The organism is Pseudomonas sp. B6(2017), assembly GCF_002112765.1.
GTDB lineage: Bacteria > Pseudomonadota > Gammaproteobacteria > Pseudomonadales > Pseudomonadaceae > Aquipseudomonas > Aquipseudomonas piscis.
This window is the reverse complement of sequence record NZ_NEIQ01000003.1, coordinates 399,065-451,832: the sequence shown is the minus strand read 5'-3', so window position 1 is coordinate 451,832 and position 52,768 is coordinate 399,065. Positions and strand designations below refer to the sequence as shown.

At 64.5% G+C, this 52,768-nt stretch carries 51 protein-coding genes and 2 tRNA genes (1 of these 53 only partly in view); 20 read left to right on the top strand and 33 right to left on the bottom strand.

Annotated features, from left to right (window positions below):
* The coding region (locus CAG11_RS07615; RefSeq protein WP_143494519.1) for a GPO family capsid scaffolding protein at positions 1–594 on the bottom strand (594 nt) is incomplete at its 3' end.
* Between the two features lie 151 nt (positions 595–745).
* Here CAG11_RS07615 and CAG11_RS07610 point away from each other — a divergent pair.
* The 3 genes from CAG11_RS07610 to CAG11_RS07600 all read left to right on the top strand — a co-directional run bounded on the left by CAG11_RS07610 (position 746) and on the right by CAG11_RS07600 (position 4,479).
* On the top strand, positions 746–2,503 hold the full coding sequence (locus tag CAG11_RS07610) for a terminase ATPase subunit family protein (RefSeq protein ID WP_085595766.1): 1,758 nt from the start codon (positions 746–748) through the stop codon (positions 2,501–2,503).
* Positions 2,503–3,561, top strand: a complete 1,059-nt coding sequence (locus CAG11_RS07605) for a phage portal protein (RefSeq protein WP_143494517.1) — start codon at positions 2,503–2,505, stop codon at positions 3,559–3,561. Before CAG11_RS07610 ends, CAG11_RS07605 begins: the two co-directional genes overlap by 1 nt.
* Before the next feature lie 156 nt (positions 3,562–3,717).
* Positions 3,718–4,479, top strand: a complete 762-nt coding sequence (locus CAG11_RS07600; RefSeq protein WP_085595764.1) for a DNA adenine methylase — start codon at positions 3,718–3,720, stop codon at positions 4,477–4,479.
* 32 nt (positions 4,480–4,511) lie between these two features.
* Here CAG11_RS07600 and CAG11_RS07595 read toward each other — a convergent pair whose 3' ends face one another.
* The 3 genes from CAG11_RS07595 to CAG11_RS07585 all read right to left on the bottom strand — a co-directional run bounded on the left by CAG11_RS07595 (position 4,512) and on the right by CAG11_RS07585 (position 7,077).
* Positions 4,512–5,237: a hypothetical protein gene (locus CAG11_RS07595; protein WP_085595793.1), complete on the bottom strand. Its 726-nt coding sequence runs from the start codon at positions 5,235–5,237 to the stop codon at positions 4,512–4,514.
* 839 nt (positions 5,238–6,076) lie between these two features.
* Positions 6,077–6,152 (bottom strand) — tRNA-Thr (locus CAG11_RS07590).
* A 133-nt stretch (positions 6,153–6,285) separates the two neighbouring features.
* Complete coding sequence (locus tag CAG11_RS07585; protein ID WP_085595762.1) at positions 6,286–7,077, bottom strand: SDR family NAD(P)-dependent oxidoreductase; 792 nt, start codon at positions 7,075–7,077, stop codon at positions 6,286–6,288.
* Positions 7,078–7,204: 127 nt separating this feature from the next.
* On the opposite strand from CAG11_RS07585, the gene CAG11_RS07580 reads away from it, so the two are divergent.
* The 3 genes from CAG11_RS07580 to CAG11_RS07570 all read left to right on the top strand — a co-directional run bounded on the left by CAG11_RS07580 (position 7,205) and on the right by CAG11_RS07570 (position 9,767).
* The gene (locus CAG11_RS07580) at positions 7,205–8,101 is read left to right on the top strand and encodes a LysR substrate-binding domain-containing protein (RefSeq protein ID WP_031319981.1); all 897 of its coding nucleotides are present in this window, start codon (positions 7,205–7,207) and stop codon (positions 8,099–8,101) included.
* A gap of 159 nt (positions 8,102–8,260) precedes the next feature.
* Positions 8,261–9,271: an aldo/keto reductase gene (locus CAG11_RS07575; protein ID WP_053132609.1), complete on the top strand. Its 1,011-nt coding sequence runs from the start codon at positions 8,261–8,263 to the stop codon at positions 9,269–9,271.
* Between the two features lie 85 nt (positions 9,272–9,356).
* The gene (locus tag CAG11_RS07570; RefSeq protein ID WP_022639208.1) at positions 9,357–9,767 is read left to right on the top strand and encodes an SRPBCC family protein; all 411 of its coding nucleotides are present in this window, start codon (positions 9,357–9,359) and stop codon (positions 9,765–9,767) included.
* 66 nt (positions 9,768–9,833) lie between these two features.
* On the opposite strand, the gene CAG11_RS07565 is transcribed toward CAG11_RS07570, so the two are convergent.
* From CAG11_RS07565 to CAG11_RS07530, 7 genes are all read right to left on the bottom strand, one after another.
* Positions 9,834–11,306, bottom strand: a complete 1,473-nt coding sequence (locus CAG11_RS07565; protein WP_085595760.1) for an aldehyde dehydrogenase family protein — start codon at positions 11,304–11,306, stop codon at positions 9,834–9,836.
* 313 nt (positions 11,307–11,619) lie between these two features.
* Positions 11,620–12,663 (bottom strand): alcohol dehydrogenase catalytic domain-containing protein, encoded by a 1,044-nt coding sequence (locus tag CAG11_RS07555; RefSeq protein ID WP_218191786.1) that lies wholly within the window; start codon positions 12,661–12,663, stop codon positions 11,620–11,622.
* Between the two features lie 105 nt (positions 12,664–12,768).
* A complete protein-coding gene (locus tag CAG11_RS07550; RefSeq protein ID WP_085595758.1) occupies positions 12,769–13,362 on the bottom strand; it encodes a DUF3156 family protein in 594 nt (197 codons plus the stop codon).
* 15 nt (positions 13,363–13,377) lie between these two features.
* Positions 13,378–14,805 carry an APC family permease gene (locus tag CAG11_RS07545; protein WP_085595756.1) on the bottom strand — a complete coding sequence of 476 codons (1,428 nt, stop codon included), beginning with the start codon at positions 14,803–14,805 and terminating at the stop codon, positions 13,378–13,380.
* Positions 14,806–14,972: 167 nt separating this feature from the next.
* A complete protein-coding gene (locus CAG11_RS07540) occupies positions 14,973–15,764 on the bottom strand; it encodes a helix-turn-helix transcriptional regulator (protein WP_085595754.1) in 792 nt (263 codons plus the stop codon).
* A 106-nt stretch (positions 15,765–15,870) separates the two neighbouring features.
* A complete protein-coding gene (speB, locus tag CAG11_RS07535; RefSeq protein WP_085595752.1) occupies positions 15,871–16,827 on the bottom strand; it encodes an agmatinase in 957 nt (318 codons plus the stop codon).
* Positions 16,828–16,855: 28 nt separating this feature from the next.
* Positions 16,856–18,241 (bottom strand): sodium:solute symporter, encoded by a 1,386-nt coding sequence (locus CAG11_RS07530; RefSeq protein ID WP_085595789.1) that lies wholly within the window; start codon positions 18,239–18,241, stop codon positions 16,856–16,858.
* 206 nt (positions 18,242–18,447) lie between these two features.
* On the opposite strand from CAG11_RS07530, the gene CAG11_RS07525 reads away from it, so the two are divergent.
* Entirely contained in the window at positions 18,448–19,092 is a 645-nt protein-coding gene (locus tag CAG11_RS07525) for an amidase (RefSeq protein ID WP_085595750.1), read from the top strand.
* Positions 19,093–19,141: 49 nt separating this feature from the next.
* Here CAG11_RS07525 and CAG11_RS07520 read toward each other — a convergent pair whose 3' ends face one another.
* The 9 genes from CAG11_RS07520 to CAG11_RS07480 form a co-directional block, all read right to left on the bottom strand.
* Positions 19,142–19,363, bottom strand: coding sequence for a formate dehydrogenase subunit delta (locus tag CAG11_RS07520; RefSeq protein ID WP_022639212.1), 222 nt, complete (start codon positions 19,361–19,363; stop codon positions 19,142–19,144).
* A complete protein-coding gene (gene fdhF, locus CAG11_RS07515) occupies positions 19,360–22,257 on the bottom strand; it encodes a formate dehydrogenase subunit alpha (protein ID WP_085595748.1) in 2,898 nt (965 codons plus the stop codon). Before fdhF ends, CAG11_RS07520 begins: the two co-directional genes overlap by 4 nt.
* Positions 22,254–23,810 carry a formate dehydrogenase beta subunit gene (locus CAG11_RS07510; RefSeq protein ID WP_085595746.1) on the bottom strand — a complete coding sequence of 519 codons (1,557 nt, stop codon included), beginning with the start codon at positions 23,808–23,810 and terminating at the stop codon, positions 22,254–22,256. The genes fdhF and CAG11_RS07510 overlap by 4 nt, the downstream gene beginning before the upstream one ends.
* Complete coding sequence (locus CAG11_RS07505) at positions 23,810–24,286, bottom strand: formate dehydrogenase subunit gamma (protein ID WP_022639215.1); 477 nt, start codon at positions 24,284–24,286, stop codon at positions 23,810–23,812. The genes CAG11_RS07510 and CAG11_RS07505 overlap by 1 nt, the downstream gene beginning before the upstream one ends.
* Positions 24,287–24,799: 513 nt before the next feature.
* Positions 24,800–25,615 (bottom strand): ABC transporter permease, encoded by an 816-nt coding sequence (locus tag CAG11_RS07500; protein ID WP_022639216.1) that lies wholly within the window; start codon positions 25,613–25,615, stop codon positions 24,800–24,802.
* A gap of 7 nt (positions 25,616–25,622) precedes the next feature.
* On the bottom strand, positions 25,623–26,459 hold the full coding sequence (locus CAG11_RS07495; RefSeq protein WP_022639217.1) for an ABC transporter permease: 837 nt from the start codon (positions 26,457–26,459) through the stop codon (positions 25,623–25,625).
* Positions 26,460–26,469: 10 nt separating this feature from the next.
* Positions 26,470–27,582 carry an ABC transporter substrate-binding protein gene (locus tag CAG11_RS07490; RefSeq protein ID WP_085595744.1) on the bottom strand — a complete coding sequence of 371 codons (1,113 nt, stop codon included), beginning with the start codon at positions 27,580–27,582 and terminating at the stop codon, positions 26,470–26,472.
* 209 nt (positions 27,583–27,791) lie between these two features.
* Positions 27,792–28,883 carry an ABC transporter ATP-binding protein gene (locus CAG11_RS07485; RefSeq protein WP_022639219.1) on the bottom strand — a complete coding sequence of 364 codons (1,092 nt, stop codon included), beginning with the start codon at positions 28,881–28,883 and terminating at the stop codon, positions 27,792–27,794.
* Between the two features lie 171 nt (positions 28,884–29,054).
* A complete protein-coding gene (locus CAG11_RS07480) occupies positions 29,055–29,972 on the bottom strand; it encodes a LysR substrate-binding domain-containing protein (protein ID WP_022639220.1) in 918 nt (305 codons plus the stop codon).
* A 303-nt stretch (positions 29,973–30,275) separates the two neighbouring features.
* Between CAG11_RS07480 and CAG11_RS07475 the strand changes: the two genes are divergently transcribed.
* Positions 30,276–31,859, top strand: coding sequence for a peptidase M20 (locus tag CAG11_RS07475; RefSeq protein WP_085595742.1), 1,584 nt, complete (start codon positions 30,276–30,278; stop codon positions 31,857–31,859).
* A gap of 259 nt (positions 31,860–32,118) precedes the next feature.
* Here CAG11_RS07475 and CAG11_RS07470 read toward each other — a convergent pair whose 3' ends face one another.
* The 5 genes from CAG11_RS07470 to CAG11_RS07450 form a co-directional block, all read right to left on the bottom strand.
* The gene (locus CAG11_RS07470; protein WP_085595740.1) at positions 32,119–33,327 is read right to left on the bottom strand and encodes a methyltransferase; all 1,209 of its coding nucleotides are present in this window, start codon (positions 33,325–33,327) and stop codon (positions 32,119–32,121) included.
* Between the two features lie 47 nt (positions 33,328–33,374).
* Positions 33,375–34,064 carry an ABC transporter permease gene (locus CAG11_RS07465; protein ID WP_085595738.1) on the bottom strand — a complete coding sequence of 230 codons (690 nt, stop codon included), beginning with the start codon at positions 34,062–34,064 and terminating at the stop codon, positions 33,375–33,377.
* Complete coding sequence (locus tag CAG11_RS07460) at positions 34,064–34,756, bottom strand: ABC transporter permease (RefSeq protein ID WP_085595736.1); 693 nt, start codon at positions 34,754–34,756, stop codon at positions 34,064–34,066. Before CAG11_RS07460 ends, CAG11_RS07465 begins: the two co-directional genes overlap by 1 nt.
* 65 nt (positions 34,757–34,821) lie before the next feature.
* A complete protein-coding gene (locus tag CAG11_RS07455) occupies positions 34,822–35,574 on the bottom strand; it encodes an ABC transporter substrate-binding protein (protein WP_085595734.1) in 753 nt (250 codons plus the stop codon).
* A gap of 13 nt (positions 35,575–35,587) precedes the next feature.
* Entirely contained in the window at positions 35,588–36,361 is a 774-nt protein-coding gene (locus CAG11_RS07450) for an ABC transporter ATP-binding protein (protein WP_022639226.1), read from the bottom strand.
* A gap of 1,016 nt (positions 36,362–37,377) precedes the next feature.
* On the opposite strand from CAG11_RS07450, the gene CAG11_RS07445 reads away from it, so the two are divergent.
* Positions 37,378–37,698: a hypothetical protein gene (locus CAG11_RS07445; RefSeq protein WP_022639227.1), complete on the top strand. Its 321-nt coding sequence runs from the start codon at positions 37,378–37,380 to the stop codon at positions 37,696–37,698.
* A 74-nt stretch (positions 37,699–37,772) separates the two neighbouring features.
* Here CAG11_RS07445 and CAG11_RS07440 read toward each other — a convergent pair whose 3' ends face one another.
* From CAG11_RS07440 to CAG11_RS07430, 3 genes are all read right to left on the bottom strand, one after another.
* Complete coding sequence (locus CAG11_RS07440; protein ID WP_085595732.1) at positions 37,773–38,183, bottom strand: hypothetical protein; 411 nt, start codon at positions 38,181–38,183, stop codon at positions 37,773–37,775.
* A gap of 134 nt (positions 38,184–38,317) precedes the next feature.
* Positions 38,318–39,292 (bottom strand): alpha/beta fold hydrolase, encoded by a 975-nt coding sequence (locus CAG11_RS07435; RefSeq protein WP_053132582.1) that lies wholly within the window; start codon positions 39,290–39,292, stop codon positions 38,318–38,320.
* 38 nt (positions 39,293–39,330) lie between these two features.
* Entirely contained in the window at positions 39,331–39,660 is a 330-nt protein-coding gene (locus CAG11_RS07430; protein WP_085595730.1) for a hypothetical protein, read from the bottom strand.
* Positions 39,661–39,784: 124 nt separating this feature from the next.
* On the opposite strand from CAG11_RS07430, the gene CAG11_RS07425 reads away from it, so the two are divergent.
* The 4 genes from CAG11_RS07425 (at position 39,785) to CAG11_RS07410 (ending at position 42,727) form a co-directional block, all read left to right on the top strand.
* On the top strand, positions 39,785–40,375 hold the full coding sequence (locus CAG11_RS07425) for a hypothetical protein (RefSeq protein ID WP_256578709.1): 591 nt from the start codon (positions 39,785–39,787) through the stop codon (positions 40,373–40,375).
* A gap of 231 nt (positions 40,376–40,606) precedes the next feature.
* Positions 40,607–41,062: a hypothetical protein gene (locus tag CAG11_RS07420; protein ID WP_085595785.1), complete on the top strand. Its 456-nt coding sequence runs from the start codon at positions 40,607–40,609 to the stop codon at positions 41,060–41,062.
* Between the two features lie 86 nt (positions 41,063–41,148).
* Positions 41,149–42,168 (top strand): MerR family transcriptional regulator, encoded by a 1,020-nt coding sequence (locus tag CAG11_RS07415; RefSeq protein ID WP_085595728.1) that lies wholly within the window; start codon positions 41,149–41,151, stop codon positions 42,166–42,168.
* A 34-nt stretch (positions 42,169–42,202) separates the two neighbouring features.
* Positions 42,203–42,727 (top strand): ATP-binding protein, encoded by a 525-nt coding sequence (locus CAG11_RS07410; protein ID WP_085595726.1) that lies wholly within the window; start codon positions 42,203–42,205, stop codon positions 42,725–42,727.
* A 200-nt stretch (positions 42,728–42,927) separates the two neighbouring features.
* On the opposite strand, the gene CAG11_RS07405 is transcribed toward CAG11_RS07410, so the two are convergent.
* The 5 genes from CAG11_RS07405 to CAG11_RS07385 form a co-directional block, all read right to left on the bottom strand.
* A tRNA-Phe gene (locus tag CAG11_RS07405) sits at positions 42,928–43,003 on the bottom strand.
* A gap of 106 nt (positions 43,004–43,109) precedes the next feature.
* The gene (locus CAG11_RS07400; RefSeq protein WP_022639236.1) at positions 43,110–43,382 is read right to left on the bottom strand and encodes an oxidative damage protection protein; all 273 of its coding nucleotides are present in this window, start codon (positions 43,380–43,382) and stop codon (positions 43,110–43,112) included.
* Positions 43,379–44,446 (bottom strand): A/G-specific adenine glycosylase, encoded by a 1,068-nt coding sequence (gene mutY, locus CAG11_RS07395; RefSeq protein WP_085595724.1) that lies wholly within the window; start codon positions 44,444–44,446, stop codon positions 43,379–43,381. The genes CAG11_RS07400 and mutY overlap by 4 nt, the downstream gene beginning before the upstream one ends.
* Positions 44,443–46,662 (bottom strand): AsmA family protein, encoded by a 2,220-nt coding sequence (locus CAG11_RS07390; RefSeq protein WP_085595721.1) that lies wholly within the window; start codon positions 46,660–46,662, stop codon positions 44,443–44,445. The genes mutY and CAG11_RS07390 overlap by 4 nt, the downstream gene beginning before the upstream one ends.
* An 81-nt stretch (positions 46,663–46,743) precedes the next feature.
* Complete coding sequence (locus tag CAG11_RS07385; protein ID WP_022639239.1) at positions 46,744–47,142, bottom strand: acetyl-CoA sensor PanZ family protein; 399 nt, start codon at positions 47,140–47,142, stop codon at positions 46,744–46,746.
* A 241-nt stretch (positions 47,143–47,383) separates the two neighbouring features.
* Between CAG11_RS07385 and CAG11_RS07380 the strand changes: the two genes are divergently transcribed.
* The 7 genes from CAG11_RS07380 to CAG11_RS07350 form a co-directional block, all read left to right on the top strand.
* A complete protein-coding gene (locus CAG11_RS07380) occupies positions 47,384–49,045 on the top strand; it encodes an OFA family MFS transporter (RefSeq protein ID WP_031319992.1) in 1,662 nt (553 codons plus the stop codon).
* Between the two features lie 182 nt (positions 49,046–49,227).
* The gene (hisB, locus tag CAG11_RS07375) at positions 49,228–49,821 is read left to right on the top strand and encodes an imidazoleglycerol-phosphate dehydratase HisB (RefSeq protein ID WP_010453482.1); all 594 of its coding nucleotides are present in this window, start codon (positions 49,228–49,230) and stop codon (positions 49,819–49,821) included.
* The gene (gene hisH, locus CAG11_RS07370) at positions 49,821–50,459 is read left to right on the top strand and encodes an imidazole glycerol phosphate synthase subunit HisH (RefSeq protein WP_068589465.1); all 639 of its coding nucleotides are present in this window, start codon (positions 49,821–49,823) and stop codon (positions 50,457–50,459) included. Before hisB ends, hisH begins: the two co-directional genes overlap by 1 nt.
* Positions 50,460–50,720 carry a DUF2164 domain-containing protein gene (locus tag CAG11_RS07365; RefSeq protein ID WP_053132563.1) on the top strand — a complete coding sequence of 87 codons (261 nt, stop codon included), beginning with the start codon at positions 50,460–50,462 and terminating at the stop codon, positions 50,718–50,720. It abuts the gene before it with no gap.
* Between the two features lie 103 nt (positions 50,721–50,823).
* Positions 50,824–51,561, top strand: coding sequence for a 1-(5-phosphoribosyl)-5-[(5-phosphoribosylamino)methylideneamino]imidazole-4-carboxamide isomerase (hisA, locus tag CAG11_RS07360; RefSeq protein WP_085595719.1), 738 nt, complete (start codon positions 50,824–50,826; stop codon positions 51,559–51,561).
* An 88-nt stretch (positions 51,562–51,649) separates the two neighbouring features.
* Positions 51,650–52,420 (top strand): imidazole glycerol phosphate synthase subunit HisF, encoded by a 771-nt coding sequence (gene hisF / locus CAG11_RS07355; protein ID WP_022639244.1) that lies wholly within the window; start codon positions 51,650–51,652, stop codon positions 52,418–52,420.
* A 63-nt stretch (positions 52,421–52,483) separates the two neighbouring features.
* Positions 52,484–52,768, top strand: the start of a protein-coding gene (locus CAG11_RS07350; RefSeq protein WP_085595716.1) for an ABC transporter substrate-binding protein. Its footprint extends 471 nt past the window's final position; 285 of the gene's 756 nt are visible here — the first part of the coding sequence; it begins with the start codon at positions 52,484–52,486; its stop codon lies beyond the right edge, outside the window.

The window sequence follows — 52,768 nt, the reverse complement described above, 5'->3', positions numbered from 1 at the left end:
GAGGTCGAGCACGCGGCTGAACAGGCCTGCGACCTTGCCGCTTTCGTCCTCGACTTCCTCGAATTCGAAGGCCACCTCGATGGCCTCGGAAAACAGGTTGCTGGCGTCGCGTTTGCGGGCTGCCAGCGGGTTTTTGTCCGGGTGTTGGGCGCTGAAGGTCAGCATTTCGGTACCCAGGCTGGCCGGGGTATCGGTTACCGCGATGCCGTCCAGGTAGGCGCGGCCGGTGTCGGCAAACTTTGGGCGGATCTCGATGCTGGTGTAGAGCTTCTGCCGGGCCTTGTTCATGTTGACGAGGTCGGCAGTGGGTTCGATCTGGGCGAAAAGGGCGAGCTTCTTCGCACCGGCAATCTCGACTTCTTCGGTCTTCAGCGCGACCACGTCGCCATAAGCACGAAATGGGCTATCCGGCAGCAGGCTACGCATGTGCTCGATCCAGACCCGGGCGCCGTAGGTGTTCAGGCTGTAGGTGTCGGCAGCATCGACCAGCCATTGCCGTTCGATCTGGCGGCCATCGGTGGTGGCGCCTTCAACGGCGACCCGGAAAAATTTGGAGCGGTGTTTCTTGGCTGGGGTGTCGGTTTTGCCGGCCATGCCTGAATCCTCGATGCGGTGGCGGTGGTACCTTGCGTTGAGGGCATGTTGTTGAGCGCAGCCTCTCCGGGCAACGAGCCGCTGTTGTAACTGTGCGGCTTACAAGGGGCAGGGCGGGCGGCATTCGCGCGCGGGCGGCAGCATCTGCGCCATGAATGCCATCGTCGATTTGCCCACCGATCACCGCCGCCACGCCAAACACCTGTATTGGCAGGGCTATCGCGTGTGCGAGATCGCCGAGCTGATCGGGGAAAAGGAAAAGACCCTGCACAGCTGGAAGGCCCGGGACGAATGGGACCGGGCCACGCCGCTGGAGCGCATTGAGGCAGCCACCGAGGCGCGCCTTGTGCAGTTGATCCTCAAGGACCCGAAGTCAGGGGCAGACTACAAAGAAATTGATCTGCTGCACCGGCAGTTGGAGCGCCAGGCGCGCATCCGGCGCTTTACAGAGGGCGGCACTGAAACCGAGCTGAACCCGAACCTGGCCAAGCGCAACGAGGGGCCGAAGAAGGCGCCCAAGCGCAACGAGTTCGATGAAGAACACATCGAGAAACTGACCGAGGCGTTCATCGATGGTTGTTTCGGCTACCAGTTGGACTGGTACAAGGCGGGCAACCAGCGCACCCGGGCCATTCTCAAGTCCCGCCAGATCGGTGCCACGTTCTACTTCGCCCGGGAGGCGCTGATCGATGCGCTGACCACCGGGCGCAACCAGATCTTCCTTTCGGCCTCGAAGAACCAGGCCCACATCTTCAAGGCCTACATTCAGGCCTTCGCCCGTGAGACGGTCGGTATCGAGCTGACCGGCGATCCGATCATTCTCGGCAACGGCGCCGAGCTGCACTTCCTGGGCACCAACGCCCGGACGGCCCAGGGCTATCACGGCAATTTCTACTTCGACGAGTTTTTCTGGACCTTCAAGTTCAAGGAGCTGAACAAGGTCGCCAGCGGCATGGCGATGCAGAAACAGTACCGCCGGACCTACTTCTCGACGCCCTCGAGCATGGCCCATGAGGCCTACACGTTCTGGACTGGCGAGCGCTTCAACAAGGGCAAGCCGGCGGCGCAGCGGATCAAACTCGACGTGTCCCACGATGCCCTGCAGCAGGGCCGGTTGTGCGAGGACCGGATCTGGCGGCAGATCGTTACGATCCTCGACGCCGAGGGCCGCGGCTGCGACCTGTTCGACCTGGACGAGCTGCGGCTTGAGTATGACGCCGAGTCCTTTCAGAACCTGCTGATGTGCCAGTTCATCGACGACGGGGCGAGCATCTTTCCGCTGGCGATGTTGCAACGCTGCATGGTCGACAGCTGGGACCTATGGGCATCGGACTACAAGCCCTTCGCCACGCGGCCGTTCGGCGACCGCCCGGTCTGGGTGGGATATGACCCCGCGGAAACGGGCGACAGAGCCGGCCTGGTGGTGATTGCGCCGCCCATGGTGCCCGGTGGCAAGTTCCGTGTGCTCGAGCGGCACCAGTTCCGCGGCATGGACTTCGCGGCCCAGGCCGAGTTTATCCGCCAGGTCACGCAGCGCTATTGGGTGACATACATCGGCATCGATACCACGGGCTTGGGTACCGGCGTGGCCCAGCTGGTGAAGTCGTTCTTCCCGAACGTGACACTGTTCAGCTATTCGCCAGAAGTGAAAACCCGCCTGGTGCTCAAGGCCTACGACGTGATCAAGAACGGCCGCCTGGAGTTCGACGCGAGCTGGACCGACCTGGCCCAGTCCCTGATGGCCATCCGCAAAACAATCACCGCCTCGGGGCGGCAAATCACTTACACGGCAGGGCGCAACGACGAGACCGGTCATGCCGACTTGGCCTGGGCGACGTTCCACGCCCTGCACAACGAGCCCCTCGAAGGGCAGACCACGGCGAATACCGGATTTATGGAGTCCTACTGATGAGCAGACGCACGCGCGGAAAAAACCTGGTACCGGCCAACAATTCGGCGGCAGTGGAAGGGGAACTCCTGCAGGCCCAGGCCGGCCCGGTCGAGGCGTTCACCTTCGGCGACCCGACGCCAGTGCTGGATGGCCGCGAGATCCTCGACTACCTGGAGTGCTGGTTCAACGGCCGCTGGTACGAAACGCCCATGTCGATGGATGGCTTGGCAAAGACCACCCGGGCCAGCGTCTACCTGCAGTCCGGGCTGACCTTCAAGCGCAACATGCTCGCCCGGACCTTCATCCCACACAAGCTGTTCAGCCGCCAGGCCTTCGAACAGTTCTCCCTGGACTGGCTCTGGAGTGGCAACTGCTACCTTGAGAAGCGCAACAACATGCTGCGCAACACCCTGGGCCTGGTACCGCCGCTGGCGAAGTACATGCGCCGCGGTGAGGACCTGGTGACCTATTACATGGTGCGAGGCTGGAAAGACGAGCACAAATTCGAGGCAGGATCGATCTGCCACCTGCGCGAGGCCGATATCAACCAGGAGATCTACGGGCTGCCGGAGTGGCTGGCGGCGCTGCAAAGCGCGCTGCTGAACGAGAGCGCCACCCTGTTTCGGCGCAAGTACTACAACAACGGCAGCCACGCCGGTTTCATCCTCTACATGACCGACGCAGCGCAGAAGGACGAGGACATCGATTCGCTGCGCACCGCGTTGAAGAGCTCGAAGGGGCCGGGCAACTTTCGCAACCTGTTCGTCTACGCGCCGGCCGGCAAGAAGGACGGTATCCAGTTGATTCCGGTCAGCGAGGTGGCGGCCAAGGACGAATTCAGCTCGATCAAGAACATCAGCCGCGACGACCTGCTCGCGGCCTTGCGGGTTCCGCCCCAACTGATGGGCATCGTGCCGCAGAACGCGGGTGGTTTCGGGTCGCTGCGAGAGGCTGCCCAGGTCTGGGCGGTGAACGAGCTGGAGCCGCTGCAGGCGCGGTTGGCTCAGGTCAATGAGTGGCTTGGCGAGGAGGTCGTCAAGTTCAAGCCGTTTGAGCTGGCGGCGGGGGAGAAGTAGAGCCCCCGCGCAGTAAACGAGGCGACGAGCTGGTGCGTCAACACCAGCCCGACGCTGAATCACTCGAACGCGCCGAGTGCTCCAACCAAGGCCTCGCCCCACTGCGCAGGGGGTGCGAAGCCTAAGCGAATCCCCATGTTGAGACAAGGATCACTTATGAGCACACCAATTTTTCCATGGATGGGCGGCAAGCGCCGTATGGCAAAACACATCATCCCGGAGTTTCCCGATCACGACTGCTACGTCGAACCGTTCTGCGGCGGTGCGGCGTTGTTCTTTATGAAGGACCCGAGCCGGGTCGAAGTGATCAACGACGTTGATGGCGAGGTCGTGAACCTCTATCGCGTGGTGGCCAACCACCTGGAGGAGTTTGTCCGCCAGTTCCGCTGGTCGCTGGTAAGCCGCAAGATGTTCGAATGGGCCAACATGCAAGCGGTACCGACGTTAACCGATATTCAGCGGGCGGCCCGTTTCTTCTACCTACAGCAGCTGTGTTTCGGCGCGAAGCCCACGAGTAGAACCTTCGGCACTGCCACAACCGCTCCACCCAAGCTGAATCTCTTGCGGATCGAGGAGAAGCTCAGCGAAGCGCACCTGCGTCTGGCCCGCACGACCATAGAACACCTGGACTGGAAGGGCTGCATCCAACGGTATGACCGTAAGCACACCTTGTTTTATCTCGACCCACCCTATTGGGAGACGGCAGGGTATTCGGCGGGGGCGTTCGGCTTCGACCAGTACCAGGCTATGGCCGATCTGGCTGGGACAATCAACGGGCGTATGGTGATCTCGATCAACGACCACCCGCAGATTCGAAAGGTGTTCGCAGGCCTGCGGCTGAAGGTCGTGCCGTTCCGGCATGAGGTCGGCGGCAAGGGCGGCAAGGCAGTAAACGAGCTTGTCTACTTCAACTACTAAACTCGCGATTCCTGATGCACCCGAAAGCCGCCTCAGGGCGGCTTTCCTTTGTCCCCCCTGACAACGAACCCTTGGCCAGCGCAAGCCAGGCATTCCTCGCGAGCGGCGAACCGGTCAAGGCATTCGGGGCACTTCTTGAATGCTGCAGCTAGAAGCAGCGGGCGTGCGCACCGGTACGTTTCAAAGTCGTGATTCTCCAGCGCCAGGCCGGCGCAGTCGGAAAGCACTCTATATGTGTCTGGGTCATCGATGTTCGTGTACTCGATACCGTTGATTCGCTGCCCTGTGATCACCAAGTCATGCTCCCGACCGTCTGGGGTCGTGATCGTCATGCCGTTCATTTTCCATGCTGCACCGGTCATGCGAAATACAAGACGGCGATCTCCTTTCTCCCCCAATACCTGCGCGGCATAGCCCTCTCTGCCCGCAGGATAATAGAGGCCGCTCGAAAGCCGGCCGATGCTTGGCCCTCCGTCGCGCGCAACGAGGTCATAAAAGGCTGACGGCATGAAGCCGGGCTCACAGTCGATCAACGTTTCGACTGCGTGCCAGTACGCCGAGTCTGCTAACTCGTCGAGTTCGAATTTTTCTGCGGTGCTGATGATCTGCTCGTTGAGCATGTCTTTCGAGATGAGGCGGCACATTGAGCGGTGCACTTCTGGATTGTTGAAACGGCTTTCCTGGTCGTCGAGATATCGGCGCCATTGCGCCATCCGCTCGGCTTTCGTGCCTGGTGGGGGTAAGGGTTGATTCTTCATCTGATCAGACTGCTTTAACTGATGCTGTATGTGCATACAGTAATCCGGGAGTCCAGACCCGGCGAATTGAAGCGACGAAATGCGGTGTCAGTGACGTGCTACAAATTCGGGGGATTGGCGTGCCACAACGGGGCACTGGCGTGCTTCACAACCTGGCGCGCGCCGTCGTCCCCCCACCTCGCCTGCGGGCTAAATGGGTCGCTTTTTCTGCACCCCTGCAACCTACTCAGAACGGCGCCGGTCTGGGGGCTCTGGCGCCTTCCTGGGGCGGCAAAAGCCTGCGGAACCCTGCGAAGGTCGGCACGTTTTCAGTACCTACCGAATGGGGCATCACCTGCCAAATCTGAGAGGAGCCTCGGGAAAAGGGTTAGTTTTTTTCTGAGCGCGTCGGGAGGGGGTGAAAGGCCCGGTTTTACTAGGCTTCGGACCTAACTTTGAGGGGTTAGTTTAGGTTAGGTTCAAGGTTAGGATTTTTTAACTTGTTGAATTTAAAGGAATTTATAAACCTTCAAATTAACATCTCAAAAGGTTAGGAAATAACCTAGAACTGACCAAAAACTAACTTTGCCTGATCAGCCGCAAGCCGCATATCACAAGGCTTTCAACGGTGTTAGTGAAAAGCTAACCGTCCTAACCGTTTTCCGATGGGTCAACATGAAACGCCGAAGGCACCTAGGGGGCGGTGCTGGCAGAGGCCTACCTGCTGTATGCGCATGCATTCACACAAACGGCCTCCGAAAGATTGGTGGCTTGCATGGTGGATGCGCAGCTTGGTACGTGCGTTGGTACGTGGAGGATGAAAAACAAGGGCCTGCATCGCTGCAAGCCCTTGATATATCTGGTGCCGGCACCAGGAATCGAACCCGGGACCTACTGATTACAAGTCAGTTGCTCTACCAACTGAGCTATACCGGCGTGTCAGGGCGACGATTATAGCGATTGGCGGGGTTCTGTAAACCCCTGAAAACTGACTATTTTTGCCCGGGCCTCGGCGCCGGGTGGCCCCGCAACCTTTGGTGGTTGCGGGCTAAGCGCCTGGTGTGGCGACTCAGATCGCCAGGCTGTCCACTACGCCGCCGTCCACGCGCAGGGCCGCGCCAGTGGTGGCCGAGGAGAATGGCGAGGCGATGTAGGTCACCAGGGAGGCCACTTCCTCGACTTCGGCCACGCGCTGGATGATCGAGCTGGGGCGCTCGCGGCGCACGAAGGCGTCGGCTTCTTCCCGGGCGCTGCGGCCGGACTGGCGCACCGCGTCGGCCACCAGGTTGGCCACGCCTTCGGTGAAGGTCGGGCCCGGCAGGATCGCGTTCACGGTCACGCCGGTGCCGGCCAGGCGCTTGGCCAGGCCATGGGAGACGGCCAGGTTGGCGGCCTTGGTGACCCCGTAGTTGATCATCTGCGCCGGGATGGCGACGCCCGATTCCGAGGACAGGAAGATCACCCGGCCCCAGCCGCGCTCGACCATGCCCGGGGTGTAGTGGCGGGACAGGCGCACGCCGGAGAGCACGTTGATTTCGTAGAAATCCATCCATTGCTGGTCGTCGGTGTCGAAGAAGTCGACATCGTTGTAGATGCCCAGGTTGTTCACCAGGATGTCGGCCTGGGGCTCGGCGGCGAACAGGATATCGGCGCCGGCCGCGGTACCCAGGTCAGCGACCACGCCACGGGCGCTGCCATTGCTGGCGTGGATGCCGGCGACGGCTTCTGCCACCGAGGCCGCGTTGCGGCCGACGATGACCACGCTGGCGCCGGAGGCCGCCAGGCTACGGGCGATGCCCAGGCCGATACCGCCGGTGGAGCCACTGATGATGGCGGTCTTGCCGCCCAGATCGATTTGCATGTTCGGATTCCTCATCTTGGGGGCACAAGACCTGTGCCGGTGATCGATTCGAGATGGCGCCATCCTATTGAACGCCAGTAAGATCGTATATGACTTAATTAGTCACACTTGAGTCCCTGAGGGTCATATGCTGGATCTTAGACAATTGCGTTATTTCGTTGCCGTCGCCGAAGTCGAGCACGTCGGCAAGGCGGCCGAGCAACTGCACATTTCCCAATCGCCGCTGAGCCGGCAGATCGCCCAGCTGGAAGAGCGCCTTGGCCTGCAACTGTTCGAGCGTAGCCAACAACGCCTGCGCCTGACGTCCGACGGTCGCACCTTCCTTCACGAAGCCCGGGCCCTGCTCAAGCATGCCGAGCGCCTGGAGTCCCTGGGCCGGCGCCTGGGGCGTGGCGAGACGGGTGGGTTGTGCATCGGCTACGTCAGCCATGCGATCCATGCCGGGGTGCTGCCAGGTGCCTTGCGCCATGTGCGCGAGGAGCGCCCGGGTATCCATATCGCGCTGTACAACCTGTCGGCCCAGGAGCAGTTCGAAGGGCTGCGCCAACGCAGCCTGGACATCGCCCTGGTCTGCGAACCGCCGGCCACCGACGATCCGGAGCTTTTGGCCGCCCGGGTGTTCGACGACCCGTTGCGCCTGGCCTTGCCCCTGGGGCATCCCTTGGCGGACAAGCCCAGCATCGAGCCGGCCGACCTGCACGAGCAGGACTGGATCATGGTCGAAGGCCAGTTGCAGCCCAGCCGGCGCGAGCGCTTCCTGGCCAGTTGCGTGGCCGCGGGCTTCACCCCGCAGATCCGCCTGGAAGCCGCCGAGCCGCTGAGCGCCCTGGGCCTGGTATCCGCCGGCCTGGGCCTGGCGCTGATCCAGCAGAGCATCAATGGTGAAGGCAACCCGAACGTGGTCTTGCGCGAGCTGCCCTGGTTGCAGCAGAGCACTGGCCTGTGGGCGGCCTGGCACCGTGTCGACCTGCGGCCGATAGTCGGGGATTTCCGCGAGATGGTGCTGGCAGGGGCGGCAAGCTGAACTTGGAGGGGCCTGGCTGGGGGCGGGAAGCGGTTCTAGAGCGATTTGACCTGTTTGGTCTCAAGTCTGTCGAATTATGACTTGGACGGTCTCGGACGGCTGGTTTTAGGATGCGCTCACTGGAGTTCACAAGCGACTCCCCCCAACCAGGAGCAATCCATGAGCCTCAAATCCTTGATCCCCACCCGCCTAGGTTTCGGCAGCGCCCCACTGGGCAACATGTTCCGCGCCGTATCCGCCGAAGAAGTACAGTCCACCGTCGATGCCGCCTGGAACAACGGCGTGCGTTACTTCGACACCGCACCCTTCTACGGTGCCGGCCTCTCCGAAAGCCGCCTGGGTGCCGCACTGGCCAAGCGTCCACGCAACGAATACGTACTGAGCAGCAAGGTCGGCCGCATCATCCTCGACGAACTGGAAGACCCTGCCGCCCGTGAACTGGGTGAGAAGAGCGGCCTGTTCGAACACGGCAACCGCAACCGCATCGTCAACGACTACAGCGCCGATGCCACCCTGCGCTCCATCGAAGACAGCCTCAAGCGCATGGGCACCGACCACCTGGACATCGTCTGGATCCACGACATCGCCCAGGATTTCTACGGCGACGAATGGCTGACCCAGTTCGAAATCGCCCGTACCGGCGCCTTCCGCGTACTTTCCCGCCTGCGTGAAGAAGGCGTGATCAAGGCCTGGGGCCTGGGCGTCAACCGCGTCGAGCCGATCGAACTGACCCTGGACCTGGACGAACCACGTCCCGATGGCTTCCTGCTGGCCGGCCGCTACTCGCTGCTGGACCACGACCGCGCCCTGCAACGGGTCATGCCGCAAGCGCTGGAGCAAGGTGTCGGCATCGTCGTCGGCGGTCCGTACAGCTCGGGTGTCACCGCCGGTGGCGAGCACTTCGAGTACCAGAAGGCCAACCAGCAAGTGCTGGCCAAGCTGGAGCGCATCCGCGCCGTGGCCCGTGCCCACGATGTGGACGTCAAGGCCGCTGCCCTGCAGTTCGCCCTGGCCCATCCGGCGGTGGTCTCGGTGATCCCCGGTTCGACCCGCCCACTGCACGCCAATGAAGACCACGCCGCCATGAGCGCGGTGATCCCGGCCGCCTTCTGGCAGAACCTGCGCGAGCAGGGCCTGATCAACCCAGTGGCGCCTGTTCCAGCCCAGTGATCCTACCCGCGCGGGGCCGCCTGGCGGCCCTGTCGCAAGCGTTTACGACCTTATTGAAGGGGCTGTTGCCCCAGGAGAAATCATCATGGCCCAGGCCAAAGCTTCCATCGAACTGAACATCGACGCTGCGCGCGTCTGGCAACTGATCGGCGGTTTCGACTCGCTGCCCGACTGGCTGCCCTTCATCCCCCAGAGCGCCCTGAGCGAAGGCGGCCGGGTCCGCAGCCTCAAGAGCGCCGAAGGCGACACCATCATCGAGCGCTTGCTGGACTTCAACGAAGCCGGTCGCAGCTACAGCTACACCATCCTCCAGGGGCCAGCCCCCGTGCGCGACTACCAGTCGACCCTGCGCGTGGTAGAGAACGGCAAGGGCTCGCGTGTCGAGTGGTCCGGCTCGTTCGTGCCAGCCGGCATCAGCGACGAACAAGCCATCGAGCTGTTCACCACTATCTACGCCGATGGCCTGGCAGCGCTCAAGCAAGCCCTGCAAGGTTGATCGCGGCACCCAAGGCGCCTTGCCCGGCGGCGATCACTCGTCGCCGGGCAAGGCGCTTTTTTTGGGTTATGGCTTGAGATACCAGCCCCAGGGTTCCTGGCTGCGGTACTCGGTCACCTGCTTGATCTCCAGGTAGTTCTCCAGCCCCCAGCGCCCCAGTTCGCGCCCGATGCCACTCTGCTTCATCCCGCCCCAAGGCGCCTGGGTGAAGGTGGGTTGTGAGCAGTTGACCCAGACGATGCCGGCTCGCAAGCCATTGGCTACCCGGGCGCTGCGCTCCAGGTCGGCGGACATCACTGCCGCGGCCAGGCCGAAGCGGCTGTCGTTGGCCAGTTGCAAGGCTTCGGCCTCGGTCCTGAAGCGCTTCAGGCATAGCACCGGGCCGAAGATCTCGTCACGCCACAGGCTGCTATCGGTGGCGGGTTCGGCAAAGATCGTCGGCTCCACGAAGAAACCTGCGGGCAGGTGCCCCGGGCGCTTGCCTCCGCTGAGCAGACGGGCGTCCCGGGTACCTTGTTCGATCATCGCCATGACCTTGCGATACTGGCCGGCACTGACCAGCGGGCCCAGTTGCACGCCAGGTTGCAGGCCCGGGCCGATGTAGATGTCGCGGGCTGCTTCCACCAGGCGTTCGGTCAGCCGTGCGGCGATGCCCTCCTGGACCAGCAGGCGCGAAGTAGCGCTGCACACCTGGCCCTGGTTCCAGAAGATGCCGAACATGATCCATTCCACCGCGGCTTCCACATCGGCATCGTCGAAGACGATGAATGCCGACTTGCCACCCAGTTCCAGGCTGATGTTCTTGATCTCGGCCGCCGCCGCCGACATGATTTTCGCCCCAGTGGGAACGCTGCCAGTGAAGGCCATCTTGTCCACCTGTGGGTGGGCACTCAGCGCCGCTCCGGCCTGATGGCCAAGACCGGTCACCAAGTTGAGGACGCCGGCGGGCAGGCCAATGTCGTTGGCTGCCACGGCGAGCTCCACGGCGGTCAGCGAGGTCAGCTCCGAGGGCTTGAGTACACAGGTGGCACCGGCCGCCAGGGCCGGGCCGATTTTCCAGGCAGCCATCAGCAACGGATAGTTCCAGGGAATGATCTGTCCGGCCACGCCCACCGGCTCATGGCGGATGCGGCAACTGAAGCGCGGATCGGGCAGCTCCAGAGGCTGGTCCTGGCGCTGGTCCAGTTCCCTGGCCAGGCCGGCGTAGTAGCGCAGGCAATCGATACTGTCGCTGATATCCAGTCGGGCCTCGGGCAATGGCTTGCCGTTGTCGCAGGTTTCGAGAATGGCCAATGCCTCGTGCTTGCGCGCCAACTCGTCCGCCAGGGCCTCGAGCCAAGCGGCGCGTTCGGCGCCGCTGGTCTGGCCCCAGCCTTGGTCGAAGGCGCGGCGCGCGGCCTGCGCCGCCAGGTCGACGTCCTCTGCGGTGGCAGCGGCCACCTGCTGCAGGGTTTCCTCCGTGGCTGGGTCGAAGGCCGGGAAATGGCCACCTTGGGCCGGGGTTACCCACTGCCCGTCGATGTAGAGCTGCTTGAGCATGAAAGACTCCTTGTGTACTGCTGCGGGGAAGTACCCGATGCCAGGGTCTGTTGCCATTTCGCCGCGACCGCGCCGGAGCCAGTTTTAACGCGGGGCTAGGCACGAGACGCGCAGTTTGGCCGTCCAAATGAGCCGTCGAGTAACGCCGCGACGCGCTAAAACCGGCCCGTCCCTTCGGGTTGCGCGGCAAATGGCGCTATGCGTCGTTGCAGGACTTGGCAAGGGAACAACCATTGCCTGCGTCCTACGCCTAGCCTGGCGCCATTTGACGCGGCAACGCGGTTTGCGCCGAAACGGCAACAGACCCTGGGGTTCAGGCGATTTTCAGCACTTTGCGTCCAACCACCGCGCCGCTGCGGATCTGCCCGAACACCTGATTGATTTCCCCCAGGTGCGTCATGGTCACGGTGGCCTTGACCAGGCCGTTGGTGGCGAATTCAACCGCTTCATGCAGGTCCTGGCGGGTGCCGACGTTGGAGCCTCGAATCGTCAGCTCCCAATTGACCACCCGGTCGATGGAGTTGCGTACCTGATCGGCCTTGCCTCCGGGTTGGCCGATGTAGATCGCCGTGCCACCCTGGCGCAGCAGTTCCACCGCCAGCTCGAAAGCCTGGTTGGCCACCGCCGTCACCAGCACCGCGTGCACGCCGCCCAGCTGCGCCTGGATCGCTTCCTGGGGATTGCGACTGGCGTCATACAGGCGCTCGGCGCCCAGGCTGCGGGCCAGTTCGAGTTTCTCCGGTGAGACATCCACCGCCGCGACGCGCAGGCCCATGGCCTTGGCGTATTGCACCGCCACGTGGCCCAGGCCGCCGATGCCGATGATCGCCACCCACTGTCCGGGACGTGCCCCTGAGCGCTTGAGGCCGCGGTAGGTCGTCACCCCGGCACAGAGGATCGGCGCCAGGGCGTAGAGGTCGGCAGCCGGGTCGACCCTGGCGACGAAGGCCGCGGGTGCCACCATGTATTCGGCATAGCCCCCGGGTTTGCTGTAGCCGGTGGCTTCGCCATGCTTGCAGATGGTCTCCATCCCTGCGCGGCAGTATTCGCAGGCGCCGCAGGCGCTGAACATCCAGGGGACGCCCACCGCATCCCCGACCTCCAGGCCCTGCACCGCCTCGCCCAATTGCACCACGTGGCCGGTCACTTCGTGGCCAGGGATCAATGGCAGGACCGGCGGGCTGGGCCAGTCGCCATCGCAGGCGTGCACATCGCTGTGGCAGACGCCGCAGGCGACCACCTTGATCAGCACCTCGCCGGCGCCAGGTTGCGGGATCGCCACCTGTTCAAGGCGCAACTGGCCGCCCAGTTCGCGCAGCACGGCGGCTTGCATGGTTTTGGATTGCAGGTCGTTCATGGTCGTACTCCTGGTTGTCGTAGTGTTGTGCAGGGGCAGCAGGCCGCCTCGGTAGCCGAGGGCCCGACAGCCGGTTGTCATGGATTCATGGAGCGAAGGAGTGAATCAGCCGCCCTCGGCGCAAGGCGGTTCCAGGTGGTGGCGCAACAGGGTCGAGAGCTCATGGATCAGCAGCATGGTGCTGTCGACTTCGGCCCGCGATGGCTGGCGGATGTACTTCAGCGGCGGCATCAGCAGCCAGACGAAGTCGCCGTAGTTTGGCCGCAGCAACACATCGCAACGGCGCTCCTGGGCGCGGTAGTGAATCTCCAGTCCGCCCAGTTCCATGGCCAGGCACAGCGGCAACAGCACCGGACTGCGATTGAGGGCCGCGAGCAACGACGCCGGACAGTCCTTGCCGACAAACGCGGCCTGGCGGTTGCGTTGGCGCCAGCCTCGGTAGTTCAGGCGGATGTGCATGGAACGTCGGCCCAGCTCCATGGGCACGTGCCACTGCCAACTGAGGCTGTAGATGCGTCCGAACAGTTTGCTGGCCAACTGCTGTTGCAGGCTCAGGTCGTCTGCCGCCAGCTTGTGTCCGTGGCTCTCCAGGCAGTAGGGGCGGTTCGAGTCACGAGGCTGGAGATAGGCGGCGAAGCGCTGGGCTGTCCCTTTAAGAGCCAGCTGGGCATGACGGTCGATAGCGGCATACAGGTTCATGACGATGATCCCCGGCTACTGCAGTTTCAGTTGGGCGCAGTTGTTGCCGTGGCTGGCCACGGATGACGACTCGGCGCGTTCTTCGATACGCCGCAGCACCTCTTCCAGGGACGGTGGGGAAAACAAGGCTTGCCCGGTACTTTTCAGGTACAGGACGGCGAACAGGATGATCAGGCTCGCGCACAGGGTGGCGATGAACAGCACCTGTGGATCGCTGGCCAGGGTGGTGATCATGTACAGGCAGGCGCCGATGCCGATCACCTGGGGCAGGGGATAGAACGGTGTCTTGAATGGGCGTCGCGCCTGTGGATAACGCCTGCGCAGCACTAGCACATCGATCTGGGCGATCACGTAGCTGAGCAGCCAGGTCGTGCAGGCCACGCTGATCATCATGGTGATCAGGGCGATGTCCGCATGATTGGCCATGGCATACAGGAGCACGATCATGATCAGCCCCACCACGAAGAAGATACCGAACCATGGCGTGCGCGCCGTCGGATGCAACCAGCAGAAGATCTTCGGCAACAGGCCCTCCCGGGACAGGCCGTAGAGCATCCGTGGCACTGCCACCAGGTAGGTATCGCAGGTGGTGACCGCGGCCAGGATGGAGATCCCGCCCATGATGATCAGGCCCGGGGTGCCGAGCATGGCCGCTGCGCCATCGACGTGGGGAATGGTCGAGGCCGCCAGGGCGTCTAGGCCGATGTAGCGGGTGATGCTCAGGCCGAACAACAGGTCGACGAACCAGATGCTGGCGCAACCGACGATCATCGCCAGGGGAATGGTGCGTCCCGGGTTCTTCACTTCCTCGGCCAGGGGAGCGACGAACTCCATGCCGATGAACAGCCAGATGGCCAGGCTCAAATGGCTGAACTGCTGGCTCACCGGCACCGGGGAAAAGGCCGGTTGCTGCTCCAGCGGTGCCAGGGTGCCGAAGCCCGTCAGGCCCCAGGCACCGACGGCCCCGAGCAGCAGCATCATGGTAATCGCCAGGGTGGTCTGGACACGGCCGAACACCTCGATGCCCTTGAGGTTGATCGCTACCAGCAAGGCCAGGATGCCCAGGGAGAACAGGTACCAGGGAGCGCCGGTCAAGCGCTCCAGGGACTGCCCGCCGATGATCATGTTGGTCCCGCCATCGGTGCCCACCAGGACGATGTAGCCGGCCAGCACCGCGAACAGGGCCGGCAGCTTGCCCAGGGCGGGCAGGGTGTATTCACCGATCATGCCGGCCCCGGGCAGCATGGCCGCCAGCTCCGAATAGGACAGCGCGACGCAGAGGATCACCAGCAGTGCGCCGAGGGCGACGATGCTGAATGCCGGCCCCGAGACGCCGTAGCCGTTGGCCAGCGCCACCATCGCAGTGCCGGAGACCACCAGTCCGACGGAGGTCGAGTAGGCCGCCCAGAAACCCAGGCTGCGGTTCAGTTTCAAGTTGCTCATGTGCCTACCTCAGTGGATGTTTCTTGTTGTTCTTGGTAACGACCCAACTGCAGTTGCAAGCCCGGGGCTACTGGCGCGACGGGATGCAGGGACGCTATCAGCAGGCCTTTCGGGCTGTACATATCCCGATAGGGATAGATTGCCCAGGGCGGCGCGGGAAGCAGGGATCAGCAGGCTGTGAGCTTGTCGAGGAAGAGTCCCAGCAGCTCCGACTGGCTGCCGATCTCGAGCTTGGTGTAGAGGTTCTTGCGATGGATCTTCACCGTACCGCTGCTGATGAACAGCTGCTGGGCGATGGAGTCGTTGGAGTGGCCGCGCAGCAAGAGCCTGGCGATTTCACATTCGCGCAGGGTGAGCAGGCCTTCGCCGAAGCGTTCGAAGGCCTGGCGAATGGCATGGTCCATTTCCAGGGCCGGACGTGGATTGGACAACCGATGCTGGCTCCAGGCGCTGCGCACCACCAGCCTCACCACCTGCTCGGCGCATTCGAGCAACTGGCGCTCCTGATCGTTGAAGTCGCTGTGCTCGCTGCTGCGCATCAGCGACAGCACCCCGGTGCTGCTGTCATCCAGGTCGACGAAGAAGGCTATCTCTTCGGTCAGTCCCAGGCGGTGGTAGTAGCTCAGGAAATATTCGCTGAGATAGAAGTGGTCCGGCGCCAGCTCCTTGAGGCTGTGCAGGCCCTGATGCAGCTGGTTGCTGCAGGCCAGGTAGAGCGGGTCCAGCAGGTAGGGGCCGGTCTGGTAGTCGTCGACGAAGTACTGTCGCTTGTGCGCGGTGAAGGTGTCGAACAGCGACAGCGGGCGGTAGTTGCCCTGGTAGATGAACAGCACGAAATGGTCCACCTGGCACAGTCGCTGCAACCATTGGCTGGTTGCCAGCAACTGTGCCGGGCCGGGGTTCTGGCCCAGGACCTGGGTGATTTCCTGGGTCCATGCCTTGAGTTCGTCGTACTGCATGGCGCGTACCTGGGGACCTGGCGGTCCTGCCGGGAAGATACCCGGCAGTGTGCACAGGAACTTGGCCCCCGGGTATCGGGTGCGAGCAAAAAAACCTGGCTCCTGCTCAACCCCGATTCGCCACCGACTCGGCCAGGATGCACAGCAGCTCGAACATCAGGGTCGCGCCGGCCAGGGCGGTGGCGCCGCCGAGGTCGAAGGGCGGCGAGACTTCCACCACGTCGGCGCCCACCAGGTTCAGGCCGCGCAGGCCGCGGATCAGCTGCTGGGCCTGCAGGGTGGTCATGCCGCCGATCTCCGGGGTACCGGTGCCGGGGGCGAAGGCCGGGTCGAGCACATCGATGTCGAAGCTGATGTAGGTCGGCCCGGCACCCACCACGCGCCGGGCTTCGGCCAGGGTCGCTTCGACGCCCAGGTCGGCGAATTCCTCCATGTGGATCACGCGGATCCCGCAGTCCTTGGCGAAGTCTTCGTCGTCGGCCGAGTAGATCGAGCCGCGGATGCCGATCTGCACCGTGCGCCTGGGGTCCAGCAGGCCCTCTTCGATGGCCCGGCGAAAGGGCGTGCCGTGGGTGTAGAGGTTGTCGCCGAAGTAGCGGTCGTTGGTATCGGAATGGGCATCGAAGTGCACCATGCCGATTGGCCGCTGGCGGGCCAGGGCCCGGAAGATCGGCAGGGTCACCAGGTGATCGCCGCCCACCGACAGCGGCACCGCGCCGGCCTGGTGCAGCTGGCTGAAGAACCCCTCGATCTGCTTCAACGAGTCCAACAGGTCGATGGGGTTGACCGGGGCATCGCCCAGGTCGCCGACCCGCACCAGGTCATAGGGGGCGATGCGGCTGACGTGGTGCACCTTGCGCATCAGGCTCGACTGGTTGCGCACCTCCCGCGGGCCATGGCGAGCCCCGGCGCGGTTGGTGGTGCCGCCATCCCAGGGCACCCCCACCAGGGCGATCTGCACCTGCGCCGGGTCGTCGAACAGCGGCAGGCGCATGAAACTTGGAATACCGGCGAAGCGCGGGACCAGGGCAGCGTCTATCGGCTGCGGGAAAGACTGGGACATGGGCGATTCCTCGTTGTGGATTCAGGGATCAATCGGCGCTGCTGCGCAGGGCCGGTGCCGGCTGGCTCACCAGGCTGACGGCGACGAAGGTCAGCAGGCTGACGCCCAGGCCGTAGTAGATCGGGGTGTTGGCCAGGATGCCGTCGCGGGCCATGCAGGCGATCACCGTCAGGCTACCGCTGACCATGCAGGCGATGGCCCCGGCAGCCGAGGCCCGGCGCCACAGCAAGGCGCCGATGATCGGCACCAGCAGGCTGCCCACCAGCAGGTTGTAGGCGATGCTCAGGCCGGCGATCACGTCGTTGACCAGGCAGGCCATCAGCAGCATCGCCACCCCCAGGCCGAGGGTGATCCAGCGGCTGCTGGCCAGGTGGTTTTCCCGGCCGCGGGTCAGGAAGCGGCTGTAGATGTCTTCCTTGAGCACCGTGGCCGAGGCCAGCAGGCAGGCACTGGCGGTGGACATGATGGCGGCCAGGGCCGCCGCCACCACCAGCCCGCGCAGTCCGGCCGGCAATACGTTGCGGGTGACTTCGGCGAAGGCGTTCTCGGCCACCGCCAGGTCCGGTAGCAGCAGCTTGGCAGCGGCCCCCACCAGGGCACAGGCGGCGCCATAGAACATGCAGTAGAACCCGGCGCCGAGGCCGGCGTAGCGCACCACCCGTTCGCTGCGGGCGGTGAACAATCGCTGCCAGATGTCCTGGCCGATCAGCGCGCCGAAGAAGTACAGCAGGAAGTAGGCGAGGAGGGTGTCCAGGCCGATGTTGCCCCACTCGAAGAATCCCGCCGGCAACCTCGCCTGCATGGCTTCGAGGCCGCCGGCCTGGCCGACGCTCATGGGCAGCAGGACGCAGAAGATGCCCAGGGTCATGATCACGAACTGGATGATGTCGGTGAGGGTCAGCGACCACATGCCGCCGATCACCGAGTAGAAGATCACCAGCGTGCCGCCGCAGAGAATCGCCGGGATGCGCGGGATGTCGAACACCACCTCGGTGATCGAGCCGATGGCGATGGTCGCGGTGACCGCCACCATCAGGTCGTAGGCCACCATCACGCAGCCGCCGATCAGGCGCGACGACGCCTGGTACCTTTGTTCGAGGATCTGGGTCACGGTGAACACCCGCAACTGGGCGATCTGCCGGGACAGCACCAGGCTCAGGACAATGATCCCCAGGCCCAGCATGAACACCAGCCACAACCCGGAGATTCCGTAGCTGTAGCCCAGGCGTACCGAGCCGATGGTGGAGGCGCCGCCGAGCATCACCGCCGACAGGGTGCCCAGGTACAGCGCCGGGCCCAGGCGCCGCCCGGCCACCAGGAAATCGTCCTGGTTGCGCACTTTGCGCATGCCCCACCAGCCAAGGCCGGCCATCAGCAGGACGTAGACCAACATGACCGCATAATCGAGTGCCATAACGGGTGCTCCCTGGTTGTTCTTGTTGTGCAGGCAGGTGAGCGCAGGGTAGATCGTGGATTGGCTGGGATACATCCCGGCAGGCGCAAGCTGGCTTGTGTTTTCACGCAAGTGGTCCAATGCCTGGACAGCGATGAAGTCTGCGCCATTCCTGCCGATAGCCTGCCCGGGCCACGAGGCGCAATCAGTCAAAGGAAGCAGTAGCGATGAATGTCAGAAGTCTGGCCCTGGTGGCGTTGTTGGGCTCGCTTGGCGCGTGCAGCGTCAAGCCGGTGGAGCCCTATTCGGAGCCGCCCCTGGGCGCATCGGTGGCGCAGTTGCGGGTGATCACCAACGGTGAAGTGCGCGGTGGGGCCTATGCCGGTTGCATCGGCGACAACCAGCGCCTGGCCAAGGCCGGGCGCTTTGGCAGCGAGCACCGGGCGAACGTCAACTATCCACAGTTTCCCGAGGCCCCGCGGCAGATCGACATGCTGCCGCGATTCGCCCCGAAGCTGCCGGACTACCCCGGAGCCATTCGCCGCGGTGAAGGCGAATACTCCGAGATCGCCACCGAATACCGGGTACCCGCCGGACGCCCGTTCCTGCTGGAGGGCGGCGGGGTGGCGGCCGGGGGAACCGGCAACGCCTACCGCACCTGCCCGCAGGTACAGAAGGTGGTGGTGTTCGAACCGGGCAAGAGCTACGAGGCCTATGCCGGCCTGAACTACATTCCGGTGGCCGGCGGCGAGGTGGAGGCGCTGTGCGTATTCACCGTGTACCAGCTGCTGCCCCTGAGCAAGCCGGGGGCCAGCATGCCTTTGGCGTTGCAGACCAGCGCGCCGGCGCAGCAGCGCTGTTCCGGCCGGTGAAGGGATGACGCCCGGGCCTGCCGCGATGGCAGGCCCGGGCGCGGCTGGACTAGGTGGCCTTGCCGGGGGCGTCGATGGCTTGGCACACCAAGGGATGCAGCTCGCTTTGCCGTTGCTGCTGGTGCCAGGCCAATAGCTCCTGGCGCATGGCTGGGGTCCAGAACAGCTGCATGTGGTTGCGCACGCTGCTTGCCGCCTGGGCCTGGTCTGGCTCGTTGGCGAAGTACGAAGCGATCTGGTTGGCCATCTTGACCAGGTTGGCGGTGCTCATCGGCGCACCTCCGCCTTGTGGCCCCGGGACCGGTCGCGGGCTTGCAGCAGGCGCTGCTGCTCGTCACTGAAGGCCTGGTAGCGCTTCTGCCACTCGGACGGATGGTAGACCCGGCTGACCTCCACCGCCGTGACCTTGTACTCCGGACAGTTGGTGGCCCAGTCGGAGTTGTCGGTGGTGATCACGTTGGCGCCCGACTCGGGGAAGTGGAAGGTGGTGTAGACCACCCCCGGCGCCACCCGCTCGGTCACTCGGGCACGTAGCACGGTCTGCCCGGCGCGGCTGCCGATGCCGACCCAGTCGCCTTCGCTGATGCCCCGGCTCTCGGCATCGGTGGGGTGGATCTCCAGGCGGTCCTCGGCGTGCCAGGCGACGTTGTCGGTGCGTCGGGTCTGGGCGCCGACGTTGTACTGGCTGAGGATGCGCCCGGTGGTCAGCAGCAGCGGATAGCGACTGTTGACCTTCTCGTCGGTGGGCACGTAGCCGGTGAGCATGAAGCGCCCCTTGCCGCGCACGAATTCATCGATGTGCATGGTCGGCGTACCGTCCGGGGCCTGGGCGTTGCACGGCCATTGCAGGCTGCCGTGACGGTCCAGGCTGGCATAGCTGACGCCGGTGAAGGTCGGGGTCAGGCGGGCGATCTCGTCCATGATCTGCGACGGATGCTCGTAGTGCATCGGATACCCCAGCGCCGCTGCCAGGGCCAGGGTGCCTTCCCAGTCGGCCTTGCCGCCCAGCGGCTCCATGACCTTGCGCACCCGCGAGATGCGGCGCTCGGCGTTGGTGAAGGTGCCGTCCTTTTCCAGGAACGAGGCCCCGGGCAGGAACACATGGGCGAACTTGGCGGTTTCGTTGAGGAAGATGTCCTGCACCACCACGCATTCCATGGCCGACAGGGCGGCGGTCACGTGCTGGGTGTTGGGGTCGCTCTGGGCGATGTCCTCGCCCTGGCAGTACAGGCCCTTGAAGCTGCCGCCCAGGGCCGCCTCGAACATGTTGGGAATGCGCAGCCCCGGATCGGGTTGCAGGCTGACGTTCCACGCCTGCTCGAACTCCTGGCGCACGGCCTGGTTGGAGATGTGCCGGTAGCCCGGCAGCTCGTGGGGGAAGGAGCCCATGTCGCAGGAACCCTGGACGTTGTTCTGGCCCCGCAGCGGGTTGACCCCGACCCCTTCGCGGCCGATGTTGCCGGTGGCCATGGCCAGGTTGGCGATGCCCATCACCGAGGTGCTGCCCTGGCTGTGCTCGGTGACGCCCAGGCCGTAGTAGATCGCCGCGTTGCCGCCAGTGGCGTAGATCCGGGCAGCGGCACGGATGTCGGCCGCCGGGACCCCGCAGATGGCGCCCAGTACCTCCGGCGAGTTGTCCGCACGGCTGACGAAGGCGCTCCACAGGGCGAAAGCCTCGGGCTCGCAGCGGGCCTCGACGAACGCCTGGTCCACCAGGCCCTCGGTGACGATCACGTGGGCCAGGGCGTTGAGCATGGCCACGTTGGTTCCCGGGCGCAGGGCCAGGTGCAGCTCGGCGCGGGCGTGGACCGCGTCCACCAGGTCGATGCGCCGAGGATCGATGACGATCAGCCGCGCCCCTTCACGCAGGCGGCGCTTGAGCTGGGAGCCGAACACCGGGTGGGCATCGCTGGGGTTGGCGCCCATCACCAAAATCACGTCGGCCTGCATCACCGAATCGAAGCTCTGGGTCCCGGCGGATTCTCCCAGGGTCTGCTTGAGGCCGTAGCCGGTGGGCGAATGGCAGACCCGGGCGCAGGTGTCGACGTTGTTGTTGCCGAAGGCCGCCCGCACCAGTTTCTGCACCAGGTAGGTTTCCTCGTTGGTGCAGCGGCTGGACGTGATGCCGCCGATGGAGTCGCGACCGTACTTGAGCTGGATGCGCCGCAGCTCGCTGGCGGCGTACTGCACGGCTTCATCCCAGCTGACCTCCTGCCACGGGTCGCTGATGTGCTTGCGGATCATCGGCTTGGTGATGCGGTCCGGGTGGGTGGCGTAGCCCCAGGCGAAGCGGCCCTTGACGCAGGAGTGGCCATGGTTGGCCTGGCCGTTCTTGTCCGGGACCATGCGCACCAGTTGCTCGCCCTTCATCTCGGCGCGGAACGAACAGCCCACGCCGCAGTAGGCGCAGGTGGTGATCACCGCCCGCTCGGGCTGGCCCATTTCCACCACGCTCTTTTCCATCAGGGTCGCGGTGGGGCAGGCCTGTACGCAGGCGCCGCAGGACACGCATTCGGAGTCCAGGAAGTTGTCGCCGCCGGCCGCCGCCACCCGGGATTCGAAGCCCCGGCCGCTGATGGTCAGGGCGAAGGTGCCCTGGGTTTCCTCACAGGCGCGCACGCAGCGGTTGCAGACGATGCACTTGCTCGGGTCGTAGTCGAAGTAGGGGTTGGAGCTGTCCTTCTGGTCGCTCAAGTGGTTGGCGCCGTCATAGCCATAGCGCACTTCGCGCAGGCCCACCTGGCCGGCTACGGTCTGCAGCTCGCAGTTGCCGTTGGCCGAGCAGGTCAGGCAGTCCAGCGGGTGGTCGGAGATGTACAGCTCCATCACATTGCGGCGCAGGCTCGAGAGTTTCGGCGTCTGGGTATGCACCACCATGCCCTCGCTGACCGGGGTGGTGCAGGAGGCCGGGTAGCCGCGCATGCCGTCGATTTCCACCAGGCACATGCGGCAGGAACCGAAGGCCTCCAGGCTGTCGGTGGCGCATAGCTTGGGAATGCTGGTGCCCAGCAGCGCGGCGGCGCGCATCACCGAGGTGCCCTGGGGCACGCTGATGCTGCGGCCGTCGATGCTCAGGCTGACCTGTACCTGGCTGTCGCGGGCCGGGGTACCCAGGTCCACGGCGTTGAGGTCGATGTCCTTGGCGGGGTCGAAGAGCGTGATCATTGGTCGGCCTCCGTGGTGTGCAGACCGAAGTCGGCAGGGAAGTGCTTGAGGGCGCTGGCCACCGGGTAGGACGTCATGCCGCCCAGGGCGCACAGCGAGCCGTATTGCAGGGTGTCGCACAGGTCCTTGAGGATCAGCGCCTGGTGCTGGCGCTCCTCGGGGCCGGGAGCCGCCAGCAGGCGGTCGATGACTTCCACGCCACGGGTCGAGCCGATGCGGCACGGGGTGCACTTGCCGCAGGATTCCTCGGCGCAGAACTGCATGGCGAAGCGCGCCATGTGGGCCAGGTCGAGGCTGTCGTCGGCCACCACCACGCCGCCGTGGCCGAGCATCGCGCCCATGGCGGCGAAGGCCTCGTAGTCCAGCGGTGTGTCGAATTGCGTGGGCGGGACCCAGGCACCGAGGGGGCCGCCGACCTGGGCCGCCTTCAGTGGCCGGCCACTGGCGGTACCGCCACCGTAGTCATGCAGCAGCTCGCCCAGGGTCAGGCCGAAGGCCCGTTCCACCAGGCCGCCATGGCGGACATTGCCCGCCAGTTGGAAGGGCATGGTGCCCAGGGAGCGGCCCATGCCGTAGTCGCGATAGAAGGGCGCGCCCTTGGCCAGGATCAGCGGCACCGAGGCCAGGGTCAGCACGTTGTGCACCAGGGTCGGCTGGCCGAACAGGCCTTGCAGGGCCGGGATCGGCGGCTTGGCGCGGACGATCCCGCGCTTGCCTTCCAGGGAGTCGAGCAGCGCGGTTTCCTCGCCGCAGATGTAGGCCCCGGCGCCGACCCGCACTTCCAGGTCGAAGGGCTGGCCGCTCCCGCCGGCATCGGCCCCCAGGTAGCCGGCGTCCCGGGCCAGGTCCAGGGCCGCGCGCAGGGTGGCCACTGCCTGGGGATATTCCGAGCGCACATAGATATAGCCCTGGCTGGCACCGACGGCGATGCCGGCGATGGCCATGCCCTCGATCAGCAGGAAGGGGTCGCCCTCCATCAGCATGCGGTCGGCGAAGGTCCCGGAGTCGCCCTCGTCGGCGTTGCACACCACGTACTTCTGCTGCGCCGAGGTCTCGCGCACCGTGCGCCACTTGATCCCCGCGGGGAAGGCCGCGCCGCCCCGGCCACGCAGGCCGGAGTCGAGCACCGCGGCTACGGTCTGCTCGCCGCCCAGGGCGATGGCGCGCTCCAGGCCGGCGAAACCGCCGTGGGCCCGATAGTCCTCCAGGGACAGCGGCCGGGTGATGCCGGCGCGGGCGAACAGCAGGCGCTGCTGGCTCTTGAGGTAGGGAATCTGCTCCACCAGGCCCAGGGCCAAGGGGTGGCTGGCCGGATCGGCTTGCAGGGCGTCCAGCAGCGCCGGCACGTCGGCCACGTTCAGCGGACCGAAGCCCAGGCGGCCCTCTGGGGTATCGACTTCCAGCAGCGGTTCCAGCCAGTACAGGCCACGGGAACTGGTGCGTTGCAGTTGCAGCGGCAGTTGGCGCTGGCCGGCCCGGGCCAGCAGGGCGTCGGCCACCTGGTCGGCGCCCACGGCGCGGGCCAGGGAGTCACAGGACAGGTAGAGGTTCATCACGCATCCTCCCGGCAGCTGTCGAGCAGTGCATCCAGGCGTTCGGCGCTGAGCCGGGCATGCAGCTGGCCGTCCAGCTCCAGGGCCGGCGAGCAGGCGCAGGCCCCCAGGCAGTACACCGGCCGCAGGCTGATGCGGCCATCGGCGCTACTGCCATGGTCGTCCAGTTGCAGGCGCTCGCGCAGTTGCGCCGCCAGTTGCTCGGCGCCCCGGCTCTGGCAGGATTCGGCGCGGCACAGGCGCAGGATGTGCCGCGCGGGCGGCGCGGTGCGAAAGTCGTGGTAGAAGCTGATCACGCCGCGCACTTCGGCCTGGCTCTGGTTGAGCCCATGGGCGATGGCGGGGATGGCCACGTCGGGGATGTAGCCCAGCTCTTCCTGGATCTGGTGGAGCAGTGGCAGCAGCGCCCCGGGAACATCCTTGTAGCGCTCCAGCAGGGTGTGGATCACAGGCAGGTGCAGCGATTCATCAGGCATACAGCATTCCTCACGGTCACGGACACACCTGGTGGTTGTCGGTTGTCCGAAAGTCTCGGCTGCGGCCCTGATTGCTGCGTCACGGTAGCGCGGCGATCCGGCCGGTAGCCATGCACCCTGAATGGGTATCTTGTCGTACCCGGTGCGGTCGTCGCCGCACCTGTTCAGGGCATAAAGGGCAGCTTGACACGCTGCCTCTGATTGCTCCGCACCAAAGCGACTTGCTCAGTTCCGAAAGCGACTCTCCATTGAGTCTAGAAGAGACGGCGCAAGCCCGTGGGACGAGCCGCGCACTATGGAACCAAACCCATGGGTCCAGAAGTGACTTCGGTCAGTTCCTGGCCGAATAATCCGGTTGATCGGAGGCGGTTGTAGCGAGGGAGCTTGCTTGCGCTCGGGCGCGCAGCGACCGTAGAACCTGGCTCCACGGCGCGTCGTTGGGAGCCGGGAATCAGGTATCGGGCCGGCGCTGCCAGCCAGCGCGCGCAAGCGCCCCCGCCACCAGAAGGTGGGTCAGGAACGCGCGCGGCGCTGGGCGTAGTACTGCAGCACCAGGCGGCCGACGAGCACCAGCAGGGTCAGGCTGATCAGCAGCACGGAAATGGCCGCCACGCTGGGGTCGACGTTGTCCCGCAAGCCGCTCCAGATCCGCCGGGGCAGGGTGTTGACGTCGACGCTGGTGATGAACAGGGTCACTGCCACCTCTTCCCAGGACAGGGCGAAGCTCAGCAGCGCGGTGGAGAAGATCCCCAGCTTCAGGTTCGGCAGGATCACCAGGAAGGTGGTCTGCATCAGGCTGGCCCCCAGGTTGCGCGAGGCCAGCTCGATGCGCCGGTCCACCTGGCTCAGCGCCACCAGCATGGTCACCACGCCGTAAGGCACCACCATCACCACGTGGGCGATCACCACCCCGGGCAGGCTGTCGTAGCCCCACCCCGGGGCGATGCTGCCCAGCTTGGTTTCCATGAAGTACAGGACCAGGGCCGAGATCACCGGCGGGATCGCCATGGGCAGCAGCACCAGGCCGATCAGCAGGGTCGCCAGGCGCGAGCGCAGGTACCAGATGCCCAGGCTGAAGCTCACCGCCAGCAAGGTGGCGATCAGGCTGGTGGCCGTGGCGATGACCAGGCTCTGGCCGATGCTCGACAGCCAGTCGGGATTGCTCAGCAAGGCTTCGTAGTGGCGCAGCGACCAGTTGCCCTCGGGCATCGACAGGTAGCGCTTGGCGGTGAAGGACACCGGGATCACCGTCAGCAACGGGAACAGCATGAAGGCCATGGCGACCACGGCGATCAGCCGGGTGCTCAGGGCAGTGCGATGTGTATTCATAGTGACCTCAACCCACCAGTCGATTGACACGGGTGATGCGCATCAGCAGCCAGATCAGCGCGCTGACCAGGGCCAGCAGCACCAGGCTCAGGGCCGCGCCCAGCCCCCAGTTGCTGGTCTGGAACATCTGCAGGAATACGTACTCGGCGATCATCACGGTTTGCCCGCCACCCAGCAGCACCGGGGTGATGAAGAAGCCCAGGCAGAACACGAAGACCATGATGAAGGCCCCCAGCAGCCCCGGCAGGGTCTGTGGCAACAGCACTTGCCAGAACGTGCGCAAGGCCCCGGCGCCCAGCCCGCGGGAAGCCAGCAGCACGCGCTGGTCCAGCTGGCGCATGCTCGACAGCAGCGGGAACAAGGCATAGGGGATCATGAAGTGGAGCATGCCGATCACCACCCCCAGTTCGTTGCGGGTCAGTTGCAGTGGATGCTCGATCCAGCCCAGGGACAGCAGGCTGTCGTTGATCACGCCATTGCTGCGCAGGGCGATCAGCCAGCCGAAGGCCCGCACCAGCACCGAGATCCAGAACGGGATGAACACGCAGATCTCCACCATGCGCTGCCAGAACGGCGGGCTGAAGACCCAGCAGTAGGCCAGCAGATAGCCGATGACCAGGGCCAGCAGGCTGACGGTCAGGCACAGGCGCAGGGTGCGCAGCAGCATGTCGTGGATCGCCGGGTCGCTGGCGATGCGCTGGTACTGCTCGATGCCGGGTTCGGGCAGGGTGAAGCTCCAGCTCACCACGCCGATGAAGGGCAGCAGGTAGAACAGCACCAGCAACAGCGGCAGCGGTACCAGCAGCAGGCTGCGTTCCAGGCGCGCGGTTTGGGTCGCACTCATGGTCGGCGCCTCACTTGGACAGGTGGGTCAGGTACTGCTCCAGGGTGCTGGAGTAGTGATCGGCGTACCACTGGGTATCCAGCAGGATCTGCTTCTTCATGTTGGCTTCGGACGCACAGCTGAGCTCCAGCTGCTCGGGGCTCATCAGTTTCTGGGTGGCAGGGTTGGATGGGCCGTTGCCGAGGATCTCGAACAGCTTGAGCTGGCCTTCCGGCTGCAGGGCATGCTGGATGAACTGCATGGCCGGGGCGGTACCCGCCGGGTTGTTGCTGAGCACGGCCCAGCTGCTGTTGGTGAGGAAGGCGTTGTCGTAGCCCCATTTGATCCGGCCCCCGCTGTCCTCGCGCAGCAAGGTGGCGCGGGTGTGCCAGAGCACGCCCATGGAGGCTTCGCCTTCGATCATCAGTTGCTGGCTTTCCGCGCCCGAGCCCCAGAACGACAGGACGTGGGGCTTGAGTTCGTCGATCTTGCGCAGGGCCCGTGGCACGTCCAGTGGATACAACTTGTCGACGCTTACGCCGTCGGCCAGCAGGGCGGCCTCGAGCATGCCGTTCATCCACTTGTAGAGGGTGCGCTTGCCGGGGAATTTCTCCACGTTCCAGAAATCCGCCCAGTCCCTGGGGCCGTTGTCGCCGTATTTCTCGCTGTCCCAGGCCAGCACGTAGCTGAGCATGTAGCCGGCGATCCCGTAGTCATGGCTCATCCCCGGGGCTACCTGGTCGCGCTGCACCACGCTGTAGTCCAGGGGTTGCAGGATCTTCTCGCGGCCCAGGTTCAGGGCGCTGTAGCCTTCCATGTCCACCACGTCCCAGCTGGGCTGACCGCTGGCCAGTTGCGAGCGTACCGCGCCTTCGGTGGGGCCGGCGCCGTCGATGCGCACCGGGATGCCGGTGTTCTTGGTGAAGCTGTCGGACCAGGCCGCGCGAAAGGCGTTCAATGCATCGCCGCCCCAGTTGACCAGCACCAGGGGTTTGCCCGCCGACCAACTGATCCCGCTGCGCAGGGCCAGGGGCACGGCGGCCAGCAGGCCCATGGCCTGGACGAAGGTGCGGCGGCTGATCTGCCCGCCACGGGCTTTTTCGATGAGGATTTCGATGCAGTCGCGCTGGTGGTGCTGGCTCATGGGGGCAAGTCCTCGCCAGGCCGGTGCCCGAGGCGCCAGCCGTTGATTGTTGTTGTTCTGTACGAAACCGGGGTGGTGGTCCTCTGTAGGAGCAGCCGGTCGACGCTCGAGTGCTCGCGATGGTCGTGAACGTTACGGGGTCAACCCAGCGCTCTGCAGTCCATCGCGGGCAAGCCTCGCTCCTGCAATTGCCTGACTGATCGCGGGGCTCAGGCTTCCAGCAGGAAGCTGTGGCGTACCGGCCAGCTCAGCCACACCGGGGTGCCGCTGGGCAATCGGGCGCCGGGGTGATCGCCGGGTACCGAGAGGTTCACCGGTGCCAGCTCCGGGGCGATGTTCAGTGCCAGGTGGGTGCTGGAGCCCTGGTAGACCCGTTCGCCCAGGTGCGCCGGCAGCACGTTGTGCTCACCTGCTTGCGGTCGTTCGGTGTGCAGCGTCATGTGCTCGGGGCGTACCGCCAGCAACTGTGGCTGGCTGCTCAGCTCACCGGGGAGCGCGGCATGCAGGGCGACGTCGCCGCAGCGGCCGCTGGCGTGGCCGCCATTGCGGGCAATGTCGCGCAGCGGGAACAGGTTCATCTTGCCCAGGAACTCGGCGACGAAGCGGTTGCTGGGGCGGTCGTAGATGTCCTGGGGCGAGTCGATCTGCGCCAGGCGCCCCTGGTTGAAGATGGCGATGCGGGTTGACAGGGCCAGCGCTTCGCCCTGGTCGTGGGTGACGAACACGAAGCTGGTGCCCACCTGGCGATGGATGCGTTGCAGCTCGGCTTGCAGTTGTTCGCGCAGGTTCTTGTCCAGGGCCGAGAGCGGCTCGTCGAGCAGCAGCATGTCCGGCTCGAACACCAGGGCCCGGGCGATGGCCACCCGTTGCTGCTGGCCACCGGAAAGCTCGGAAGGCTTCTTGTGCAGGTGGGCGCCCAGGCCCACCACTTCGAGGATGTGCTTGACCCGGCGCTGGCGCTCCTCGGCCTTGACCCCGCGGATGCGCAATGGGTAGGCGACGTTGTCGGCGACGCTCATGTGCGGGAACAGCGCGTAACCCTGGAACACCATGCCGTAGTTGCGTTTTTCCGCCGGGCGCCGGCTGATGTCGACACCACGCTCCATGAGCTTGCCGGCGCTGGGGGATAGGAAGCCTGCGAGGATCATCAGCAGGGTGGTCTTGCCTGAGCCGGAGGGGCCCAGGAGGGTGAGGAATTCGCCTTGGCGAACGTCGAGGTCAATGCCGTCCAGGGCTGTGAAGTTGCCGTAATACTGGCTGATTCCCTGGGCGCTGAGTTGGGTCGAAGGACTGCTGGACACTACAGAGTTCTCCTGCGGAAACCGACCTGCGCTGTGGAGTTTTTATTGTTGGAACAGCAGGCGGTTGGCTCATTATTGGCAAAAGCAACGGCACATCAATGGAATAATTTTTGCCTCATTGGTGAGTGAAATTATCCATTGGCCAGGGGCCGTTGCCGCCTTCGCCCAGGTTCAAGGCTTGATCAGCAAGCTGTCGGTAATGCCTTGGGTGGTGTTTTGCAGCTGGTATTTCAGCCACGTCGAGAAGGCCCGCACCGCCGGCCGCTCGGCCTTGGCCGGATCGATCGCCAGGAAGTAGCCGCGCCGGGCGCTGATGGCGATATTGAACGGCCGCACCAGCAGTCCCCGGGCCAGGGCGTTGCCGCTGAGCAGGCTGTCGCCGATGGCCACGCCCTGGGCGGCGATGCACGCCGACTGCGCGCAGTGGGCGTCGGAGAAGGTGATGCCACTGTCCGCATCGACCTGGTCGACCCCGGCAGCGGCCAGCCAGGCGCGCCAGTCGCTGGTGTCGTTCATGTGGATCAGGGGCAGGCCGGCCAGGTCCTGTGGCGTTTTCAAGCCGCCGATGGCGTTGACCAGGCGCGGGCTGCATACCGGCGAGAAATGCAGGGTGAAGATCGGCTCCACCAGCAGCCCGGGCCAGTCGCCGATGCCGTAGGTGATGAACAGGTCGGCCTCGGGATCGCTGGTATCGTCCCAGGAGCGCGGGTTGACCACATGCAGCCGTACCTCGGGGTATTGGCGCTGGAAGCTGTTGATGTGGTTGCACAACCAGAAGCTGGTGAACCCCGGGTTGCAACTGATGCGCAACTTGCCGGACACCGCCGGCCCATCGAACAGCCGGCCGGCGTCCTGGATGTCGGCGAGGATGCGCCGTACCTCGCGGGCATAGCACTGGCCCTGGTGAGTCAGGCCGATGCCGCGCCCGACCCGTTCGGTCAGGGCGAACCCCAGGCTCTGTTCCAGGCTGATGATCTGGTGGCTGATGGCGCTGCGGGTCAGGCTCAACTGCTGGGCGGCGGCGGTCACGCTGCCCAGCCGGGCGACCGCGTCGAGGGCGCGCAAGGCGCTGATCGTGGGAAAACGCATACAACCTCCGGGACGGGGGGAACGGGTCTTCGAATGCGTCCGGCCTGGTGTGTCCAGGCGCTTGCGGCGCATCAGGTCGCGCCGAAGTATGGGTCGCGCCAGCGTGGCATTGGTTAGTTTTTTTGCCCATTGCTGGCGAAATAATTTGATTGATGTAGCCAGCGCTTCACCAATACTGGCCCTCGATCCGGGCTGAGCCGACCGGACCATTCCCATGACAACAACAGGTCCGGCCGGCCCGGGTGGATGCCGATGTGCCCAGTTCGTGACTGGCCGGGACCTGGATAACCAGGAGTGCCGAGGATGTCGCGCTACAAAGAATTCGCGCTGGATTGGGTCGAACGCCACCGCCAGCAATTGTCGGACTGGCACCAGCTGATCTGGCACTACGCTGAGCCGGCGTTTCGCGAGTACAAGTCCAGTGCCTGGTACGTGGCGTTGCTGGAGGCCGAGGGCTTCACCGTCGAACGCGCCAGCGGTGGCATGCCCACGGCCTTCTGCGCCACCTTCACCCAAGGTCAGGGGCCGTTGCTGGCCACCTATGGCGAGTACGATGCGGTACCGGGCAACTGCCAGGCCGCCACCACCTGCAAGCAGCCCCGCGATGGCCTTTCGCGTTTTGCCCCGGGGCATACCGATCCGCACTCGGCCCTGGGCATCAGTGCCTTGGGCGGGGCTCTGGCGGCCAAGGCGACCATGCAGGAATTCGGCTTGCAGGGCAGCATCCGCTTCTTCGGCGAGCCGGCGGAAAAACTCCGCGCCTCCAAGCCGGTACACGCGGCCAAGGGTTATTACGACGACCTGGATGCGGCCATCAGCTTCCACCCCACCTACATGCTGCCACTGAACAACACCACCACCTGGGACACTCACTGCGGCATTGCCTACGCCTACATCTACAGCTTCACCTGCGAAGAGCCGGAGCAGTGGATCGCCGCCGATCGCTACAGCCCGATCCCGCAGAACCACCTGGCGGCCCGGGCCCCGGGGGCCAACGATGCCCTGGTGCATTTCTATACCCTGAACGAAAGCCTGCGCCGCTCGACCCTGCCGTTCACCGGGCTGTGGAGCTACAACGAGGCGATCCTCACCGCAGGCCAAGCCACGGCCGACAACCTGCCGCCGCACTTGTCGCAGATCCAGTACCTGCTGCGCTGCGATTCCATCGAGCAGGCCGAGACTATTTCCCAGGTCATGGACAACAACGCCGCCGCGGCGGCCATGGCCACCGGCTGCCGCTGGAAGAAGACCTGGGTGTGCAAGTCCCGCGGTGGCCTGCCCAACCATGTCATGGCCCAGGCCACCTACGCCAACCTGGCGGCGGTGGGCGCCCCGCAGTGGGACGAAGAAGCCCGGGAGATCGCCCGCCAGATCCAGCGCAATCTGGGCCTTGAGGCCATGGAACGGCCCTTCCTGCCGGCCACCGAGGCGCTGATCGAACCCCAGGAATGCGAGCGCCAGCTGCGCCTGCAAATGCCGGCCTGGCAGAACTACCTGACCTCCGACGACTACCCGGAATACACCTGGCACTGCCCGACCGTGCGCTTGCTGGTGGCCCGGCCGATGCTCAGCGCGCCACCGGGGACGGTCTATCCGGATTGGGTCTCCAACGCCCTGGGCGGGATTCGCCAGACCATCGACCCGATGATCGAGGTGGCAGCCAAGACTATCGCCGCGACTCTGGTGGACTTGCTCACCGACGAGGCATTGCTGGCGGCGGCCAAGGCCGAGTTCGTCGAGCGCACGGGTGGCGGGATCGGTGGCAGTCACTGGCAGGCACCGCTGCTGCCCAAGGACTTCCAGGTGCCCCACGACTTCCGCTGGCCGGAATACATCAGCACGGCGCGGGGCGAGGAATGGTGGATTCCGGCGCGGGCCGACGAGTAGCCGCCGCAGCCTGGGCGAGGGGGCGTTATGCCGCTTCGCTCAGGCGCTTATGCACAATGGATGGGTTTTTCGGCCAGGCAGATGACGAATCTGTGGAGTCATTCTCATCTTTTTGCAACTGGCTGTTTTTTCGATGGTTTATTTTTATGAATAAAAAATGACCAGTTATGTGTCGGGAGTCCACGCCCTGTTTTTAGGGGACTTGCCAGGATTTGATCAACAGACTTATCCACAGGTCGCGACGGGCTGTCGCAGGGCTTCAGCGCTGGGCCAGGAGCAGCAGATTGCGCGGGGTCAGGTGCGCAGGGCAGAAGGTCCCCAGGCGTACCTGATAGCCCTGCTGTTGCAGAAACAATGCCCGGTCCAGCACCAGCCACAGTTCCAATGGCCGGCGGAACAGGCCGCGCAGCAGTTCCAGGTTGCGCACCTGGGCCAGGCGTTGCCAGCCGGCGGCTTCCAGTGCCGGCCAGTCTTGCGCGCCGATTGTGGGTAACTCCTTGAGGGCCGCCAGGTCGCGGCAGTATTCGGCGAACGGCTTGTCCAGCCAGTGACTGGGCAGCGAGGGGGTGGGCAGGTAGTCATCGACGCCTCGCAACTGGCGTTGCAGCAGGTCGAAGCCCAGGCGCCAGGCCATGGACTGGTCGCGCTGGCGCCGGACCCGGGCCCCGGCGGTCACGGTCTCGCTCATGGGCAGGCCCAGGTCGTCCAGGGACAGCCGCAGGACGGACGCCTGGCCGGCTGTGGATAAACCCTGGTACTGGCTGGCGCTGGTGCGGTTGTAGCAGCACGGGGCGATGGCCAGCTGGCGGCAGCCGGCCTGGCTGGCGAGCTGCATCAGGCGCACGTGCAAGTCGCCGCAGGCATGCAGCGCCACCGGGCTGTGTCCGGCAGCCAGCTGCGCGGCGACCGTATCGGCCAGTACATCCTGCTGCACATGGCTGGCGGCCAGGCCATGGTGGCGGCTCAGTTGTTCGCCGCTGGCCACCAGCGCCGGGTCGTATTCGAGGCAGGTCAGGCATTGCCCCGGTTGCAGCAGGCGCCGTCCCAGGTGGCCCTTGCCGGAACACCAGTCGAGCCAGTGGGCGGGAGCCTGGTCGAATTGCAGGCGGGCGGCGAAGGCTTCGATCTGCTGCCATTTGCGTCCAGGCACATCGACATTCAGCCGCGCTCGCATGGCCGGCAGATCGCTGGCGGGCAGCTCCGTCAGCTCGGCCAGGGCCCGCGACTGGGCCGCCAACTGGGCGAAGGGGGCGGGCGCGTCCAGCTGTTCCGGGTGATTGTGGGCGGTTTCGGCGTCTGCCAGGGAACGCTGGCGCAGCCACTGGGCGAGTTCGCGGTAGCGGGCTTCCCAGGGCAGTTGCAGATACTGGAACGGGCGTGGGCGCCAGAGCCCCTGGTGCTCCAGGAGGAAGGCATCCAAGGCCTGGAAGCGGGTAAGTAGTGCAGGGCCTTGGAGGATGGCGGGCATGGTGACGAATCCGGGGCAGGCCCGCTCCCTGGCGGGAGCGGGAGGGCTCAACGGCCCTGGCAGGCGTCGACCCGTAGCCAGCGTTCCAGTTGGCGGAAGGCCTGGACCAGGATGAACGACATCAACAGGTAGAACACCCCAGCGGTAAAGAACATATCCACCGTCAGGTAGTTGCGGGCAATGATGGTCCGCGCCATACCGGTCAGTTCCAGCAGGGTCACGGTGCTGGCCAGGGAGCTGGCCTTGAGCATCAGGATCACTTCGTTGCTGTAGGCCGGCAGGCCGATGCGCGCAGCACGCGGCAGGATGATGTAGAACAGCGCCTTGGGCTTGGACATGCCCAGGGCCCGCGCCGCTTCGATTTCACCGGGCGGAATGGCCTGGATCGCGCCCCGCAGGATCTCGGCGATATAGGCCGCGGTGTGCAGGGTCATGGTGGCGGTGGCGCACCAGAACGGATCGCGCAGGTAGGGCCACATGAAGCTTTCGCGCACCGCATCGAACTGCGCCAGGCCGTAATACACCAGGAACAGCTGCACCAGCAGCGGCGTGCCACGAAAGAAGAAGATGTAGGCGTAGGGCAGGGCGCGCACGTACCAGAGCCTGGACGAGCGGGCAATGCCCAGCGGGATGGCCAGCAGCAGACCGAGAATCACCGCGAAGCCCACCAGCTCCAGGGTCAGCGTTGCACCCTGGATGAACTTCGGCAGCCATTTGTAGATGACTTCCCATTCCATTACGTCGTCCTCACAAAGCCGCGGGCGGCGCGTTTTTCCAGGAAGTGCATGCCGATCATGGCCAGCACGGTCAGGCCCAGGTACATGACGGCCGCGACCATATAGAAGGTGAACGGGTGCTTGGCGAAGGTTACGGCGTTCTGCGCGTTGCGCATGATTTCTTCAAGGCCGATCACCGACACCAGCGCGGTGTCCTTCATCAGGATCATGAACAGGTTGCCCAGGCCCGGCAGGGCGATGCGCCACATCTGCGGCAGGATCAGGCGGTTGAAAATCCGCCACTTGGAGAGGCCTAGCGCGGTACCGGCCTCGCGGTGACCCTTGGGGATGGCCAGGATCGCGCCGCGGAACACTTCCGTGGCATAGGCGCCGAAACACAGCCCGAGGGCTATCACCCCGGCTACGAACGGGCTGAGAGCCAGGTCTGGGTTACCGAAATGCTCCCCCAGCGCGTTCATCGTCTTCACCGTGCCCAGGTAGATCAGGAGCACCCAGAGCAATTCCGGAACGCCGCGCACGATGGTCGAATAGGTTTCGCCAAGCCAACGCAGGGGCTTGAACGGGGAGGTCTTGGCCAAGGCGCCGAGCAGTCCGAGCACCAGCCCCAGGCATAACGCCGAGAGGGCCAGCTTGACGGTCATCAGCGCGCCGGCGGCGAGCGCCGGGCCGAATCCGAAGAGATCGATATTCATGGGGTCTGGATGGCTTTGCTAAGGACCGGCGCCCCGAGGGTGAGCGCCGGTCAGGCAAGTCAGTATCAATAGATGCTGAACGGGAAGTACTTGTCGTTGATCTTCTTGTAAGTGCCGTCGGCCACGATTTCCTTCAAGGCGGTGTTCAGCTTCTCGCGCAGGGGATCTTTCTTGCGCACGGCAATCCCGATCTTGTCGCTTTCCACCATAGGCTCGCCCTTGAACTCAAAAAGCTTGCCCGCATCGCTCTTGAGCCACTCGTAGTTGACGTACTTGTCGGCCAGGATCGCGTCCAGTCGGCCGGAAGTCAGGTCCAGGTAAGCGTTCTCCTGGGTGTCGTAGAGCTTGATGGTGATGTCGTCACCCAGGTTGTCTTCCAACCAGGTGCCGGCCAGGGTCGCGCGTTGTGCCCCGATGATCTTGCCCTTGAGCGAGGCCTTGTCCGTCTTGAAGTCGGTCTTGGCCTTGGGGGCAATGAACTGCAGCTTGTTGGAGTAGTACGGATCGGTGAAGTCCACCGCCTGCTTGCGCTCGTCGGTGATCGACAGCGAGGAGATCAGGAAGTCGAACTTCTTGGCGTTCAGGGCCGGGATGATGCCGTCCCAGTCGGAGGTGACCACGGTGCATTCGACTTTCATCTTGGCGCACAGGGCGTCGCCGATGTCCTTGTCGAAACCGACGACCTGGCCACTGGCGTCCTTGTTGTTGAAGGGAGGGTAGGCTGCCTCTATGCCCATCTTCAGGGTCTCGGCGGCGGCGCTGGCGCTGAAGGCCAGGGTGACGGCAGCGGCCAGGAGGACTTTCTTATAGCTCTGCATGCGTTTAGCTCCGTTAGCGGTTGCTGGACATGAATTGTTTGCAGCGTGCCGAAAGCGGGTTCTCGAAGACCTGCTCGGGCGAACCTTGCTCTTCTACCAGACCCTGGTGCAGGAACACCACTTCGCTGGAGACCTGGCGGGCAAAACTCATTTCATGGGTGACCAGCAACATGGTGCGGCCTTCTTCGGCCAGGGCGCGGATCACGTTGAGGACTTCCTGGACCATTTCCGGGTCCAGGGCCGAGGTCGGCTCGTCGAACAGGATGACCTTGGGTTGCATCGCCAGGGTCCGGGCGATGGCGGCGCGTTGTTGCTGGCCGCCGGAGAGCTGGGCCGGGTAGGCGTGGCGCTTGTCGGCGATGCCGACCTTGGCCAGCAGGGCCTCGGCCACCTCGATGGCCTCGGCCTTGCTCTGGCCCAGCACGCGACGCGGTGCCTCGATGATGTTGTCGAGCACGCTCATGTGCGGCCAGAGATTGAAGTTCTGGAATACGAAACCGATTTCGCTGCGCAGGCGGTTGATCTGCTTGCTGTCGGCGGCAATCAGCTCGCCGTTCTTCGCGGCCTTGAGCTTGAGCTCTTCGCCGGCTACCAGGATCTGGCCCTGGTGCGGGTTTTCCAGCAGGTTGATGCAGCGTAGGAAAGTGGACTTGCCTGAACCGGAGGAACCCAGGATCGATATCACGTCACCGTCGCGAGCGGTCAGCGAGATACCCTTGAGTACCTCCTGGGAGCCGTAGCGTTTGTGCAAGTTGCGGATTTCAAGCGCGGGCGTGGCCTCAGCCATGTGCGGTCCTCATAGAGTTCAATGTGCTCCTGCTGTTGGGCTGCCTTCCTGGCGAGGCGCCAAGCTAGCATAGGGTTCGAATCGCAGCCAACAGCGCTGCCGGAGGTAAACGAGCGACGTGTGGCAGGTTGTCGCATCGGCACAGCTGACTGTCGCCCCATCAACAACCGAACGCCCGTTTGAACCCTGGATCCGGCGGGTGTCGCGTAAAAAAAGGCGCGATGGTGCCAGCTTTGGCCGGGTGTTGGAAGGGTTAACGGGCCAAAGGTCATGGATCTGTCGGTTAATTGGGTATCCCACGCTTTTTGACCGTGTTTTTGCCGGACGAGGTCGTCTGATGGCGGCGATGTCGAGCAATGACCTGGAAAAAAGCCATCGAGTTCAATGAGTTGCCGATCTTTATCGGAAAGGTTCGGCAATCCCGGGCCGCGGCTCTGTACTTGCCTTCATGGCCTGGGTGATCAAGGCGTGCTGCGAGACTGCCCTTTTGCGAGAACGAACCCGGGCCGGGTGGAGTTAGTCTTTTTTGTTCCGGCAGGTCATGGGTGTCCAGCTTCTGATCCGGCGTGGGGCTGCCGGCGCCGATGTGGCGGTATCCGGGGACGTGTCGGTCGCACTTGCGTGTGGGGGGTGGGGCGGATCAATTGATCGCCTGGAATTCAAAAAGACCGTTGCCGACATAGACAGAGGGCGTTTTTATTGGATTTGTGACTTGTTACATGAGGTTTCGTGGACAGCATGCAGGCGAAATAGTAGCCTGCGCGCTCTTCGATAAGAGCTCTTGCGTGCCAGCGTGAGAGGAGCTATGGAATAGCGCTTTTGTACAAGGGATTGAACGCTTGTCGGAACCTGCGGGTCCGCCGCTTTCCCTTGAAACGCCTCGCCTTTCCAGCTCTTGACCGGTTTGCACTCGCCCTTGGCGTGGTCGATGGTCCCTGCCCGAAGAACCTAGCACTGGTTCCAATGGTGATCGCCCGGTCATTGGTTCCTCATAACGGGGCGGCAAGGAGACGCACATGGCGTTCACCAAAATCATCTTCAAAAACCCGAACACCGGAGCCATCAAGGAAGCGCCAGTCGGTTTCTCCTGGACCGTGTTCTTCTTCGGTTTCATCCCGGCCCTGTTCCGCGCCGACTGGAAATGGGCAGCCATCATGTTCCTGCTGTCCATGTTCACTTTCGGCCTGAGCAACCTGGTGTTCATGTTCATCTACAACAAGCTGTTCGTCCGTGACCTGATCGGCGCCGGCTTCAAGGCCCAATCCATCGCCAGCGGCGACCTGAGCTTCGCCAGCTCGCGCATCGGCATGGAAATCCCGCGGCTGGAAGCGGCCTGAGTATCGGGCGGTTCTAGTAGCTGAAATGCAAAAGGGCGCATCCACAGGATGCGCCCTTTTTTCTTGCCGCTCGTTCAGCCTTCGGTGCTGAACAGGGCCTGGGAGGCGGCGAGGTAATCGGCCTGGAAGGCCTCGGATTCGATCCAGGCCAGCGCCGTGGCTTCGTCGGCCTCGGTGGACCAGTTACGGTATTCGATCAGTGCCGCGAGGATGAAGTCGGTGGCGCCTTGTTCGCCCTCCTGCTCATACACCAGTTCCAGCAACGGGGCCGCCAGGAACGCCGCGCACATGGCCTGCTGGCTGGTTTTCTCGGCGTCGCGCATTTTCACGAACAGCTCGGTCAGGTCTACCGATTCGAAGTCGATGCGGCTGTCGTTGGGGTCCAGGTCCAGTTCCGAGGTCGGTGCAGTGCGCTTGACGCGGTTTTGCTTGGCCTTGGTTTTCGCCCGCTGGGCCCTTTTGTGTTGCTTGTTCGCAGATGCCATGGGCGTGTTACCTGGTTGCCTGAAGATGTATCGCATGGGCCGCCGTGCAGTGGCGGCCGGTGAGGCGGGCAAGGATGCCAGTAAATCGGCGGTGGGGCACCTGCCTTCGGCCGGGAGGTGGTGTCGGTCGCGGCTCAGTTCCTGGGGATCAGGCGCCCCGGGCTGCGGCTATCCAGTTCGCCGTGGCGCAGCCAGCCGAGGATGATCGGCCACAACCGGGTCTCGAAACGGCTGTGGAAGAATGCGAAGTGGCCGACGGCGGTCTCGCCGATGTCCTGCGGACGGATACGCAAATGGGTGCGCGGGCTGTTGTGGAAATAGCCCAGCAGGCGTTCGATGGCGGCCACGGTGCCGAACGGATCGTCGCTGAGGCTGATGGCCAGGATCGGTGCCGTGACATGGGCGAAAGGCTGGCCATTGCGCTCGGTGGCGATCTTGCGGCCACTGGGGCGCCCTTCGTAGCGCGGGTGCGGGGTGCTCCAGTCGCGGACCACCCCGGCCGGGGTGTCTTCCATCCACCCCAGGCGCTTGCCGGGGAAGTAACCATAGAGGCGGGTCAGCAGGGGCATCGCCAGGTGCCATTTGCCCAGCATCCGCCAGCGTTCTGCCGGGGCGTAGTCACGCCAGTAGGCGAATTGCGCGCCCATGGTCGCCATGCGCCGGATCACCCCCGCCGAGTTGCCCAGGCCTGCCGCGCAACCGCCGAAGCTGTGGCCGACGACGTCGATCGGCTGGCCGGGAAATTCGCGCTGGGCACGTTGCAGCATCGCTTCGAAATCCAGGGCGCCCCAGTCCGACCAGGAGGCCTTGAAGCCCTTGAGGGATGCCGGCCGCGATTCGCCGATGCCACGGTAGTCGTAGGTCATGACATCCAAGCCGTGGGCAAACAGGTAGTCGGCGAAGCGAAAGTAGTAGCGGCAGCGCACCGAGGTGGCGGCGCTGATGATCACCACCGGGCGTTGTGGATCCGGCTGGGCATGGCGCCAGGCAAAGCCGCCGAGCATGACGCCGTCGGCCGCGGGCTCCTTGAAGCTTTCGCTGGGGCCACTGGCCGGTTCGACGGTGGCGTGGCGGGTGGCTGGCTGTTCGGGAGGGGATAACAGGGACATGGGAACGTGTTCCTGAATGGCTGAAGTGGGGTCCTGGCTCAGCGGCGGGGTCTATCGGCGACCATCAATGACCGTCCGATCCACAGGGCGGCAGCGGCCAGTGCGCCCAGGAGCAGGGTAGTGAGGCCCTGCCACAGCAGCTCGCCATAGAACTGGGTGGGCTGCAGCGCCAGGCTGTAGACGTGCCTGGGGCCGGCGCGGTTGCCGGTGACGATCTGCCCGTCGACCAGCGCGCCGGCCAGGGTCCAGGCCAGCAGCCCGCTGAGCAACAGCAGCACGGTCCCGACTACCAGCAGCAGCCAGGCGCCGCTACGGTTGTCGACGGGCTTGGGGTGGGGCAGGGGGATGCGGGTTCGTTTCTGGTTCACTGCGGGCCGTTCCTTTGCGAGGCGATGGTCACTTTACTCTGCGAGAGGCCCTTGGTGATAACGCCGTGGCCTGTCATTGGCGGCGCAAAGGTATGCTGGCGCTCTTTTTTTGCAAGGATCGGGAATGACGATGATGCGGTGGTGCTCATGGAAGGGGCTGGTGCTGGCGGTGCTCATGGCCGCTGGCGCACAGGTGCGGGCGAACGAGCCGTCTTCGGTCTATCTGCGCTGCAACATGACGCCGGAAGACTATGCCAAGGCCATGGCGGCGACGCCGCGCCCGGCACTGGCCTATGGCGACTGGCAGCAATGGTTCAACAGCAAGCAGATGTACGGCCCGGGCCTGGTGGACGCCGAGTCGTTGCGCGACTCCGGGGCGCGCAGCCTGCAGGAAACGGTGGAGATCTGGATGGGCCCCGGTGCGTATTCACGTTATGACCCCAAGGCTGGTCGCTGGCAGTTCGCCTTGCTGGAGTTCACCGACAACTACGGCGAGATGATCCAGTTGCTGGCGCCCTTGCGCGGCGTCGCCGCCTTCTGCCAGCCCGAATCCGACAGCTTCCTGTTCATCTACTCCTACATCTGGGGCGATGGCGACAATGCCTACCTGGCCCTGGACCAGGGGCGTAGCCGGTTCGCCACCGGGCCGACCCCGGCGCAGCGGGCCGAGGCCGACGCCGCGCTCGAGGGGCTGATGGAGGCAGGCGCGGACTGAGGCGCCTTAGGCGTCTTCGCTCAAGCCCTGGTGCCGAATCGGTCTAAAACCGCCGGTATCGAGGCGTACACTGAAGTTTGGGAGCTTGAGGCGGGCCAGTTGTGCAGGGCTGCCGTGGCTTGGCCATTCGCGATGCAATAGGGGAGGCCCGGGCGCTACCGATCCTGGGGCTGGAGGCTTGATGGTGGCGCCCCATTGCAGGGGTTCGAAACGAACCCGGGAGTGGTCATCATGAAATGCTCTTCCATCAGTGTCATGTCGGCGCTCGCCGTGCTGCTGCTTGCGTTGGCATCACCCAGCGTACTGGGCGCCGTCGCCAGCAGCGAGCCGATCGATCCGGCCGGCGTCCAGTTGGTGCCGCAGCAGCAAAACGGAATCGCCTACCTCAGCGGCGGGATCGGCCTGGATGAGTCGCGGGCCATCCAGCAGGTAACGGGCTACAACCTGCACCTGACGTTTTCCGTCGGCCCGCAGAACCAGTACACCTCGGATGTGGACGTGGCCATCGAGAATGCCCAGGGGCATTCCCTGTTGAGCCTGGCCGGGGTGGGGCCGATCGTCTATGTGCAGCTGCCCCCCGGCAAGTTCCAGGTCGTCACTACCCGCAAGGGCCTGGAGCGGCGTAGCACTATCGATGTCGCCGCTAGCGCCCGGCGCGATCTCAACGTCCATTGGGATAACTTTTGAGCGCAGCCCTGGGGGCTTGAACCTGACGTAGCGTGAGGATCTATCCTGTCTTCAACCATTGCTCGGCGTAGGGAGGCAGATGAGGAATGTTGAAGATCGGTGAACTGGCTCTCAGGGCTGGCGTTACAGTGCGCACCTTGCATCATTACGATGGGCTGGGACTGCTTTCTCCCTCCACACGCTCCAATGGCGGCAATCGGCTGTATTCAGAGGCCGACGCCGCTCGTCTGGGGCGTATCCAGGTGCTCAAGCAGGGCGGGCATTCGCTGGAGCAGATCAAGCAGATGCTGCAAGCGGACAGCCTGTCTCCCGCAGAGCTCATTTCCCGGCAACTTGAATCCCTGGCTGCGCAGCAACGCCATATCGAGAAGCTGCGTGTGCGCCTGCTGAGGCTGAACCAGAAGATAGGCAAGGGCACCGTGCTTCTCGGCATCGACTGGATCGACATGCTGGAGATGCTGGCCCTGCAAGAGGAAGTCTTGTCCGCAAGCGAGATCGCGGCCTTGCTGGCCGTCGAAGAGCGGCTGGATGATGTCGAGCGGGACTGGGAACTGCTGGTGGCCGACGTCCAGTCAGCCATCGCGGCGCAGACGCCAGGGCACAGTCCGCACGCGCAAGCATTGGCCTGGCGCTGGATGCGCCTGGTGCATTTGACCGTCGCCGAGGATGCCGAGCTGGCCTTCAAGCTGACGGCGCTCCAGCGAAATTCCCGGCGAGCGCAGCAACTCAACGGGATTCATGACGCCATGCTGGATTGGGTCATGGTGGCCTTCGTCCATGCTCGAGCAGCGCTAATGGTCAACTACCTGACCCCCGCCGAGCAGCAAGACCTGACGCAGCGCCAACTCGAGCATCTTTGGCAGTGGCAGCCCTTGATCGCACAGGCCCGCGAGCATCAGCGCAACGGCCTCGAAGCCGCATCCCCTGGTATGCAGGAGCTGGCCCGGCAGTGGCTGGGGTTGTTTCGTGCCTCCCATTACGGTGACGACCCGGAGCTTGAGCGCAAGGTGCGCCATGCCTACGCACAAGAAGCTGGCTTGAGTGCATACACCGGCCTGAACGACTCGCTGGTGCATTTCATCCACCGCGCCCTGGCGCTGATCTAAATCGTGCCGCTGAACTTTCAATAAGGAATCGATCATGGAACACAGCGCTGTCCACCTGGTTTGCGGGCCCGTGGGGGCGGGCAAGTCCACTTATGCCCATGAACTCTCGAGCGGCGGTAGCGCCGTGGTTTTCTCCATGGATGCCTGGATGGCCAAGTTGTTTGCGCCTGACATCGCATCGGGCACCACTGTCCAGGCAATGAACCCGGCATGGTTCGCCGAGCGAGTGGATCGTTGCGAGGCAGTCATCTACTCGGTGGCTGCCGAGGTATTGCGCTGTGGCGGCTCCGTCATCCTCGACCTGGGCTTTCTTCGTCGCCAGCGACGCGAGACGGCGTACGCCTTTGCCGCCCGGCACGGCAGCCCGGCCGTACTCCACTACGTCACCGCGGAAGCGCAAGCTCGGCGCAATCGGGTAGCGCGCCGCAATGAGCAGCGGGGGCAAACGTACGCCATGGAGGTCACTCCGCAGATGTTCGATTTCGCTGAAAGCGTATTCGAAGCCCCGCAGTCGCAGGAGCTGGCAGGTGCGCGGATGGTATTCACCGATCGTGAATAGGCGCAGGTTGTAGCGCGTTATCCATTGAGGCTGGCTATGGAGCGATGCGCTGGCGGATCACAGCGTTGCTGCCGTGCTGCGGGCGGGGCTCCAGGCCGAATCGGCGGGGAAGGGTTGGTAAACCGTAGAAAGCAAAAAGCCCGCACTAGGCGGGCTTTCTGTGTGTCTTCAGGTGTGCTTGGCCACCTGAAAACTGAAGGTGGTGCCCAGAGACGGAATCGAACCGCCGACACGGGGATTTTCAATCCCCTGCTCTACCGACTGAGCTATCTGGGCAACGGGGCGCATTAAACGGGTTTTTCAGGGGGGCGTCAAGCAAGTTTTGAAAAAAAGTTTAATTATTACCGCCGCTTACGATCCGCCCCCCGGATTTGCAGCGGTTTCACTCCGCTGGCGGCACGTAACCTTCGGCCTTGGCGTATTCCTCGCCGGAGAAGTACTTGTCCATTTCCGCCTGGATGAACTTGCGATCCTCGGCGTTCATCATGTTCAGGCGCTTTTCGTTGATCAGCAGGGTCTGGTGCTTCTGCCAGTCGCCCCAGGCCTTGGCCGAGACGTGCTCGTAGATATCCTGGCCCTTGGCGCCCGGGTACGGCGGACGGTCCAGGCCTGGCAGTTCTTCTTGGTACTTGCGGCACATTACGGTGCGGGTCATGACGACTCTCCTGCATTCAATACTTCAGCCGCGCGTTTGAGCAGTGTCTTCACCGGGGCGGCAAGGCCCAGGCGCGGCGGGGTGGCGAGGTTATACCAGAGCCAGTCGGCCTCGGCGACGTGCAGGGCCGACTCTTCGACTCGGATCAGCCAGGGCTCGATGGCCAGCTGGAAGTGGCTGAAGGTGTGTACCAGAGCAGGCATCTGCTGTTGTTGACCCAGCTCCAGGGAGTGCTGCATGGCCAGGTGCTGGATGTCGTCCAGTCCATCGAGCTCCGGCAGGCTCCAGAGCCCGCCCCAGAGCCCGCTGGAGGGGCGTCGGTAAAGCAGGATGGCGCCTTCGCGGTTGGCCAGCATGGGCATCAGGGTGCGCTTCTGTGGCACCTCCTTGCGCGGCTTGGGCACCGGGTAGCGGGTCTCAAGGCCGAGCATGTGCGCCTCGCAGTGCCGCTCCAGGGGGCACAGCAGGCAACTGGGCTTGCTACGGGTGCACAGGGTCGCCCCCAGGTCCATCATCGCCTGGGTGTAGTGGTTGACCCGCGAGTGGGGCGTGAAGCGTTCGGCGGCCGCCCATAGCTGCTTGGCCACCTTGGGTTCCCCCGGGTAGCCCTCCTGGGCGGTGAAGCGCGCCAGGACCCGCTTGACGTTGCCATCCAGGATCGGCGCCCGCAGGCCCATGCTGATGCTGGCGATGGCCCCGGCGGTCGAGAGCCCGATACCCGGCAGCTCGGTGAGTTTTTCCACGTCGCGGGGAAACTCGCCGCCATGCTCGGCCATCACGATCTTCGCGGTCTTCTGCAGGTTGCGTGCGCGGGTGTAGTAGCCCAGGCCGGTCCACAGGTGCAGCACTTCGTCTTCCGGTGCCTCGGCCAGGGCCTGCACCGTGGGCAGGGAGGCCATGAAGCGGTCGAAGTAGTTGAGCACGGTACTGACCTGGGTCTGCTGCAGCATGATCTCCGAGACCCAGACCCGATACGGGTTGATGTCCTGTTGCCAGGGCAGGTCGTGGCGCCCGTGACGGTCATACCAATCCAGCACCGCGCTGGAAAAAGCCTCGGCTCTCATCGCTTGAACAGCCCCTTGATCGCGTTCTTCAGTTCCGGGCTGACCTTGTCGCCGAGCTTCTCGTCGATCTTTTCCTTGAGTCGCTCGCCCGCCAGCTTGGCCGCGACCTGGCCCAGGCCGTCCTTGTCCAGGCGGCAGGCCTTGGCGCCCAGCTCCAGCGGGCCACGGCAACGCAGCGGCAGCTCGATGCCACGGAAGCGCTCGCCCACCTGGCAGGCCGGATCCGGGTTATCGCTCAGGTCGCCTTCGACGATGATGCCCACGCGATAATCCAGGCCCAGCACGCGCAGGTCGATGTCGCCGTTGCCGTTGACGGTCATGCCGGGGATGCGCACCTTCAGGTCCGGGTTGCTGGCCACGCCATTACGCAAGGTCAGGTTGCCCTTGAGCTCCTGGAACGGGGTGTCCTTGCCGCGCGGGGTACTGGTCAGGTTCTTGCGGTTGAGCACGGCGATACCCTGGCACAGCTGTTGCTCGATGCTGGCGTTGAGCAGCACACCGTTGTTGATGGCGAAGCTGGCGGTGCCGTTGAGGCTGTCGATCAGCGCCTTCTGGCTGTTGCCATTGCCAGTGAGGTTGCTGCTCAGGGTGACCAGGCCCTTGACCGGAGGATTCTGGCCCTGGTTTTCCAGGATGCGCTCCACCGGCACCCGGTTGATCCGGGTCTGCAGGTTCAGTTTCGGGGTGCTCTGGCGCACGTCCAGGGTGCCGTTGGCCTCGAAGCTGCCGTTGAACAGCTCGCCGCGCAGGTCGGCGAGTTTCAGCAGGCCGCCCTGGCCGGAGGCCTTGAGCGCGGCATTCTGGATCGGCAGCTTGTCCAGGGTCAGTTGGCCGAAGTTCAGGTCGGCGTCGACATCGAGCTGGGCCAGGCGCTCCACCGGCAGCAGGCGGTCGGTGCTCCAGGCGCCCTTGGTCGGTGCGTCGGGCAGCGGCGTGGTGCCGCCCGCGGCAGCCGCCTCGCTACCCTGTACTTCGGCCTTGCGGGCCGCGGCGGCGCTGTTGGCTGCGGCGGACTTGGGCGGCAGGTAGCGGTCGACATTGAAGGTATCGGCCTTGAGCTGGGCGCGCAGGGCTTGCTTGGCGAAGTCCTCGATGGCCAGGCGGCCGCTGAAGCTGCTGTCGTCGAGCTTCAGATTGAGATCTTCCAGGGCCAGGCTGGTGGGCGTGGCTTGCAGGCGGCTGGCCAGCTCGACCTTGCTCAGGCTGCCCTCGGCCATGGCCGGCAGGGTCTGGCCGATGCTGTCGACGAACTTCGCCAGGTCGAACTGGGCGATGGAGATCCCGCCGCTGATCTGTGGCGTCTTGTCCAGGTCATTGACCTTGAGTTCGCCCAGGGCCCGCAGCTGGTTGAGGGAGAGCTTCAGCCCGGTCCACTGGCCGACGTTGGCGGCCTTGTCCAGCAGCAGCTGGCCCTGGGCGGAGAAGGTCAGGGTCTTGCCTTGCAACGGGTCGCCGGCCGCCTCGCCGGACAAGCGCATGTCCTCGAACTGGTAGCGCTGCAGGGCGCGGTCGAAGCGCAGTTCGCCGTTGAGCTCGGTGCGCACGCGCACTGCCGGTTGGCTGCTGGCCAGGAAGGCGGTGAGCTTGACCGGAGTGTTGGTGGCTTCGTGGATCGGCCCGGTGCTGAGCTGGATGCTCTCGGCGGTGAACTGCTTGCCGGTCTGTTCGTCGTTGTATTCGACCCGGGCGTTGTTCACCGTCAGGCTGTCGATATCCAGGCGGATCGGCTGCGCGGGTTTTTCCGCGCTGGCCGCAGCCTCGCCGGTTTCGCCGGTGCTGGTGGCAGGCGTCTCGGCCTGGCGGTCGGCCGGCGCAGCCTTGCCGATGTCCTGCCAGTTGCCGTGACCGTCCTTGTCGCGGTTCAGGCGCAGGTTCAGGCCCTCGACCCGGACGTCGCTCATCTGTACTTCGCGGCGCAGCAATGGCAGCACGCGAACCGACAGGCCCAGCATCTGCAGGTCGGCGAAAGGCTGGGTGGGGTTGGCCAGGGTGGCCACCCCGGCGTCGTGCAGTTCCAGGCCGAGCCAGGGGAACAGGCTCCAGCCGATGTCGCCATTGAGGGTCAGCTCGATGTGGGCCTTGTCCCGGGCGATCTGGCGGATTTCGTCTTTGTAGTCGTTGGGGTCGAACAGGTGGGTCAGGGCGAAGCCCAGAGCCACGATGATCAGTAACAGCCCGAGAATTACCAGACCCAGGATTTTGCCGAGCGCTTTCATGGGCGAGTCCTTGTATGTCGAATTCAAAATTTAGCGGGGCAGTATAACGCCCCGGACCTGGCGACTGTTGACCCAAACCGTCTACGGGTACTTGAGTTCCAGTCGCAGCTTGGCCGCCAGGGCCTGGGCCTCGAGATGCCCGGCCGGTGCCAGCAGGCAGAGGTTCGCCCCCTCGGTCCGGGCCATTTCCCGGGCCTGGCTCACCAGGCGTTCGGCCACGCCGCGGCGCCGGGTGATCTTGCGCACACAAAGGTGGGACAGGGACCAGCCGTCCGAGTGCCGTTGCAGATATCCGGCTCCCAGCAGGCGGTCGTTGAAGCGCGCCACCAGCAGGCTGGTCTCCCCCAGGGCATGGGCGATCAGTTGCGGGGCATCGGCATGGGGGGCGAACAGCCAGTCCGGGGCGTCCTGGTAGATCTTGCGCAGGTCCTGCTGGTCCTGGGGGCTGGCGTCGTGCAGCGCTTGGACAACGATGGGCATTGGGGTTCCTGGAGCGAGGGTGGGCGGCGACCACCAGAGCAGTCGCGGTAAAAAAGGAGATAGCAGTTTGCTTTCTTAATGTTTTGCAAATGGTAACCTCTGGCGGTTCGTCCGTCCTTCTGCGACTTAATGTCGCGCCTGCCCAAAGGAAGCTTTACTCAATCAGAACGACCGTGCCCTCGTGCCAAGGTCGTCGCAGGGGAGTGGCCGATGAACAATTCCAATAATTGGGGGAACATCCATGAGCTCTAGCAACGTGGCGGCCAGCGTGCCCGCCCAGCCGGCGTTCTTGTCCAAAGAACGCATCATCGCCAAGCCCGGTTTCAACCGCTGGCTGGTACCACCGGCCGCCCTGGCCATCCACCTGTGCATCGGCATGGCCTATGGCTTCTCGGTGTTCTGGCTGCCGCTGTCCAAGGCGCTGGGTATCAGCGCGCCCGTGGCTTGCGAGCCGGGCATGGGCTTCATCGCCCAGGTCTTCTCGTCCCAGTGTGACTGGCCGATCTCCATGCTCGGCTGGATCTACACCCTGTTCTTCATCTTCCTGGGCTGCTCGGCGGCGATCTGGGGCGGCTGGCTGGAGCACGCCGGTCCACGCAAGGCTGGGGTGGTCTCCGCCCTGTGCTGGTGCGGCGGCCTGCTGATTTCCGCCCTGGGGGTCTATACCCACCAGATCTGGCTGATGTGGATCGGCTCCGGGGTGATCGGCGGGATCGGCCTGGGCCTGGGCTACATCTCCCCGGTGTCGACCCTGATCAAGTGGTTCCCGGACAAGCGCGGCATGGCCACCGGCATGGCGATCATGGGCTTCGGCGGCGGTGCGATGGTCGGTGCGCCCCTGGCGGCCGCGTTGATGAGCCACTTCGCTACTCCCACCAGCGTCGGCGTCTGGCAGAGCTTCCTGGTGATGGCCGCGATCTACTTCGTGTTCATGATCGGCGGCGCCCTGGCGTATCGCGTACCGCCCACCGGCTGGAAGCCCGAGGGTTGGAACGCGCCGGCGAAAAAAGCCGGTAACGCGATGATCACCCACCGCCACGTGCATGTGAACGTGGCCTGGAAGACCCCGCAGTTCCGCCTGGTGTGGCTGGTGCTGTGCCTTAACGTGTCGGCCGGTATCGGCATCCTCGGCATGGCCTCGCCACTGCTGCAGGAAGTGTTCGCCGGCAAACTGCTGGGCAACGGCCTGAGCTTCAGCCAGCTGGACGCCGGGCAACTGGCGCAGATCGCCGCCATCGCCGCCGGCTTCACCGGCCTGCTGAGCCTGTTCAACATCGGTGGCCGGTTCTTCTGGGCGTCGTTCTCCGACTACCTGGGCCGCAAGAACACCTACTTCGTGTTCTTCGCCCTCGGGTTTGCCCTGTATGCGCTGATCCCGAACCTCGGCCACCTGGGCAACATCGCCCTGTTCGTGGCGGCGTTCTGCATCATCCTGTCGATGTACGGCGGCGGTTTCGCCACGGTCCCGGCCTACCTGGCGGACCTGTTCGGCACCCAGATGGTGGGCGCGATCCACGGCCGCTTGCTGACGGCCTGGGCGGCCGCCGGCGTGCTGGGCCCGGTGCTGGTGAACTACCTGCGCGAATACCAGCTGAGCATCGGCGTCGAGCGCGCCGCGGCCTACGACATCACCCTGTACATCCTCGCCGGCCTGCTGGTGCTGGGCTTCCTGTGCAACCTGATGGTGCGCCCGGTGGCCGACAAGTACTTCATGACCGACGAGCAACTGGCGGCCGAGCAGGCCCTGGGCCACGACAAGGGCGCCGACAGCAGCGTCGTCCTGGAGTGGAAGGCTTCGCCTGGCAGCAAGCCGCTGGTGATCGCCGCCTGGCTGGTGGTGGGCATCCCCCTGGCATGGGGCGTGTGGATAACCCTGCAGAAGACCGCAGTGCTGTTCCACTAGGATCCTGCCTGGCGCGGGAGCGAGGTCGCTCGCTTTCGCGCCCGGGGTTGCTTGTCATGACAGGTACAACCCCGCAGCCATTGGTTCGCGCCCGTCAGGATGTCGTTCGACGTGTTCCTGTTTGGCCCTCCCCGGGCCTATACTGCTCGCCTTTTTCGCCCAATGATTTTGCGGAGCTGGTGATGGCCGAACGTAAGGCATCTGTCGAGCGCGACACTCTGGAAACCCAGATCAAAGCCTCGATCAACCTGGATGGCACCGGAAAGGCCCGATTCGATATCGGCGTACCTTTCCTCGAGCACATGCTGGACCAGATCGCCCGGCATGGGCTGATCGACCTGGATATCGAAAGCAAGGGCGACCTGCATATCGACGACCACCACACCGTGGAAGACGTCGGCATCACCCTGGGCCAGGCGTTCAGCAAGGCCATCGGCGACAAGAAAGGCATCCGCCGCTATGGCCATGCCTATGTGCCGCTGGATGAAGCCCTGTCCCGCGTGGTGATCGATTTCTCCGGCCGCCCCGGCCTGCAGATGCACGTGCCCTTCACCCGTGCCACCGTCGGCGGCTTCGATGTCGACCTGTTCCAGGAGTTCTTCCAGGGTTTCGTCAACCACGCCAACGTGACCCTGCACATCGACACCCTGCGCGGCCACAACACTCACCACCAGATCGAGACCGTGTTCAAGGCCTTCGGCCGTGCGCTGCGCATGGCGGTGGAGCTGGACGAGCGCATGGCCGGGCAGATGCCTTCCACCAAGGGCGTGCTGTAATGCAGACGGTAGCCGTCATCGACTACGGCATGGGCAACCTGCACTCCGTGGCCAAGGCCCTGGAGCACGTGGGCGCCGGCAAGGTGCTGATCACCAGCGACGCCAGCGTGATCCGCGAAGCCGATCGGGTGGTGTTTCCCGGCGTGGGCGCAATCCGCGACTGCATGGCCGAGATCCGCCGCCTGGGCTTCGACGCCCTGGTGCGTGAAGTCAGCCAGGACCGTCCGTTCCTGGGGATCTGCGTGGGCATGCAAGCCCTGCTGGAGCACAGCGAAGAGAACGACGGCGTGGACTGCATCGGGCTGTTTCCCGGCCAGGTGAAGTTCTTCGGCAAGGGCCTGGTGGAAGAGGGCGAGCACCTCAAGGTGCCGCACATGGGCTGGAACGAAGTGAAGCAGGCGGTGGACCATCCGCTGTGGCACAGCATCCCGGACCTGGCGCGCTTCTACTTCGTGCACAGCTACTACATCACCGCCGGCAATGCCCGGCAGGTGGTGGGCAGCGGCCACTACGGCGTGGACTTCGCCGCGGCGCTGGCCGAGGGCTCGCGCTTTGCCGTGCAGTTCCACCCGGAGAAGAGCCATACCCATGGCCTGCAGCTGCTGCAGAACTTCGCGGCCTGGGACGGTCGCTGGTAAATGAACAGGTCGCGGACCAAGGCGCCGATACTGACGCTGACCCCCGAGCAGGAGCGCGAGGCGCTCGACAAGCTCAAGCGCTTGCTCGAAGACCGCTTCGACCTGCAGCTGGGGTCGTTCGAGGTGGCCGAGGTCCTCGAGTTGTTCAGCAAGGAAATTGCCCCCCACTACTACAACAGGGCGATTGCCGATGTTCAGCTGCACCTCAAGGAGCGGTTTGAGAGCATCGAAAGCGACCTGTGGGCGCTCGAGAAGAATTAAGGCAGCGGCCAGCTTCCAGGCTGCAAGCTGCAAGAAATACCAATGCGTGCCTGCTTGCAGCTAACAGCTTGCAGCTTGCAGCTCTTTTGACGAAGGAAAAAGCATGCTGATCATTCCCGCAATCGACCTCAAAGACGGCGCCTGCGTGCGCCTGCGCCAGGGTCGCATGGAAGACTCCACCGTATTCTCCGACGACCCGGTGAGCATGGCCGCCAAATGGGTCGAGGGTGGCTGCCGCCGCCTGCACCTGGTTGACCTCAACGGTGCCTTCGAGGGCCAGCCGGTCAACGGTGAGGTGGTTACCGCCATCGCCAAGCGCTACCCGAACCTGCCGATCCAGATCGGCGGTGGCATCCGTTCGCTGGAAACCATCGAGCACTACGTCAAGGCTGGCGTCAGCTACGTGATCATCGGCACCAAGGCGGTGAAGGAGCCGGAGTTCGTCGCCGAGGCCTGCCGCGCCTTCCCGGGCAAGGTCATCGTCGGCCTGGACGCCAAGGACGGTTTCGTCGCCACCGACGGCTGGGCCGAAGTCAGCTCGGTACAGGTCATCGACCTGGCCAAGCGCTTCGAGGCCGATGGCGTCTCGGCGATCGTCTACACCGACATCGCCAAGGACGGCATGATGCAGGGCTGCAACGTGCCCTTCACCAAGGCCCTGGCCGAAGCCACCTCGATCCCGGTGATCGCCTCCGGCGGCATCCATAACCTGGGTGACATCCAGGCCCTGCTGGACGCCAAGGCTCCCGGCATCATCGGCGCCATCACGGGCCGGGCGATCTACGAGGGCACGCTGGATGTGGCAGAGGCTCAGGCGTTCTGCGACAGCTACAAGCCGTAAGCCGCAAGCTGCAAGTTAAAAAGCTTGGTCTCGGCCTGCTCTTACTTGCAGCTTGAAGCTTGAAGCTTCTTAATCGGAGATTAAGTCTATGGCGCTAGCCAAGCGCATCATCCCTTGCCTGGACGTGGACAACGGTCGGGTAGTGAAGGGCGTCAAGTTCGAAAACATCCGCGATGCCGGCGATCCGGTGGAGATCGCCCGGCGCTACGATGAACAGGGTGCCGACGAGATCACTTTCCTGGACATCACCGCCAGCGTCGATGGTCGTGATACCACCTTGCATACCGTCGAGCGCATGGCCAGCCAGGTGTTCATCCCGCTGACCGTGGGCGGTGGCGTGCGTACCGTGCAAGACATCCGCAACCTGCTCAATGCCGGTGCGGACAAGGTCTCGATCAACACCGCCGCGGTGTTCAACCCGGAGTTCGTGGGCGAGGCTGCACAGCATTTCGGTTCCCAGTGCATCGTGGTCGCCATCGATGCCAAGAAGGTATCCGGCCCGGGCGAAGAGCCGCGCTGGGAAATCTTCACCCATGGCGGGCGCAAGCCCACCGGGCTGGACGCGGTGGAGTGGGCGAAGAAGATGGAGGGCCTGGGGGCCGGCGAGATCCTGCTGACTAGCATGGACCAGGACGGCATGAAGAACGGCTTCGACCTGGGCGTCACCCGAGCCATCAGCGATGCCCTGGGTATCCCGGTGATCGCCTCCGGCGGTGTCGGCAACCTGCAGCATTTGGCCGATGGCATCATCGAGGGCCACGCCAGCGCTGTGCTGGCGGCCAGCATCTTCCACTTCGGCGAGTACACCGTTCCCGAGGCCAAGGCCTACATGGCCCAGCGCGGGATCGTGGTGCGATAGCCACTGGACAGCATGGCGGGCTCGCGGCACTCTTGAGTTCGCCATGGTTCCCGGTAACCCGTCATGCTCAAACGTCTTCTTGTGGTTGTCGCCAGCGCCGGTTTTCTGCTCGGTGGCCTCGCCCGCGCCGCCGAACCCGCCGACACCTCCCTGGTGTTGCTGACGGAAAACTTCCCTCCCTACAACATGGCCATCAACGGCAAGAACTTCGCCCAGGGCGAGAATATCAACGGTATCGCCGTGGATATCGTCCGTGAGATGTGCAGGCGCGCCGGCATCAACTACAGCCTGACCCTGCGCTTTCCCTGGGAACGCATCTACAAGATGGCCCTGGAACAGCCGGGTTAT

Excerpts from the sequence above, each read along its gene's own strand:
- CAG11_RS07500 (WP_022639216.1), bottom strand. The coding sequence starts at position 25,615 with ATGAATACACATCGCACTGCCCTGAGCACCCGGCTGATCGCCGTGGTC.
- CAG11_RS07480 (WP_022639220.1), bottom strand. The coding sequence starts at position 29,972 with ATGCGTTTTCCCACGATCAGCGCCTTGCGCGCCCTCGACGCGGTCGCC.
- hisF (WP_022639244.1), top strand. The coding sequence starts at position 51,650 with ATGGCGCTAGCCAAGCGCATCATCCCTTGCCTGGACGTGGACAACGGT.
- CAG11_RS07495 (WP_022639217.1), bottom strand. The coding sequence starts at position 26,459 with ATGAGTGCGACCCAAACCGCGCGCCTGGAACGCAGCCTGCTGCTGGTA.
- CAG11_RS07385 (WP_022639239.1), bottom strand. The coding sequence starts at position 47,142 with ATGCCCATCGTTGTCCAAGCGCTGCACGACGCCAGCCCCCAGGACCAG.
- CAG11_RS07510 (WP_085595746.1), bottom strand. The coding sequence starts at position 23,810 with ATGAACCTCTACCTGTCCTGTGACTCCCTGGCCCGCGCCGTGGGCGCC.
- hisA (WP_085595719.1), top strand. The coding sequence starts at position 50,824 with ATGCTGATCATTCCCGCAATCGACCTCAAAGACGGCGCCTGCGTGCGC.
- CAG11_RS07460 (WP_085595736.1), bottom strand. The coding sequence starts at position 34,756 with ATGAATATCGATCTCTTCGGATTCGGCCCGGCGCTCGCCGCCGGCGCG.
- CAG11_RS07595 (WP_085595793.1), bottom strand. The coding sequence starts at position 5,237 with ATGAAGAATCAACCCTTACCCCCACCAGGCACGAAAGCCGAGCGGATG.
- CAG11_RS07545 (WP_085595756.1), bottom strand. The coding sequence starts at position 14,805 with ATGAGCAACTTGAAACTGAACCGCAGCCTGGGTTTCTGGGCGGCCTAC.
- CAG11_RS07400 (WP_022639236.1), bottom strand. The coding sequence starts at position 43,382 with ATGACCCGCACCGTAATGTGCCGCAAGTACCAAGAAGAACTGCCAGGC.
- CAG11_RS07600 (WP_085595764.1), top strand. The coding sequence starts at position 3,718 with ATGAGCACACCAATTTTTCCATGGATGGGCGGCAAGCGCCGTATGGCA.
- CAG11_RS07390 (WP_085595721.1), bottom strand. The coding sequence starts at position 46,662 with ATGAAAGCGCTCGGCAAAATCCTGGGTCTGGTAATTCTCGGGCTGTTA.
- fdhF (WP_085595748.1), bottom strand. The coding sequence starts at position 22,257 with ATGATCACGCTCTTCGACCCCGCCAAGGACATCGACCTCAACGCCGTG.
- CAG11_RS07580 (WP_031319981.1), top strand. The coding sequence starts at position 7,205 with ATGCTGGATCTTAGACAATTGCGTTATTTCGTTGCCGTCGCCGAAGTC.
- CAG11_RS07425 (WP_256578709.1), top strand. The coding sequence starts at position 39,785 with ATGACGATGATGCGGTGGTGCTCATGGAAGGGGCTGGTGCTGGCGGTG.
- CAG11_RS07470 (WP_085595740.1), bottom strand. The coding sequence starts at position 33,327 with ATGCCCGCCATCCTCCAAGGCCCTGCACTACTTACCCGCTTCCAGGCC.
- CAG11_RS07490 (WP_085595744.1), bottom strand. The coding sequence starts at position 27,582 with ATGAGCCAGCACCACCAGCGCGACTGCATCGAAATCCTCATCGAAAAA.
- CAG11_RS07505 (WP_022639215.1), bottom strand. The coding sequence starts at position 24,286 with ATGCCTGATGAATCGCTGCACCTGCCTGTGATCCACACCCTGCTGGAG.
- CAG11_RS07365 (WP_053132563.1), top strand. The coding sequence starts at position 50,460 with ATGAACAGGTCGCGGACCAAGGCGCCGATACTGACGCTGACCCCCGAG.
- CAG11_RS07440 (WP_085595732.1), bottom strand. The coding sequence starts at position 38,183 with ATGGCATCTGCGAACAAGCAACACAAAAGGGCCCAGCGGGCGAAAACC.
- mutY (WP_085595724.1), bottom strand. The coding sequence starts at position 44,446 with ATGAGAGCCGAGGCTTTTTCCAGCGCGGTGCTGGATTGGTATGACCGT.
- CAG11_RS07540 (WP_085595754.1), bottom strand. The coding sequence starts at position 15,764 with ATGCAGTACGACGAACTCAAGGCATGGACCCAGGAAATCACCCAGGTC.
- hisB (WP_010453482.1), top strand. The coding sequence starts at position 49,228 with ATGGCCGAACGTAAGGCATCTGTCGAGCGCGACACTCTGGAAACCCAG.
- CAG11_RS07610 (WP_085595766.1), top strand. The coding sequence starts at position 746 with ATGAATGCCATCGTCGATTTGCCCACCGATCACCGCCGCCACGCCAAA.
- CAG11_RS07550 (WP_085595758.1), bottom strand. The coding sequence starts at position 13,362 with ATGAACCTGTATGCCGCTATCGACCGTCATGCCCAGCTGGCTCTTAAA.
- CAG11_RS07435 (WP_053132582.1), bottom strand. The coding sequence starts at position 39,292 with ATGTCCCTGTTATCCCCTCCCGAACAGCCAGCCACCCGCCACGCCACC.
- CAG11_RS07410 (WP_085595726.1), top strand. The coding sequence starts at position 42,203 with ATGGAACACAGCGCTGTCCACCTGGTTTGCGGGCCCGTGGGGGCGGGC.
- CAG11_RS07520 (WP_022639212.1), bottom strand. The coding sequence starts at position 19,363 with ATGAGCACCGCCAACCTGGTCAAGATGGCCAACCAGATCGCTTCGTAC.
- CAG11_RS07525 (WP_085595750.1), top strand. The coding sequence starts at position 18,448 with ATGAATGTCAGAAGTCTGGCCCTGGTGGCGTTGTTGGGCTCGCTTGGC.
- CAG11_RS07555 (WP_218191786.1), bottom strand. The coding sequence starts at position 12,663 with ATGAACGACCTGCAATCCAAAACCATGCAAGCCGCCGTGCTGCGCGAA.
- CAG11_RS07565 (WP_085595760.1), bottom strand. The coding sequence starts at position 11,306 with ATGCTCAAGCAGCTCTACATCGACGGGCAGTGGGTAACCCCGGCCCAA.
- CAG11_RS07605 (WP_143494517.1), top strand. The coding sequence starts at position 2,503 with ATGAGCAGACGCACGCGCGGAAAAAACCTGGTACCGGCCAACAATTCG.
- CAG11_RS07420 (WP_085595785.1), top strand. The coding sequence starts at position 40,607 with ATGAAATGCTCTTCCATCAGTGTCATGTCGGCGCTCGCCGTGCTGCTG.
- CAG11_RS07450 (WP_022639226.1), bottom strand. The coding sequence starts at position 36,361 with ATGGCTGAGGCCACGCCCGCGCTTGAAATCCGCAACTTGCACAAACGC.
- CAG11_RS07530 (WP_085595789.1), bottom strand. The coding sequence starts at position 18,241 with ATGGCACTCGATTATGCGGTCATGTTGGTCTACGTCCTGCTGATGGCC.
- speB (WP_085595752.1), bottom strand. The coding sequence starts at position 16,827 with ATGTCCCAGTCTTTCCCGCAGCCGATAGACGCTGCCCTGGTCCCGCGC.
- CAG11_RS07570 (WP_022639208.1), top strand. The coding sequence starts at position 9,357 with ATGGCCCAGGCCAAAGCTTCCATCGAACTGAACATCGACGCTGCGCGC.
- CAG11_RS07465 (WP_085595738.1), bottom strand. The coding sequence starts at position 34,064 with ATGGAATGGGAAGTCATCTACAAATGGCTGCCGAAGTTCATCCAGGGT.
- CAG11_RS07585 (WP_085595762.1), bottom strand. The coding sequence starts at position 7,077 with ATGCAAATCGATCTGGGCGGCAAGACCGCCATCATCAGTGGCTCCACC.
- CAG11_RS07445 (WP_022639227.1), top strand. The coding sequence starts at position 37,378 with ATGGCGTTCACCAAAATCATCTTCAAAAACCCGAACACCGGAGCCATC.
- hisH (WP_068589465.1), top strand. The coding sequence starts at position 49,821 with ATGCAGACGGTAGCCGTCATCGACTACGGCATGGGCAACCTGCACTCC.
- CAG11_RS07475 (WP_085595742.1), top strand. The coding sequence starts at position 30,276 with ATGTCGCGCTACAAAGAATTCGCGCTGGATTGGGTCGAACGCCACCGC.
- CAG11_RS07575 (WP_053132609.1), top strand. The coding sequence starts at position 8,261 with ATGAGCCTCAAATCCTTGATCCCCACCCGCCTAGGTTTCGGCAGCGCC.
- CAG11_RS07455 (WP_085595734.1), bottom strand. The coding sequence starts at position 35,574 with ATGCAGAGCTATAAGAAAGTCCTCCTGGCCGCTGCCGTCACCCTGGCC.
- CAG11_RS07415 (WP_085595728.1), top strand. The coding sequence starts at position 41,149 with ATGTTGAAGATCGGTGAACTGGCTCTCAGGGCTGGCGTTACAGTGCGC.
- CAG11_RS07380 (WP_031319992.1), top strand. The coding sequence starts at position 47,384 with ATGAGCTCTAGCAACGTGGCGGCCAGCGTGCCCGCCCAGCCGGCGTTC.